The following is a 57,671-nucleotide window of genomic DNA, read 5'->3' as shown; positions in this document are numbered from 1 at the left end:
ACGACGTAAAGCAAGCCGTGAAACCGAGCTGCGCGGAAGAGGCGCCGATAAGCATCGGGGCTGTCGCCGGAGACATGCACGACGACGCGGGTCGCTCGCAAAAGTGCAGCTTGAGCCAACCCCAAATTGTACCTTTCAATCAAAGCATCGGGGGGCAGCGGTTGAAAATCGACGAGGCGCTGGTTTTCTCGAAGATCGGCATACAGCGCTGCATCGATGGCTTCGGGCGACGTCGCATGGCGCTGGGCCATTTCGGACAAAACGGTCGTACGATCGAATTCGCCGCGCACATCGAGCGCTCGGTGCGCCGCCGCGGCTGCAAGAAATACTTCGCGACGCAGCGCTTCCGGGTCGATTCCTGCGGGCACGTCCCACGTGCAGCGATCGTCCAGCAATTTGCGCAAACCCGCGCCGATGACGCGCATCGTGGCTGGGACGGGAACGGCATCGAGCGCCGAATCGATGTCTTCGCGAGAATCACCGACGGAATGCATCAGGATATCGACATAATCCGCAGCGATGACCTTGGCTTCATCGGCAAGTTTGTCGCCGAGGTATTGCAGGTGAAGCTCACCGTTTCGGCGCCGATAGCGAAGGAGGTCAGTCGTGAGCACGGTTTGTCCTCGCCCAAATCATTTGTACGCCGAATGTTCTCGCCTGCGGTCGCTGACGCGTTCTTCGGACGTGTTTTCCGCGACGAGCTCGTACAGGCGTGCGCGCTTTTCTGGGGTTTTTCTCAAAATACGCCCGAGCCGTTGCACGTGTTCCTTCACCGACGAATTGCCGCTGAGCACGATGGCCACGTTGGCTTCGGGCACGTTGACGCCTTCATTGAGCACCTTGGAGGTGACGACGGCTGTGAATTCGCCCGCATTGAAGGACGCCAAAATGGCGCTGCGCTCCTTGATGCGGGTTTGGTGCGTGATCGAAGGCAGCAAGAATCGGCGCGAAATGGCATACACCGTCGCGTTGTCTTCGGTAAAAACAATGGTGCGATCGTGACGATGATTATGCAAAAGTCGAGCGAGCACGTCGAGTTTTCCGGGGGCGGCGAGCGCCAGGGATCGCTGTTTTCGATAGGCGAGAAAAGCTCTTCGGCCTTCCTCGCTGCGGGAGCTCAAATAAAGAAAACGACTCCAACCGTCGGGAGCCGACATGCGAATGTTTTCGCTTCGAATGAAATTGATGTATTCGCTACGCGCAGCATCGTAAGCTTCGCGTTCTTCCGGCGAAAGAGGCACCGTGATTTTTTCGGTTTCGTAGGACGCGAGGTATTCGCCGGACAGTTCGGTGATGTCCTTGCGATAAACCATGGGGCCGATCAAATCGTCGTATCCTCGGCCATCATTACGTTCGGGCGTCGCCGTCAGGCCCAAGCGAAATGGCGCGATGCTCATGTGCGCAGCGAGCTGATACGAGGGGCTCGGCAAGTGGTGGCATTCGTCGAAGACGACCAAGCCAAACTTATTTCCCAAACGATCCATGTGCAAATGGGCCGAATCGTAGGTCGTGACGGTGATGTCGAGCGGTTCGTAGTAGCCGCCTCCGACGATGCCGACGGGTTGGCCGAACGCTGCCGCGAGAATGTCGTACCATTGATTCAACAAATCGAGCGTCGGGACGACGACGAGCGTGCTGCGCTGCCTGCTCGCAATGGCCATCGTCGCAACGTAGGTTTTTCCAGCGCCCGTCGGTAAAACGACGACGCCGCGAAAACGCGACGCGGCCCATGCATCGAGCGCCTCGCGTTGATACGGAAATGGTTCGTGCCTTGCGGTGGGAACGATATCGAGCACGTTGTAGGCGCGAGCTTCGTCGGTGACGGGAATTTTGCGCGCTCGGAGCCAGAGAATCGATTCCGCATACGCCGAGGCAGGCAGCCGGTAACACTTTTCGCGCGCGTCCCACGAGCAAGCAGGAGGAACGTTCGTCGCGTCCGCTTCATCCGGGCCACTCAGGCGCACGGTACCGCCTTGGAAGGACAACTGGATGCTCGGCGACGGGGCAGTCATGGGCAGCGCGTGCGCGAGGGTCTGTCACGAACGACGAGCGGTGGCAAGCGTCAAACGCGCCGATTGTCCACACCCACCACGGTTTGTCCCTCTGGCCACTCGAGCTCGAGCGTTTCGCCAAACCTCGTCGATGCGTACTTTCCACGCACCGCACGAAAACGCTGGCCAATGCGCGCGAGCAATTCGATGGGCGGGGGCTCTGTCGAAAACATCTCGAACTGCGATCGCGCAGCGATTGGATCGAATTCGCCTTTGAGCATCGATTGCAAGGGGCCAACGAGCCCCTCGGCCGCCGCGATTTCGGTGCCCGTGGGCCAAGGCTTCGTCTTGTCGTTCAATTCGGAAAGACGCGTTCCCTTCGCCAATAGCCCATAAAAACCTTCTCGAAACGGCACTTCGATCTCCACGGCGTAATGCACCAAATCGTGCACGAGCAGGCTCCTCGTCTCGAGCTCGGCAGATTCCGTGCTCCCATCGGATCGCACGATGGCAAAACGATGTTGGTCGGGAGAAAGACGCGTGAAGAGGATACGCATGGGCCAATGAATAGCACTTCGCCCAAACGTTGCACGGTGCTGGATGCTCGTTGCGCGCGGCGCACGTATGTGCTCGACTGTCGATCATGGATCAAGCGAGAGTCGATACGGGTGGGGCGAACGAGGGCGCGGCTTCCGCAAAACCGATTCCCAAGCTAAAATTCAACATCGTCGATCAGTTCCGGGCACTCGCCGATCCGCTACGCATCATAGCGGAAGCGATGCGCGAGCACGGCGAGACGCTCGAAGTGCCTTCGCCGACGGGCCCCATGGTCATGTCGGGCGATCCCGAGGTGGTGAAGGCAATTTTTACCGCAGACCACGATCCGTTCGGCATTCCTTTTCAGTCCCAGCTTGGTCCATTTTTTGGCGAGACGTCCCTCATTCTGACCCCTGGCGCGCGCCACCGGCAGGACAGAAAGCTTTTGGCGCCGCCGTTTCATGGCGCTCGTATGCGGGCGTACGGTCAAACGATCATTGAAATCACGCTGCGTCAAGCCGCCAAGTTGATTCGCGGCAAAACCTTCAAGATGCTCGATCTGACGCAATCCATCACGCTCGAAGTCATTCTGCGCGCCGTATTCGGCGTGGATGATGACGATCGATTGGAAGAGTTTCGAGAGGCCGTGGTCGAGCTCGTGGCGGCCATGTCGACGCCGATCATCACGGTATTCGAGTTTACGCGTCGTGAATTGGGTGGGTTCGGTCCTTGGGCGCGTTTTCGCCGGGCCTCCGAAGCGCTCGATGCGTTGCTGTTCGAAGAAATGAAGAAGCGCCGAGGTCATACGGAGGGGCGCGAAGACATTCTGAGTTTGATGCTCGACGCGCGTTATGAAGACGGTCAAGGCATGACGGAGAAAGAGCTACGCGACCAACTGCATTTGCTCCTTTTTGCAGGACACGACACGACGTCCACGGCGCTGGCGTGGGCATTTTATTGGGTTTGTCGCCAGCCGCTCGAACGAGAAAAACTCATGGCGGAAATCGACGCGATGGGGGATTCGCCCGATCCGGAGACGATCGTCGCGCAACCGTACCTCGATGCGTTTTGCCAAGAGACGCTTCGCATTCATCCCGTCGCGCCCAACGTCGCGCGCCTTTTGCGAAAACCGTTCGATTTGCTGGGCAATACCATTCCCGAAGGCACCGTCCTGACAGCATCCATCATGATGCTTCACGAAAACGAAAAGCTTTATCCGGAGCCGCGCACATTTCGGCCCGAACGATTCCTCGAGCGGAAGTTTTCCCCATACGAATTCATTCCTTTCGGTGGCGGACCACGGCGGTGCATCGGCGCGGCGTTTGCCATGTACGAATTGAAGATTGCGCTGGCGACGCTGCTAAGGCGTTACCAATTCCGCCTCGTGAGGGATGCGCCCGTGCAGTACACGCAGCGGGGTCTCACGATGGGACCGAAGGGCGGCATTGAAATGGTGCTCGAAGGCCGGCGCTGATCGTTTTTCCTTGCTCGACAAGCGAGCGTCGAAAAATCGAAGCAACATACTTTACAAGGCGTTTGTCCTGACATGATAAGCGTGGAGATGGAGAGATCATCCGAGGGCAGTACACGACGGCTCGTGCAGCTCTGCGCGGGGTATTTCTTCTTTTATGTCATCACGGGTATCGTCGTGAAGTATTTCCAGGGAAAACAGGAATTAGGTTTTCCCGGAATGAACGATTTCGAGTATCTGGCGTACAGCACGCTGGGAGCGAATGCGACATGCGCCGCCGTCGTCCTCGTCAAGCGCTGGTATCACCTTCGCTCGACGGAGCTCGTTACGCTGTTTGGAAGGTCATTTCCAAGAGAATATCTGTACATCATCCCGTCGGGGGTATGCACGGCCGTCGTGATTCCTGCGACGACGCTCATGTATTCGTTGCCCATTTCGGTGATGGTGGCGATGGTCATCATGCGCGGCAGTGTCATCGTCATCAGTCGCTTGGTCGATGCAATTCAGATTCGGCAAGGCATTCTGAAGAAAACGGTGCATCGCGAGGAAAACGTTGCCGTCGTATTCGCCCTTTGCGCCGTCGGGGTCCACTTGGTGATGGATACGGGGCAGGAGGGATTCGGTTTTTTGCATTCTCCAGCGGCGGTCATGATTCTCGTTTCCTACATCGTGGCTTACGCCATCCGAATTTACATCATGAATTATTACAAAAACACGCGGCCCAAGGGCGCTCCGTCCCAAAATGAAATGTTTTTCGGCGTTGAACAAATCGCGGCGAGCTTGACGATGATCAGCGCTGTCGTGTTTCTGGTGGGCGCACCGAATTGGTTTGGCTGGTCCGCCCCGCAAATGTTGAAATTTCAGGCGGCGGTGCTTCATCCGCATCCGGGCTGGTGGAGCGCTGCGTTGGCGAGCATTTCGTTTGGAATGGTCGCGTTTTTCTCGGTCTTCATCTTCATGTTCAAGGGACGAACGGCAACGTTTGCGGGCCTCGTGAATCGATTGACTTCGCTCGTGGCAGGCACCGCGTCCACGCTCCTGTTTTTTGTTTTCTTCGGGGGCAAACTGCCAAGCGCTGCGGATTGGGCATCACTCGGCTTCATCCTCGTGGCCGTTGGCTTCTTGACGATTGCCGAACGACGACACTCGGCGGAGCTGGCAACGTGACGGCCTGCAGCGTGATGGGCAGGTAAATCGCGCGCTGGCATTCACAAGTCGCATATGAAGGGGCGGCGCACGAAAACTTCGCTTATGATGGAGTGAATCATGAAACATGCAGACCGATCGCTCGCGCCCGGGTTTTTGATCGCATCTCCCCCGCTCGGAGACCCGAACTTCGATCGGACTGTGGTGCTTTTGGCCGTGCATGGAAAAGAAGGAGCGCTCGGCTTCGTCGTCAATCGCGTCGCGCCCGTGTCGCTCGGTGAAGTGTTCAAATTCGCCGGTTATGGCGAAGCCGAAGCGCAAGACCAAGGCGCCGTGTATTTAGGGGGGCCCGTGTCGCCTTCGACCGGTTGGATCCTCTGCGCCGATCCCGAGCTCGATCCAAAAGAAGAAGGCGTCCTCGCCATCGATGATCGATTGCGCATCACCTCGCGGCGCACGGCGTTCGATGCATTCGTGCGGGACCGCATGAAGCGACCGGGCGAGCCGGATCCGAAGAAACGGATGGTGATCCTTGGTTATAGCGGCTGGGGTCCGGGACAGCTCGAACGCGAAATCGGCGCGGGCGCATGGTTGCCCACGCCGCTCGATGAGCAAGTTGTTTTCGACGTGGACGTCGAGAAAAGATGGGAGCGCGCGTATGCGCTCCATGGGCTGACGCCGGCCGTGATGATGACCATGCGTGGTGGTGGAGAGGCATAGGGCAAAGCCTCTTTTCCCTCTCTCCCTCGTATGGGAGATGGGGCTAGGGGGTGAGGTGTTTTCCCGTTGCACGACGAAAACGCCGATCGTGCCAGCGCAGCATCTCGAGCGTACCGACTTCGCGCAGCCACGGTTGATCGTGAGGGCCTGGCAAGACGATCGCATCGTGCGCGACGTGTCGTTTGGAAAGCTCGGCCGAGAGCGCTTCGTTTGCAGCGCGAAACGGGTCAGCAGAGCTCGTCTCCACGTGAATGCCGCGTGGCCCGTGCTGCTTCATGACCGCTGCGAGCCGATCGGCATAGGGGGCGGCGCGATGCACGCCAATGGCGGCTTGAACGGCACCGAGCGCGCCGAACGTTTGCGGGCTGCGAAGGAAAACTTCGATGGCGACAAACCCTCCGAGCGAGCAGCCGTCGATCGCCATGCGTGCAGGATCGCTCGTGATGGAAGCTTCGCGCCGAGCACGCGGGATGACGACGTCGGTGATCCACTGCGTGTAGCCATCGAGCGCAGCTTTGAGGTTGGGGGCTCGGTTGACGTTTGGCGTGTATGGACACGCTATGACAAACCCAGCGAACGGTGTGCTCGATAGGTCCGCGTTGACGGCCCGCAGATGTTCGTCGGTGAAGTCTCGACGTTTCGTCGTGCGGACGATGGGCGGGTGGTAGAGGCGCGAGATGGCGGAAGCGAGGCCGTAACGTTCGAGCCACGCAAACGCGCCCATGCGCTGGTCGCCCGTTTCACCGAGTCCATGAAGGAGGACGAGCAGCGGAACGTTGGAGCTCAGAACAATTTTTCGCGGAATGACAAGCGTCATTCGTTGCCCGAGTGATCGATCGCCGGGTAGCGCGATGTCGCGCACGTCGATGTCGGAACCGCTCGTTACGTCAGCGTTCGCGATGCCTGAGCGAAGAGATGCCAGGCTTGCAGCGACGGCACCGAGGAACGTGCGACGTGTCGCGCGCATGGTGACGAAAGGTAACCGATGTTCAGCGTCCATGGCCACCCTCGAGCGACGCGGTTCATCGTTCAGCGTTGTTCAGGCGGTTTCGGTATTTCGCGTGCACGTCCAGAACAGTGGGATCGGCTGGGCGGGATCCTTGATACCTTGTCCGTCGCGCCGATTATCCCCCGGCTGCTCGGACAAGAGACATGCAGGAATCGAATACCGGACGTGCCTTGCCGCAACTGGACACCGTCGCTTCGGCTCTCGAACAGACACTCGAGAATGAGCCTGCGCTTTTGGATTTGATGGTCCAGGCGCTGTCGAAGGGAGCGAGCCCCGCGGACTTGTGGGAGCTGCTTCATGCAAACGCCCAAAGGGATGGACGAGTCGCGGAGCTTGCCGCGGCGTACGATACGGTTTGTCGCGACCGCAAAGTTCGTCTGTTGCAACCAGCCGCGCAGGTCGAGCTGATTTTGAACGGTGCGGGTTTCATCTGCGACATCGCGGGTGATGGCGGAGCGGCGCAACCGCATCTCGAGCGCGTGATGCAACTGTCTCCAGGCAACGTGGATGCATTCCAGCGTCTCGAAACGATTCTGCGCGAGCGCGAGGACTGGGTGAAGCTCGCCGAGCTTTACATGGGGATGTCGTCGCATCGTCAGGACAAACAGGAGCAGCTCGCATTCATGCGCGCTGCCGTGCAGATTTATGGGGCGCTGCCGGGCGAGGAAGAGAAAGCGTTCAAGCTGCATCAGCAGATCTTGCGTAGCGATCCGACCGATGCCGATAGCCGCGCAGCGTTGACGGAACGTCTCGTGGCAGCGGGACGTTTGGCAGACGTGGCCAAGCTGTTCGAGGCGGCGATTGCGGCCGATCCACCGCCCGCCGAAGAAGAAGTTCTGGCCTTGCGCGAGCAGGCCATCGAGCTGTACGTCGAACAGCTCCACGAGCTCGAGAAGGCGTTGCCGCATGCCGAGGAAGTGCTCAAGAAAAACCCGGACAGCGAGCTTGCGTGGCGGGCATGCGAGCAGCTTTTGACGCACAAGACGCTGGCAGCTCGTGCGGCTGCTGCAATCGAAAACGTATACACGCAGCGCGAGCAATACGAAGACGCGGCTCGCATGCTGACGATCCAGATCGATAGCGTGCGTGGTCCGAGGCGCCTCGAAGCACAAAAGCGTTTGGCGCTGCTTCAGTACGACAAACTAGGTGATCTGCCCGCGGCATTTTCGCTGCACGAAGGCATCCTGACGGTCGATCCGAACGACGACGAAGTGCGAGCTCGTTATCGCAGCATTGGCGCTGCGCTCGATCGACGATTGGACGTTACGCGTGTGCTGACGCGTGCATCCGCGAGCGCGAAGGATCCCCTCGTTCGCGCCAAGATTTCAGCCGACCTTGGCGAGCTCTTCCTCGAGGCGGGCGATACGAAACGCGCACGAGCTTCGCTTCAGAGCGTCGTGGATTCTGGTTTGTCCGACGAGGCCGGCGTCCGTGCGGCGAAAGCTTTGGCGGACCTCTGCGAACAAGCGCCGGATTGGACTGCGCTCGCCGTCGTGCTCGAACGGCTGAGCGAGATCGATCCGGATGCCGAGTCGCGCGCGAAGGTCGCGTACCGTTTGGCGCATCTGTACGAGATGCAGCTCAACAACATCACGGGAGCGATTGGCGCGTACCGCAAGCTCATTGGTACGTCACTCGAAACCGATGCTCTCCCGGTGCTCGAACGTTTGTACGAATCGACGGGTGACGAAGTATCGCTCGCGGACGTGCTCGAGCGCCGAGCACTCCACGAGAAGGACGGCGACGCAGCGCGACAGCTCGCTTTCCGTGCGGCGGATCTGCGAGCCGCTCGATCGAGTGACCTCGGTGCGGTCCTCGACGGATGGCGAAGGTTCCTCGAGACATACGGCCCATCGCGCGAGATTCATGCGCGCATTTTGCCGTTGCTCGAACGGGAACGACGATTCGAAGAACTGGCGAAGACGCTCGATGCGGAAGCAGGGCTCACGCCGCCCGAAGAACGCATCCCCGTCTTGGCGAAGTTGGCCCAGGTTCGGCTAGAAAAACTCAACGACGGTGCCGGTGCAATCGCGGCGTATCGTCAAGCGCTCGATCTGGATCGATCGGACGAAGGGTGTCGCCAGGCTGTCGAGCAGCTCTTGCGCCGTGGTGATCAGCGCATTGCAGCGGCCGATGTGCTCGAACCGATATATCGCCAAGAGGGCATGCCATCGGGACTGCTTGAAGTGCTCGAAGCGCGCGCCGAGCTTGCGGGGGACGCGGCGACGAAGCTTGCGGCGCTTCGTGAAGGAACCGAGATCGCCGATCAGCAATTGGGTGATCAAAAGCGCGCATTGAACAATGCGGGACTCGGCTTGCGCGTCGCCGTGAGCGAATCGGCGGACGAGGTGCCCGAATGGCTCGCTTCCGTGCAGCGGCTCGCGGGATCGGATCCGGCGCGGTTGGCGAACATATTGGTGCAAGCGCTGGGCGACAGAAGCATTGATCATGCGGCCCTTGCGGAGCTTGCAAAAGCGACCGGAGAAGCGCTCGCTGAATATGGTGATTTCATTGGCGCACTCACGGTGCTCCGAAAGGCGCTCGCGTTCGAGCCTTCATCGGCGGAGTTGATTTCGCGGATCGATGGGCTGCTCGAGCAACACGGCACGCCGCAAGAGCGATTGGAGCTGCATCGTGGAGCATTGGCAGCGACGACAGAGCCCGAGCGCAGGCGCGAGTTGTTCCATTCGATTGGAGCCATTCAAAGGCACGGTCTGAATGACTTGGCAGGAGCTGCAGCGACGTACAAACGAGCGCTCGAAGAAGATCCGTCCGATCGCGCTGCGTACGAGGCAGGGCTCGATGTGCTCGAAGCGTCTCGAGATTACGAAGGCTTCTATTCGGCACTCGTGGGAGGCGCCGAGCGCGAGGGTGATGCGAAAGAGCGGTCGAAGATCGTTCTGCGAATGGCGAATCTTTCGGCGGATCGCGACTGGGTCGATCGGGCGCGACAGCATTATCGAACGCTGCTCGATGAACGCGCAGAGCTCAGCGAAGAGACGCTGGACAAGATTGCCGACCTGAGTCGAAAGACCGGGGACAACGAGCTTTATCGTGTGCTGCTCGAACGGCGCATCGAAATTGCCGACGGACCGCTGGCCGTGGCCCAGTGGCTCGAACGCCTGGCGGAGCTCAAGGCAGATGCATTCGGAGATGCACCTGGTTCCATTGCCGATTGTCTGCGCGCAGGCGATCTTGCGGAGAATGGTGGCGATGACGCACTGGCCGAGCGTCTTTTCGAGCGAGTGATTGCGCTCGAAGCCGATCATCGCGAAGCGGCGCAGCGGCTCGTGACGATTTATCGACGTTTGGAGAAATGGTCGCAGCTCCCTGCCGTTTACGACATTCTCGGTCGCACGGCTGCGGATGTCGCAGAACGCGCGGACAAACTCCTCGAATTCGAAGACGCCGCCATTCGTGCAGGCGTGACGATGCATTACGTCGGCGCGGTGGATGGTTTGGCAGAGCAAGGCGATGCACTCGATGCCGATCGTCGCGATGCTCTCGAAGCTGCACGCACGCGGGTGCTCGCTGCCGATCCGGAACGTCAGGACGACGCGGCAGCGGCGTATCGCCGAATGATCGAGCGCAAGAGCGATCCTTGGAGCGCCGTGGAAGCGTTCGAAGGGTTCCTCGATCGCAGTCCGCTCAGCTCGGCGCGCCTCGACGATCGCCGGTGGGTGCTGCGATTCCGCATGGATCATGCCGAGGGCGATAGGCGGATCGAAGCGCTCGTCGCGTGGGCATCTGCCGAGGAAAACGTATTCAAGGATTTGGCTGCCGCGGACAAACTCTACAGCCAAGTGCTCGAACAAGAGGCGACGAACAACACGGCGCTCGAAGCTCGAAGCCGCATCTTGATCGAATTGGGCGACGTCGAAGGCGCTGCAGCGATGATCGCGCGCCGTCGTGATTTGCGCGAAGGCGCCGAACGCACGGCGCTCGAGCTCGAGTTGTCGCAGCTTCTCCTCGAACGGCTCGGACGCGTGGATGAAGCGCTGTCTGCCGTCGAGCCGGTGCTCGATGCCGAACCGGGCAATGAAGGAGCGATTGCGCTTCTCGAACGGGCGCTTACGCGACCGGATTCCCGTCGGCGTGCGGCGGAGCTGCTCGAACGAGCGTGCGATGCTGCCGGAGATGAAACCATTTCTGCGCGCATTCTGAAGGTGCTCATCGCAACGCCGGCCGATGCCACCGACGTGGCGGATCTGCGCCCCGGCTGGTTCACGCGGCTGCTCGATAGGCCCGGAGCGGAGCCTGCGATTGCGCTCGACCTCGCGCTTCAGGCGCTCGACGAGCTCACCTACGAAGCGACGTTGTGGGAGCGCGCCGAACAGCTTGGACGCGACGCGGAAAAGCCCGAGCTCGTCGCGGAGATGTACCGGAAAAAGTTGGAGTCCGAAGCAGTTCTTTCGCTTCCGCCCGACCAAACGGACGATCTAGGGCGCCGAGCGGTGGACTACCACGAAGAGTTTTTCTTCGAGGATCAGGACACCGTGATGAAGCTGTTGCGGCGGGTGGTGGACGTCGCGCCCGACGCATTCTGGGCCTTCGAGCGGTTGAAGCTTGCCTACAACCAGAATGAACGCTGGCGGGAATTGTTCTCGCTGTACGACCAAGCGATTGCACGAACCGACGACAAGTTCACGAAGATCGAATTGCTCGAAGACGCTGCCGAGTCGGCGAAGGATCTCGCAGGAAATCCCGACAAAGCAGTGGATTACCTGGAGCACCTCCTACCGCTCAAACCAAGAGACAAGAAGATCCGCTTGTCGCTCGAACGGCTCTACGAGCGCCTTGCTCGTCATCGACCGCTCATTGATTTGTTGTCGCAGGAGCTCGATTCGCTCGAAGTCGAGCCGGCGCAGAGACTCCGCGCGCGCATTGCAGCACTTTGGATCGATGGCGTGGCCGATCCCGATGCTGCGTATGCCGTCGTTGCGGACATGCTCAACGTGGATCAGGCGCGTCTCGAAGCGGTTGGTCTTCTCGAACGCATTCTCACGCTGACAAGTGCTGGCGTGATCGATCCGCTTGTCAATCCGCCTGCGGAATCGTCGGAAGCATCGGCTCGGCAGCGCGCAGCAGCGGCGGTCGAAGCGCGATATCGGAGGGACGAGCGACACGAAGACTTGGCGCGCGTGCTCGGTGTGCGGCTCGAGAGCGCAGCGGATGCGGAATCGCGAGGCAAGCTGCTTCGCGAGATCGTGCACCTGCGCGCGGAAGTGCTCGGCGACCCCGCTTCGGCGCTCGAAAACCTCGCAGCGCTCGTGGCACTGGAACCGGGCGAGCCGGCACATCGCGCCGACCTTGATCGATTGGCCGCAAAGGTTGGTCGCGACGATCGTTTGGCCGAGGTGCTCGTCAACGTTGCGGCTGTCGTCCCTGGGCCGCTCAAGATCGAGCTCCTCAGCCATGCATCGTCGATTTTCGTCGACCGTCTCGGCGATCGTGGTCGCGCCATCGAAATCGGTCGTTCGATTCTCGCGCTGCACGAAGAGCATCCCGACTTGGTGATTGCTCCAGCCCGCACACTCGAACAACTGCTCGCGCTGGAAGGGCGTTCGGGCGAGCGATGCGACGTGCTCGAACGATTGGCGCAGCTCGAGAAGGAATCGGATCCGACGGCACGGCGTGCGGACTTGCTCGAAGCCGCGCGTCTTGCATCGAAGGATCTGGAGGACAAACCTCGCGCGATTGCAGCATATCGCGCGACGCTTGCGGACCAACCGCGTGACGTCGAAGCGCTCACGGGGCTCGCCGCGGACCTCGAATTCGAACGTCGTTTCGCCGAGCTCGCCGAGGTTCTCGAACAACGGGCAGCCCTCACGGAAGGCGATAGCGCGCGAAGTGACCTCGTGCGTGTCGCCGTGATCTGTGATCAGGAGCTTGGCGATGTCGCGCGCGCCGTGACGGTTTGGGAAGCCGTGCGTACGCGATTCGGCGCCGATGACGAGAGCTGCGATGCGCTCGCCGTGTTGCTTGCAAAGTCGTCGCGCTGGAACGACCTCGTCGAGCTGTACCAGGCAAGTGCGAAGCTGGCCGATGAGGCCGAGTCGATTGCACGAGCTGCGGATCTGTATCGACGCCTCGGTGATGTGCAGCGAGATCGCACGGCCCAATGGCTCGAAGCCGTCACGAGCTACGAATCGTCCATTCGATTGGGCGATGCCGGAGGCAAGGCCGCTCTTGGTGGACTCGAAACGCTCTTGTCGCTCATCGAATTGGACGACGAAGAGCGGCGCCCGGTGCTTTCGAGTGCCGTGCGTGTGCTCGCAGCGACCTATGCGGCTTCGGGCGATTGGCAAAGCACGGTAGCGTTGCTCGAACAGCGCCTTGCAGCATCGAATTCCGTCGAAGAGCGCACGAGCATTCTCACGGAGACCGCGTCGCTCTACGAGCATCGTCAACAAGACTTGGGACTCGCTTTCGGTGCCATTTGGCGAGCGTTTGCCGAGGCGAAGTCGCCCGAGCTTGCGGCGGAGGTGCAGCGTTTGGCGCACGCGGCCGATCGTTGGTCCGACGTGGCGGAAGTTTTTCCGGGCGTCGAGGCGGAAGGTGGCGTTCCTGCGCTCGTTGCGCGGGATTTGTGGTGGGATCTCGCGAAGTGGCATCGCGACCAGCGCGGTGACGAGCGTTCTGCGGAGACTGCGATCGAGCGTGCGCTTGGTTATGACGCGACAAACCGCGAGATGCTCACGGCGCTCGTGGAGATTCGCAGGCATGCGCCGGGCCGATCGCTCGTCGATGCGCTCTTGCGATTGAGCGACGTATCGGACGAACCATTGCCGCTTCATCGCGAAGCCGTGGTAACGGCGATCGATCACGTGGGCGATGCTTCGCTCGCAAAAACCATTGCCGAAGCGATGCTCGACAAAGCGAAGACACGCTGGGCGAGCGATGGTTCGGATGCGTCGAGTTTGCCGGCAACGAGCGCCTCATGGGCGATCGACGTGCTGGTGAAGATTTATCGCGACGAGAGCAATTCGGCGCGCGTCGTCGAATTGTGCCTCGATGGCGCGAAGCTTCCGTTCGAGACGCCGCATCGACGCGCGTTACGTCTTTCCGCGGCCGAAATCTCGGAAGCGCCTGCAGCCATCACGATTTACGAAGAGCTCTTCGGGGAAAACCCGACCGATGCTCTCGTAGGTGATCGTCTCGACAAACTGTACCGCTCCGAGGGGCGTCGCACGGATTTGCTCGCGCTGCGCGAAAAGCAGATATCCGTTGCGGCGGATTCGGCGTCGCGCGTCGATTTGCGCGTCGACTTGGCGCTCCTGTTGACGGAGGCCGGGGAGATCGACCGAGCCATTGCGACGCTCCGCAAGAACCTCGAGGAAAACCCGCTGCACGGGCCTTCCGTGGACAAACTCGCAGAGCTTTTCGAGGGGCGTGGGGATCACGCTGCGCTCGCATCGCTGTGGGAGGACCAAGCGGCGCGGCGTGAAGCGACTCGCGAGACGCAATTGGCGGCCGAGTTGTGGCGCCGAGCAGCGATCATTGCAGAAACGAGCGTGGGCGACGTTGCGCGTGCGACGTCGGATTATCGTCGCGCAGCGCGCTTCCGCGACATCGCGTCGCTCGATGCGCTCGCGCGTCTCTTCACGGCACGTGGCGATCATCCGTCGGCAGCCGAAGTGCTGGAGATCATCTGCACCGATTCTCCAGTCGACGCGGCGCCGCATCCGGTCCTGCGTTTGGCCGAGTCGTACATCGCGGCGGGCGAGCCGGCGATGGCGCGACAACGCCTCGAGGAGGCGCTGCAGAAGGTCACGGATACGGCGCCCATTCGTGCGCGTTTGTCCGTGCTCTACCGTGAAGCAGAAGCCTGGGGACCGCTTGCAGAGCTCACTGCGGTCGAGGCGCAACACACGGAGAACGTTGCACTTCGAACGAAACTGCTCCGTGAAGCGGCGGACCTGCATGTTTCGAAGCGAAACGATCCGCAGTCGGCCGTTCCGCTGCTCGAACAGGCAGCAGCGCTCACGCCCGACGATCGAGCCATCAAGCTCACGCTTTGCGATGCATTGAGCGCTGCGGGGCGCATCGAGGAAGCATCGGCCGTATTGCGGCAAATCATCGACGCATACGGCGCACGGCGTCCGAAGGATCGCGCGGTCGTGCACCATTACTTGGCGCGCGTTTACCTTGCATCGGGTGATCGTTCGAGCGCCCTATCCGAGCTCGACGTAGCTCTCAAGATCGATCCGACGCACCCGGAAATTCTGCTTGCCGTGGCGCGTCTGTCCTTCGACGAAGGCCAATACGATCGCTCGCAACGCACCTATCGTTCGCTGCTCATGATGGTTCGTCGTTTGCGCGACGAATCGCCGGAGCCCGCGGTCACACGTACCGAAATTCTCCACGCATTGGCAGAAATCGCGGAGAAACAGGGCGATACCGATCGCGCGGTCGAGCACGTCGAATCGGCTTTCGAAGCGGCACGCGAAAACACGCTGGAGTGCGATCGACTCGTTCGAGCGCTCCGGGGCAAACCCAATCACAAGAACCTCGCGAGGGCGCTCGAATTGCGCATGGAGATCTCCGGCAACGAGCCGCACCTCGCGACGATTACCGAGCTCGCTGCGCTCTACGAGCAACACCTCGGAAAGGCCGCTGGGGCGCTCGACTTGTGGCTGCGTACGATCGAATTGCGTCCGACTTCGGCGGATGCACATCGGTCGGCCTTGGCGCTTGCACGGCGCTTGGGCTCGCTCGATCGATACGTCGGTGCGCTGCGCCGCCTCATCGATGCAACGACGAACGATCCGCCGCTCATCGATTTGCTTCTGCACCTGGGTCGCGCGCTCGCCGAAGGCAACGAGGCGGACAAGGCCGACGAGATGTTCGCTCGTGCCGAAGCGCTGCTGCTGAAGCGGCCCGGGGACAGGCGCATTCACGAAGTGTGGCGCGCGCTCGAAGCGTCTTGTGCACGTCGTGGCGATCGCGCTGGACAAATCGCCATCCTCGAAAAACGCATTCAAGCTGCAGCCGAAAGCGCTCCCGCGGCCGACGTTGCCGATGGCTTGTACCGGCTTGCCGAGCTCGTGCTCGGAGATGCCGAACACACGGAACGTTCGCTCGACGCGCTCGAGCGTGCGCTTGGTCTCGATCCTCAGCCCGAACGCGCCGAGGCGATTTTCCGCCGAGGTTTCGAGCAAGGTGTTTCGGACGCTCGTCTCCTCGAGCTGTACGAGAAGTTTGCCCGCGAGCATGATCGTCCGAGCGCACTCGTGGATGCGCTCGTCCGATTGGGTGGTCAGCGTGGCGTGACGGCGTATCAAGAGGCGTATGCGATTGCGCAGAAGGTCGGCGATTCGTCGCTCATCGAGCACGTATTGCGCCGCGCGATCAACAAGTCCGACGGTGATGCACTGGTTCCGGACGATTACTGGGCCGTGACGGCGCTTTCGGCACTTCGTTCGAGTGCGGAGGATTTCGCCGAGGCTGCGTCACTCGAAGAGCGTGCGGCTCGCATTGCAGCGCCAGATGCCGAGCGCGGGCATTTGATTGCTGCTGCAACGATCGCGAAGGACAAACTCGGCAATCTCGAGCAAGCAGCGCGAATTTATGCCGAGCTATTCGAGAGGGAGCCGGCAGACCGCGAAGTCTGGGAACCGCTCGTCGAGCTTTATCGACGATTGGGTGACGACGCAGGACTCGGCAAAGTGCTCGAACAACTGATCTCGTTGCTCGAGGCGGTCGAGGATCGTTCGCGCATGCGGCTGGAGCTCGCGGCACTCGCGCAAAAACGCGAAGGCGGAGACGAACGTGCCATCGAGGTGCTCGCGGAGCTGCTCGAGGATGATCCGACGAACGAGCAAGCGGCGTCGCAGCAGGCGGCGCTGCTCGAGAAGGCAGGGCGTTTCGACGACCTTGCGAACTTGCTCGAACGTCGAATCGATGCGGCCAAGGATCGCCAAGATTCGCCGCAGGTGCTCGCGCTCTCGAACCGGCTTGCGTCGCTTTTCGAGCAGCAAAATGATCTCGATCGGGCGCGCGATGCGTACTTCGCAATCCTCGATTGGGATGGCTCGAACGTCGATGCTTTGCGCGCCATCGTTCGCGTTTGCGAAAAGCGCGGCGAAGCTTCGGATGTTGCCGACGCCCTGGAAAAACTCCTCGGCGCCGAGAAAGACGAAGCTGCCGAGAAGACTGCGCTGCAACTTGCCGATGTGCGAACTCGGCAGAACGACGACGAAGGCGTGGACCGAGCGCTCGAGATGGGTCTACGTGCGCATCCCGCAAGCTCCGTACTCGGTACGAAGCTGAAGGAACGGCTCGAGAGTCGTGGTGACTTCCGCAAGCTGGCCGAGATTCACGTGATGGAGGCGGACAATGCGACGGAAACGCCGAATCGCATTGCGGGCTTGCGCAAGGCGGCTGCGATTTTGCGCGAGAAGGAGCAGGACCTGCCGGGAGCCATCGACATTCTTCGCCGCGCGCTCGAGCTCGATTCTTCCGATCGAACGCTCGTGAGCGAATTCGTTGGAGCTCAAGCGGAAATGGGCGACCACCAGGTTGCCGCTGCGACGATTGCGTCGATTGCCTCGGCGCTCGAAATGGGTGCTGCGATCGATTTGATGCTGCACGCAGCCAAGCAGCTCATTGCGGTCGAAGGCGGCGGAGACGCAGCGGCAGAGCTCGTCGAGGATGTGCGACGACGGCAGCCGGAGGCCTGGGATCCGGTGATCATCTTGGCCGAAGCGTACGTTGCTGCGGGACGCGTCGACGAGGCGCGACCACTGGCGGCAAATGCAGTGGCGGCTTTCGAGGGACGTCGGTCGAAGACGCTTGCAGCGGCACACCACGCAATGGCGGCGGTCGAGCGCGCATCGGGCAACGACGCCGAGGCACTCGTGCAATTCTCGAAGGCGTTCGAGGTTGACCCGACAAACATCGAGTTTGCTCTCGAGCTAGGCCAATTCGCAGTCGATCGGGGCGAAGCGGACATCGCTGCACGTGCGCTTCGCGTGGTGACGATGGCGAAAACGTCGAGCGGCGGCGTGACGTCGCGGCACAAAGCGCTGGGGTATTACCACCTCGGTCGACTTGCTGCTTCGCAAGGAGATCGGGGCAAAGCGCGGCTGCTCGTGGACAAAGCGCTCGCCGAAGACGCGGCTCTCGAGGTTGCGCGAAGCCTCGCTGCGGAACTCGCCGGCGGCTGATCCGGCGGCTTTTCCAGGGTGAACGGCATGATCGTGCCAGTTCGCCGAACCATCCAAACTCATCCCCGACGGTTGGTGTCGTTCTTCAAGCGAGCGATTTTCGGCCTATTTCCAGGCGAAATCGGCTGATTTTTCCAAAGGGTTCGGCGCGCCGCGCAGGACTTCGACGTGTCATGCGTGCGGGGTCGAAGCTCGAAATCGCCATTTCCGCACTCAATTGGGCTTTTTTTGTTACGCGCCGCGTGTATGGTTTGCGTCGAGCAGAGCGCGCGGCGAGGGGTCGCGCGTGATGCATAGGTCGGAGGAGTTTTTCAATGGCGACCAAGAAGGCTGCTGCTAGCGCCGGTTCGAAAAAGTCGTTGAGCAAGAGCGCTCTGGTTCAGGCGATCACCGAAGCTGCGGGCGAGGAAATTACTCGCAAGCAAGTCAAGAGCGTCATCGATTCGTTGGTCACGGTCGGGCACCGTGAATTGAAGAAGTCGGGCATCTTCACGTTGCCCGGTTTCGCAAAGTTCCGCGTCGTCAAGCGCCCGGCAACGAAGGCTCGTCAGGGGATCAATCCCTTCACGAAGCAGCCGATGACGTTCCCGGCCAAACCCGCGAGCAAATCGGTTCGCGCGCGCCCGATCAAGGCCATCAAAGACGCTCTCGCCTGATCATCGCACGGCTCCCTTCGCGGTAGCCGATGCGCGACGAACGGCCACGCCAATGCGTGGCCGTTCGCTTTTCAAAACCTTTACTTCCTCTTCTTGTACACCTGCACGCTGATCGGACCCGAACCCGTCTTGGCCGTCGCCTCGACCTTCGCAAGCCCTGCGATCGGGAACGACCACGCGTAACAGCTTTGCTTTGCACCAATCGACGCGGACGAACCCGCTTCTTGATCCACCGCGAGCGTTGGATTGGCGGCCATCGCTGCCAATGCCGGAGGCACCGAACCCGATACGTCGAGCAGCAGCTTCATGTCTATTTCGGTCACGCTCGGCGCGCCTTGCGCAAGAATCGTGTAGCAATGGCCTGGCTCGAGCATCAGACCGACCGGCGTCGTCACGCTCTGACCTTCAGGCACGTTCATGCACACCTCTGCACCCTCGGCCTTCATGCCAGGAGCATCCGTGCCTGCGCGTCCCTTGAGCATCGTGGACAAACCCAGCGAAACGACCGAATCACAGGGGGCCGGCGCTGCGGGCGGAGGCGGAGGCGGCGGGGGCGGCGGAGGCGGCGGAGGCATGTAAGCGCCTGCATCCGGACCAGGTTGCGGCGGCACTTCCGGTTCGCTGCATCCAAACATCGTCGGCAATACCGTGATGATCACGGCCGCCACGGCGCACTTCGTCCAAGTCGTCATCGATCCCTCCATGTTCGAGCGCGCGCGAGCCATGCGCGCGATGTTGTTCTCAGTCCGCGCTCATACACCCTAACCGCATCGCAAGTCACGTTCGTGACTTTGTCGCGAGCATCATTCACGTTTCACGCGAGTTTGCCGCTCATGTCGTAGCGAGAAAAACAATCCGACAGCCGCTGTAAGGATTGGTGCCGTAGATCGTTCAGGCAGTGGGACGAAATCGGGCTCTGTGCGATATGGTCTTGCTTGCTCCCCGTCCAATCAGCCGGGACAGTAGTCAACAAGCTCGACCGTCAGCGGCGCAAGCCATCGCAGTACGGCACGACAAGATTTGCCCGACTCCCGAGGAGGTCGCTTTGTATCGAACCATCGTTGTTTCGTCCGCCTTGCTCTTCACGCTCGCGCTAGCGACCGGTTGCGAGAAGCAGGACGCATCTCAGAACCCTCAAACCGCGCAGAACCCGTATCAGCAGGGTCAATACCCGCAAGGACAGTACCCGCAGGGGCAGCCGCCTCCCGGGGGATATCAGCAGCCACCGCCTGGTGGTTATCAACAGCCGCCTCCCGGTGGCTATCAGCAGCCGCCTCCTGGTGGTTATCAACAGCCGGCTCCCGGTGGCTATCAGCAGCCTTATCCGCAGCAGCCCGGTCAGCCTGCCCCGCAGCAGCCTGCGCCGGGGGGCACGGCAGCGCCTGCTCCAGGCGGCTTCCCGTTCCCGATTCCAGGCATGCCGGCGCCTGGAGGCACCACGGCGCCTCAACAAGGTGGAACGGCGTCAGGCGGATTGGCGTCGCGCATCGATCCGAACTTCGCGGCCGCCGCAACCGGGCCGCTCATGCTCTTCGCTCAGCAACAAGCGCCAGGCATGCAGCGCGAAGGCAACGTCGCCGCAGCGCAATTCCAAGAGGGGCAATCGATGGAAGAGCCCGTCAGCTTGCAGCCGGGCAAGTGCTACACGGTGCTCGCCGTTGGCGCGGGCGTGGCGGAAGTGGACATCGCGTTGCAACTCACGACGCCCATGCCCGGAATGAATCCCGCGCTCGCACAAGACAGCGGCGCTGGGCACCAGGCGGCACTTGGTGGTGGCGGCAATTGTTACAAGTGGCCTTGGCCGATGGCTGGTCAAGCCAAGTACGTGATCAAAGCGACGCGTGGCTCGGGCATCGTCGCAGGTCAGCTCTACGTGAAGTGACGTAGAAACTTCGTCGAATCGGGGCGCTTGTCTGGACGAACCAGACAGCGCCCCATTCGTTTGTCGTCAAAGCAAAATGCCGGGGGCGGGAAATGCCTTGCAGAAGTCGCGAACGTCGCCGCGAATTCGCGACTGCAGCGCTTCGTCGGCCGGATGATCGGCGACTTCGGCCATCCACGCCGCGATCTGCTCCATGTCTTTCGTCCCCATGCCTCGTGACGTGATCGCCGCTGTGCCGAGACGAACTCCCGATGGATCCATGGGTTTGCGCGGATCGAACGGAATCGAGTTGTAGTTGGCGACGAGGCCAGCTCGATCGAGCGCCTTCGCGTAGGGCTTTCCGCCGATGTTTTTCGGCGTCATGTCGACGAGGAGCAGGTGATTGTCGGTGCCTCCGGTGATGAGCCGGAAGCCTCGAGCTTCGAGCGCACTGGCAAGCGCAGCAGCATTCGCCACGATGTTCGAGGCATACGCTTTGAACGAGGGTTGTGACGCTTCACGCGCAGCAACCGCGATGGCTGCGGTCGTGTGGTTGTGCGGGCCGCCCTGCAGGCCAGGAAAAACCGCTCGATCGATGGCTGCTGCATGTTCGGCCTTGCACATGATCGCGGCGCCTCGCGGCCCACGGAACGTCTTGTGCGTCGTCATCGTCACGACGTCCGCAATGCCAATCGGCGACGCGTGCGCACCGCCCGCCACGAGACCCGCGATGTGCGCGATGTCCGCCGCCAAGATCGCGCCCACTTCATCCGCAATCGAACGAAACGCTGCAAAGTCGATCGCTCGCGGATACGCCGTCGTGCCGCACCAAATGAGCTTCGGCCGATGCTGCCGCGCGAGCTCGCGCACCTGATCGATGTCGATCCGATGATCGCTTTGGCGCACGCCATAGGCGACGCTCTGAAAAAACTTCCCCGTGATGCTGACGCTCCAGCCATGCGTCAGATGGCCGCCCGCAGGCAGTCCAAGGCCCATGATCGTTTCGCCTGGTTTGACGAACGCGAGGTACACGGCGAGGTTTGCCGGGCTGCCCGAATACGGCTGCACGTTGACGTGATCGGCGCCGAAGACTTGCTTCATGCGACTGCGCGCAAGCTCTTCGACGAGGTCCACCTGCTGTTGGCCCTCGTAATAGCGTTTGGCCGGGTACCCCTCGGAATACTTGTTCGTCAGGACAGACCCGGTTGCTTCGAGGACCGCGCGCGAGACGTAGTTTTCGCTCGCGATGAGGCGGATCGTCTCCGCCTCGGCGCGCGCTTCGCGATCGATGAGCTCGGCAATTTCCGGATCGACTTGGGAAAGCGGAGCGTGACCTTCGAACTTCGTTTCGGACGACATCAGACCTCGAACTCGCCACGCGTGAGCAGGTCGGCGACCCGCCACAAGAAGGAGTTTGCCAGTACGCCGTCGACGACGCGGTGATCGTACGAGAGCGCCATGTACATCACGGGGTGAATCGCAATGACGTCCTCGCCATCCCGCGTGACGACGACAGGGCGCTTTTTGATTTCACCCATGCGCAAAATGCCCACGTTCGGCTGTGAGATGATTGCACCACCAAAGAGGTTGCCTTTGGTGCCCGGGTTGCTGACGGAGAACGTCGTTCCTGCGAGGTCGTCGGCCGTGATCTTGTTCGCGCGCGCCTTGGTGGCCATCGCGTCGATTTGCGCCGCCAGCCCGCGTAGCGAGAGCTGATCGGCATTCTTGATGCTCGGCACGATGAGCCCGCCTGGGGTGTCGACCGCAATGCCCAGGTTGATCTCTTTGATGACCGCGAACGAATTCTCGAGCACGCGGGCGTTCAGATGCGGGTATTCGCGCAGCCCGCGAATCGTTGCTGCACAAATGAACGACAGGAACGTGAGCGGAACGCCTTCCTTCTTCAGACGGTCCTTGTGTTGCTCGCGCAGCTTCGACGTCGCATGCAGGTCGACTTCGGCCACCGTCACGACATGGGGCGCCGTGACCTTCGAATAAACCATGTGGTCGGCCGTGATGCGGCGACGGCGCGAGAACGGAACGACCTCGTCACCCGCGCGCGGCGTGTACGGGGGAACCTTGTACGAGCCAAACCCGACACCTGGTATCGGCGGGACAAACCCGCCGCCAGCGTTCACGAGTTGCGAAAGCTCGACCACTGGGGCAGGCGCTGCGACGGGTGCCGGCGCGGGCGCTGCCGGTGCAGGAGCAGGAGCTGCGGCTCGACGTACGTCGTCGTGGGTAACGCGGCCGCGCTCGCCCGTGCCTTGTACCTGCGACAGATCGACGCCTTCTTCTCGAGCAAGCTTACGCGTCGAAGGCGACGTCAGGAGCGAGGCTGCGGACTCGGGCGCTGCCGCGGGTGCGGCTGGTGCAGGTGCGGGGGCCGGGGCAGGCTTTGCAGGCGCCGATGAAGCCGTCACGGTTTCGTCGATCTGGCAAATCAAGGCGCCCTTCGGAACAATCGCTCCTTCGGCCACCGCCAGTTTGACGATTTTTCCTGCAGCAGGCGCAGGCACTTCCGTGTCGGCTTTGTCGGTCGCTACGTCGAGCAGCGGCTGCTCGCGCGCCACGATGTCGCCTTCGCGTACCCGCCACTTGGTTACGGTTCCCTCGGCCACGCTCTCGCCGAGCTGGGGCATGAGCACGTCGATCATGGAGTCGCTCCTCCGATTCCCGCCTGGCAATGGGGTTTCTACGCGGGGGCCGGTCGTATACGCCGTGGAGCGCAGGAGGGCAACGTGCTGCGCGCACGTGAATGCACGTCAGCCGCTTTCGCGCTCAAAGCGCCGTGCCCAGCGCGCGATCGATCGCATGTGGGCTGTATCCCACGAGAATTTGACCGCGAATGTCGATGACCGGAATGCTCCCGCCTCGCTGCCCGGATTTTTCGAGCTTCTCACGCATCTCGAGCGCAGCAGACCGGTCCTCCTCGATGTCCTTGTGAACGATCCGAACTCCCTTTGACTTCAAATATTTTTCAGCGTCATGACAGGGCTTGCACCACGACGCGCCATAAAGGATCGCCGTCACGTTCGACGCCACCGTGGGTGGTTTGTCATTACGATCTGGCGCCTGAGGACCACTCGACGCAGCACTTGCAACGGGCTTCGGCGGCGCAACCTTGGCGATGTACGCCGCACGGCGCTTCTCCACTTCGCCCTCCCACGCGCGCCGCGACATCGTCTTTGCCGTGTATCCGCCGTCGGCACCCTTGGTCGTCAAGTCGACGACGTAAAACGCATCCTTCGTTCCAGCTTCGCGATCACTCACGACCACACGCACGAGCGATCGGCCTTCCGCAGGGACGCCCGCAACGTCGAGCTCCACGTGCAGTTCGCCCTTTTCGTCCATCCATGTGAGCAGCAGGTTTGGCGTGTCATCGCGGATCGTCAGAGCTGGAAGCTCTTTCGTGAGCACAACTGGAGCTGTGCCGTCGTCCTTCTTCTTCCGAGAACACCCGCTCGTCGTCACGGCGAACGTCACGAATAGCAGCACCAAGAGTCCTACGATGGCACCCCTCATGTCGTTCTCCCCGTCGCGTCGTAAGCCGCAATCTCTTCCCCAAGCATGGTCCACTCCGTGACGAATGCATCGACGCGGCGCGCGAGCGCTTGCTCGTCCTCCGCCATACGCGACAGCTTGGCCCAATCACCACCGTGATCCTGCTTCAACGCTTCGCGCATCTTGGAAAGCTCGGCCTCACCCGCCGCGATCTCGTCCTCGAGCTCCACGATGCGCTTCTTCTTGCGCTCCATGGCTCGCGCCGCAGCCTTCGCCGCTTCGAACGAACGCTTCTTGTCGAGCTGTGACGCTTGCGTCGCGACTTCACTTCGCGCAACCGTCGATGCACTTCGCTTCACGGCCCGCTTTTCTGGCCCCGGAGCTGCACCTTCCAGCGCACTCGGATCATCCTCGTCGTCCTCCGGAGCGTTCGCGTTTCGTCGCGCGCTTTCTTCGTACACGCGATAGCCGACCGGAAGCACTTCGATGCCGCCCGGAACAAACGCCACGATGCGCGTCGTGACCGCTTCGAGAAAACGCCGGTCGTGGGAAACCAGCAGCACCGTGCCTTCGAAGCCCGTCAGTGCTTCTTCGAGGATTTCGGCGGCGGGAATGTCGAGGTGATTGGTGGGTTCGTCCAGGAACAAAAGGTTGCGCGGTTCGAGCAGCAATTTGGCGAGCGCCAAACGACTCCGCTCGCCCCCGGAAAACCCATTCACCTTGCGAAGGGTGTCGTCGCCGTAGAAGCGGAAACGCGCAAGGTACTGCCTGGCCGCATCGACGTTCATGTCGCCGCGTACGCTACGCACTTCTTCCACGGCGGTCTTCGTCGGATCGAGCGATCCAAGATGCTGATCGAAATACCCGTCGCAAAGGTTCGTTCCGCGACGAACATCACCCTCGTCACCGTCCATCCGCCGGCCCGCCAAAATGCCGAGCAACGTCGACTTTCCAGTGCCGTTTGGACCGACAATCCCGATGCGTTCGCCGCGACGAACCAGCAAGTCGAGACCACCGAAAAGCTTGCGCCCGCCTCGCTCGGCACCAAGTCCTCGGGCATCCAGCACGATGTCTCCACTGCGCGGAGTTTGGGCGAACCGAAACGCAACCTTCTCCGCTCGAGCCCAAACGTCCTCCGGACGCTCGACGACCTCGAGCTTGTCCAGCATCTTGCGCCGGCTCTGCGCTTGCTTGGTCTTTTGACCTGCAATGTTTCGGCGGATGAAATCTTCAGTTTTCGCGACGAATGCTTCCTGCCTCGCAGCAAGCTCACGCTCGCGTTCGAGGTCCTCTCGTCTGGCGATCGCATAGGCGGAATATGCGAGCGGATAGCTGCGAAACGTCTTTTGCCCGAGCTCCATGGTGATGGGACAGAGCGCATCGAGCAGGGCGCGATCGTGCGAGACGACGAGCATCGCACTGGACAAACCCGCTAGATAACGTTCTAGCCACGCGATCGTTTCGATGTCGAGATGGTTCGTGGGTTCGTCGAGCAAAACGAGGTCCGGCTCGACGGCGAGCGACGAACCCAAGTACAGTCGACCTCGCTCACCCCCGGACAAACTCGACAGCGGACGTGTCATGTCCGAATCGCTGAAGCCGAGATGTTCGGCGAGCATTCGAATACGCCGCTCGAGCTCGTCGCCACCGGCCATGTGATAACGATCCGTCAGCACGCCGAGCTCTTCGAGGGCCGCAGGGTTGCCCGTTTCCGCCGCGCGCGTTGCACGATCGAGCTCTTGCCTCAGCGCATGGAGGTCCCCGAAGGCCGACAAGAAGGCATCGAAAACCGTTCCGTCTTTGGGTAACTCGTGCGATTGCCGAGCGTACGCAACGCGCGCTCCGCGGCGCACGACGATCGACCCCTCGTCCGGAACGAGCTCGCGCGCGATGAGCCTCAGCAGTGTCGATTTTCCTGCGCCATTTGGGGCAACGAGGGCGGCACGTTCGCCCCGTGACAATGTGAATGTAACGCCTTGAAAAAGACGGTTCTGGCCATGACCAAAACCGACGTCGGCGACCTGAAGGACGGTCATTTCCGCGAGTTCTAGCACGCTGCCTGACGCGGGCAGACACCGAGCGCGAGAGCCTTTCCGAAGCTCACACATCCGGGCTCAACCTGGACTAGCATCCCACCCCGATGACAAACGCGAACCTCGAACCCATCGCCGTCTCATGGACCGAGGAGCTCGCTCGCGCGCTGCAACAACGTTCCGCATGGTCGTACCTGGGTACGGTCGAGATCGTGGAACACACGGGCGCTGCGACGTTGGGCGGGGTGATCGATCGGCGTCTCGTGCGACTCGAACCAGGCGTGTCGCCGATCGACACGATCGAGAAATGGCGCCAATTGCCCGAAGGAAGAATCATCGATCGCATGGTTGTCCAGGCAAACACCATGCTCTTGCGACGACTACCTCCACCACGCGGCGTCGAAGCTTTCGGGCCGAATTGGCTTCGTGACTTTGGAGGCGGCGGGACGATCGTCGTGCTTGGAACCGCGTCCGATCTCATTCACGTCGCCCGCACGTACAACGACACGCCCACGGGCGCTCGCATTCGTACCGCCGTTGCGGACAGCAAGCCGGGGTCGCTCGTCGCCGTTGCCGGTGAGGGTCTCACGGCGACGATGGTCTGCATGGTGAGCCTTTCGCTCACGCCGCAAGGCGTTCACATCGTGAGCGTCGTCGACAACAAGTCGCGCACGAATGCGAAACTCGCGCGCGCCGACGCGTCGCTCGCGCAGAGATAGAGGCTAGTACCGCTTGTTGGGATCTTGATCGAGCTTCTTCAAGTTGAGCTCGATGCGTCGGTTGCCTGGATCGAGCTCCAGAGCTTGCTTCCAGAACTTGCGCGCTTCGTCGCGATTGCCCGCTCTGAGCGCAGAGAAACCCTGGTCCATGAGCGATGCGACCTCGCGCTCTCTCTTGCGCGCCGCAATCTCCTCGGGCGATTCGGGTGGAGGCGGCGGAGGAGGCAGGTCCTGCGGAGGCGGCGGAGGAGCCATGTCTCGAGGCAACGGCGGAGGCGCCGGAGCGAGGTTGTCGAGGCGCATGCGAGCGTTGGTCGGAAGCTGCACCTTCTGCGCAACGAAGTTTTCGGGTTCGAAACTCCAATCATCCTTGCTGCCCGCCGATGAGATGCGGCCCGGACGAACCGACGGTCGCGGCGCCGCGTCGTCATCCGTCGACCCACCGCGTGCTTTCTCGTCGAGCTTGCGCACGCCTTCCATCAGGATGTGCTGATAGTCGCCGTAAATCGTGCGCTCGAAATCGGGCGGGAAGGGGGCCATGTTGAACACGCCATCCTCGACGGCGATCATCTCGTGCACGGCGTCTTCACCGACGATGTTGTCCCAAATCCCGTGCACGATGTCGCCGTTCTGGATGAGGATCACACCGGAGCTTTGGCCTCGCGCGATGCGCAGCGCGGTGGTCTTGCGGCCGAGACACAGCATCTGGATGACGTCGACAGCGGATAGCTCGGACAAACTCCCGAGCAAGCTGTCGCGGATTTCCATCGCTTGCAAAAGCGCCGCTCGCAGCTCGTGCAAGTCGAACGGCTTGCGAATGAGCTTGAGACATCCGACGGCATGCGCCTTGTCGCGGATCGTGTTGACGTCGAATGCAGTCATCACGATGGCGCGTGTGTCGGGCGTTTCGACGGCTGCCCAGCAGACGAGATCCATGCCGCTCATGCCTGGGAGATGAACGTCCGTCACGAGCACGTCGATGGGCGTTTCCCGCAGGATCTGACGGCCGATCTCCGCGTTTTTCGCGAGTAGGACGTCGTAGCGGTGGTTGTCCTGATAAAGGAATCGATGCAGCGCAAGAACGATCCCGTCCTCGTCGTCGACGATGAGCACTCTCTGGCGACGCTGGGCCATGGCTGTTCTACCTACCGGTCATGATGGGTAAGGTGATCGTAACGCACGTGCCGGAGACATTACCGCTCCGGCCTCCGATCGTGATCGATCCGCCGTGGTCGGTCACGATTCGATAACATATCGAAAGACCAAGACCCGTTCCCGTCGGTTTGGTCGTGAAGAACGAATCGAACACTTTGTCGACGAATTCCGGGGGAATTCCAATCCCCGAATCCTCGACCCGAAGAAGCATCTGTTCTTCCTCGATCCCCGCATAGACCCACAAGTCCCCGCCATCGGGCATCGCGTCGGCCGCGTTGATGAAGAGGTTCAACAGCACTTGCTGCAGTTGGTCCTGGTCGATCCACAAGGGACGGAGCGTTCCATAACGCGCCGTGAACCGAATCCGCTCGAGCCGCCCCTCGGCCATGCTACGCGCTCGGCTCACGATCGTCTGGATGTCGCTCTTGGTCCTGCGCGGGGGTCTGTGTCGGACAAACCCGAGGAGCTGTCCGAGCATGTTGTTGAGCCGGTCGATCTCGCGATTGACAGCTTGAAGCGAGTCACCAAGGCCGGCGGCATCGGCTTCGTGCTCGATCGACTGGATGGTTGCTTTGATGGCTGCGAGCGGATTGCCGATTTCGTGCGCCACCATTGCGCACGCCTTGCCAACTTCGCTGAGCCGTTCGATCTGCCGACGCTCCGCCTGAGACCGTTCGGTTTCGGTCACGTCGGTGAGCGTGATGAGCGTGCCGAGACGACGCGAGCTGATGATGCGCACGCTGACGATCGTCTTCTTGCCGGCTTCATCGATGAGATCGACCGTGGTCTCTCGCGTGCGTCTTCCCGATTCGGTTCGCTCCGCCGCATCGAGGAGATCGAAGAGCTTGTGCATGAGCGGAACGCCGCCGGTGCGTCCCATGAGCAGCCCATCGGCGACTCGGTTGGTCACGAGGATCTCGCCGCCATCTCCGATGATCACCAGGCCGACGCCGATCTCGTCGAGCAAGGACGTCCCCGGAGCAAAAGGCACGTTGGTGGGGCTCTTCCTCATGGTTCAGCGGATCGAGGGAGCGGTGAAGGCGAAGGTCAACCGTACGACATGAGCTTCGACACGGTCTTGGCAACCTTGTCTTCCGTGGGATCCGGCATGTCTTCACTGAAGCCGAGGACGCTGAGCGCCAACGTGTCGTCTTCGAGTCGCAGCCATCGCGTCTTCACGATGACGTTGTTCACGTCGGACAGGTGCAGCGTTTGCGGTTCGGCAAAGGGAAGCAGCAACCTTACTTTTTCCGCGACTTCTGCGACGACCGATGCCGCTGCGGCCAGCTCGTTTTGATACTTCGGTTCGCCGGCTGATGCGAGCAAGAGGCCGCGCGTATCCGACAAGACGACTGCACGACCGCCGGTCTCTTCACGAATGAGCGACGACATGGCTTCTTCGAGCAGTTCTTCGAGCCTTCGTTCACTGCCCGATGGCGCTACCTGTGCTTGCCCTGCGGCGGTTTTTCCTGCCGCACCCTTGTCTTTCGTCTTCGATGCCGCGATGGCGAATGCTTGGGCTTCCAAGTCCGTGATGCGCCGGCGCATTTGTTTGGCTTCCAGCGCGATGGCTTCGAGCTCTTCTACGCGGCGACGCAGTTCACTATTTTCATTCGCGTAATAATCCGTCTCCGAAGCGCGTTGCTCGAGCGTGCGCATGCGCAGCGCCATGTCGTTGTTCGTCTTTTTCAGCGCGTCGTAATCTTTTTGCGAGATTGCCGTGCGCTTCATGATGTCGAGCTCGCCGCTCAGCTTGGTGTTTTCCGTGCGGAGGCGGTCGAATTCCTGGGGGTTTGCCCCAGCGGCAGGCGCCTTTGCGAGCCTCGATTCGAGGTCGTTGACCTTGGTGCGCGCATTGGCCAGCTCGAGCCCCAAACGAGCGGCTTCGTTGGCCGCTTGCTGGAGCGTTGCGATTTGCGCTTGAAGCTGCTGCACCTTCGCCTTTTCGGCAGCGATCTCTTGCGTGAGCTTGCTCGAATCGCCGGACGACTTGGACGCAGCGGCGAGCTTCTGTTCGAGCTCGCGAACTTTGGTTTTTTCGGTCGTCAGGTCGGCGGCGAGTTTGCCCGTGTTCTCCGCCGTCTTCTGCAGCGCAGCGACCTGATTTTGGAGCTGCGTGACCTTGGCCTTTTCCGTCGCAAGCTCGGCACCGAGTTTGTCCGAGCCACCTTGGCGTGATCGGAGCTGCGCGTTTTCGGCGGCGAGCTGTTCGGCTCGTTGCGCCCCGGCGCGAAGCTGATCGGCCTGGGTCTTGGCATCGCGCAGTTGTGCTTGCGCGGCTTGAGCTTCGGCTTGCGCGGCGGCAAGGCGTCGCTCGAGCTCCTGCTTTTGCGCACCGCTGCCTTGAGCGGCTCCTGCTTGGGCGAGCGCGGCTGCGAGGCGTTGTTCGAGGTCCTGGGCGCGCGCGTGTTCGGCTGCGTAGGCTTGCGATGCTTGCTCGGCACCGGCCATACGCTGGCGCAAGTCCGCGTTTTCCTGGCGAAGCTGCGCTTCGGCAGGAGACGGGCCCGATGCGGCAGCTCGCGCTCGATTCAATTCAGCCTGAAGCTGACTGACCTGCTCGCGTAACTTCTGCGCTTCCGCGCGTGCGTTTTGCCCTTCTTGGGCGCGACTGCGCTCGCCTTCGAGCGACTGAGTGAGCTCGGCCTGTCGCTGCTCGAGCGCTGTGACTTGAGCTTCCGCGCGTTGACGTGCCTCCTTTTCGGCCTCAACGAGGCCAGCATTGGCACCATCGCCCCCTTTTCCGGGGAACGCCTTGCTCACGAGAAGGCCGGCTCCAAAAAACAAGCCAGCGCCCGCCGCGGAAGACAACCAAATCGACTGGATCAGGTCCATTCCTTCCTCAAGTCCTCGGTTACCGCCACTCGATCTCGACACGCCGATTTCGAGCCCAAGCTTCTGGCGTGTTGCTGGGATCCACAGGCTTACGGCCACCCATGGCTTCGGTCGTGATTCTAGAGCCAGGTATACCAGCGCCGTGGAGGAAGTTTTCCACGGATGCCGCGCGTTTTCTGCTGAGCTCCAGATTGTGTTCGCGCGATCCCATTTGATCCGAATGTCCCCGGATGTGGACTTTCAGCGAGGGATTGGCTTTCATGTGCTGCACGACGCCTTCGAGCGAGGTTTTGGCTGCAGCGTTGAGCCGCACCGAATCCAGGTCGAAAATGATGTCGCCGACAGGCCCGGGGGTTTCTCCCGCTGCAACCGGCTCCGGAGACGGAGGAGGTGGCGGCGGAGGCGGCGGTGGTGGCGGTGTCGTTTCCGCTGGTGGCGGAGCGACTGTCGGTTCGGGCTGCGCAGGGGCCGGTGGTTCCGCCGCGGCTGATGCCGGCGGCGTAGGTTCTGCTGACGGCTGGGGTTCTGCGGTGGCGGAAGCTTGTGGCTCCGGCGTTGCCGACGCGGTCGCAGGAGGCACGGGCGTTGGCTCCGGAGCCGGCGGCGCCGTTGCCTTCGGCGTTGCCGCCTGCGGAGGTGCTGTCGGCTTGGCCGAGCTTGCGGACGCGGTAGCCATGGCAAGCTTTGCCTGCTGGTCGGCGTATTCGGGCGCGAGCTTGAAGTTGATCAGCCCGAGATCCGCAATCCCCAGAAGCAAAAGCCCGCCAAAGGCCAGTCGAGCATTCACGTCGAGAAACCCATGGTCAGCAACATGTCATCACACGATCTTCGCCAACTCACCAACACGCCGGCGAATGTCGAGGAACACGAGACCAAGCTTGGCGTCCGGCGTTGTGAGGACGATGAGGAGCGCCTCTTGTCCGACGGCGTTCAGGATGACGTACCCCTGCTTGCCGCGCACGTACGTCTGCTCCATCTGGCCCCCCATGAGCTCGTGGGCGATACGCTCGCCGACACCGAGCAATGCGGCGGCCATACCAGAGACCAGCTCTTCGTCAATCTCACTCGGTAGCAGCGATGCAATGACGAAGCCGTCGGTGCTCACCATCGCCGACCCCATGATGTCGGGCGATACCGAACGTAGACTGCGAAGAATCTCCTGGATTTTTTCGACTCGACTTCCAGCTCCCACGTCTCCTCCTGTGCAGGTAGCCAAGCACCTTTGGCTTGAGCTCACCCTTCAGCCCGGGCGCCGCGTCCGGGACATGTTCCGCCCCTCCACCAATCATCGAGCGCCGATTTTCCGAGTGGTCGGCGACAATGATCGGTGCGTGGCGAGACGGCCACCGCCTGTGGTGGCGATCGCTAGCCCAATTCGACCGTTACCTGACACGTACCTTCGCCGTTGGCGCCGCACTTTGTCTCGTACGCCTTCGGCTTTCTCTTGATCAGAACCTCGGTGACACCGGCGACAAACCCGACCTCGAAGTGGCAGATCCGCTTCGAAATACTCGCCATGCCCGCGCAAGTGATGCATTCGTCGAGATCGACGACGAGCAACTTGTCATCGAGTTGGCGCGGGATGAGAATGCCGATGCGCGAATCCCGCACGAAATCGACCACCTCTTTGAGGTAGTCTTGCGTATTCGGCTTGTACAACATCTGACCAGCTTCTTTGCCAAGCTCCCTGCCGCCGTTCTGAAAAACGACCGCCGCCCCGCGTCCAAGCACTTCCTCGACGTAACCCGCCGAAAAGTGCCGGAACACGCGGAAGACCAACAGCGGAATGTCGTTTCCCAGAATCGGCCTGTGGGTCTGAGCGACTTCTTGGATGAGACCCATTAGAGCACCTCTTTGTCCTTGGATTGACCTGGACCAACCTCGACGCCTGCTTTGCCCCATACGCTCCAATGGCTACCCAAGTCGCGCAGACAATTCGGCTGCCTAACGAGCAACCTGGATGCCTTGACGTGAGCAGGATCGAGCGGCGTGTCGAACATTGCGAATTCGGAAAAACCCGAGCGTTGACGTTGATCCTCGGGGTGAATGCCTCGAGGTCGCGAGCGCCGTTCCGGGTGTTTGTGCCGTTCCGACCCCGCTGATACCGCGAACCAAGGCAAGATAGAACGATCTGGCCCCGATGGCTAGCCAAGAAAATCCCTCACAGGGAAATCCCAGCGCGCCTGGACAATACGCGGCATCGTTCAAAAGGACAAGAAAACCGCTAGACAAACACGTCGTGGCAAAGCTGCTTGCAGCTTGCATCGCGCACGACGCAATCGGCGCGCCCGCGACGAGCTACGCGACACGACGCGGGCGCGCCGTATTCGACGCATGCGCAGCCACTCGACTTCACGCCGCAGCGACGCGAAATACGGCAGCAAGCGCTTCCGGCGACGGCAGCTCGATGCACGTCAATCCGCGCCGCGCCGCGCGAAGCCACGCGATCGGATCACCCACGGCGCCCGTCGCCACCGCTTCGAGCAGTCGACGACGCAACTGATCCTTGCGCCGGTAAAAACTCGCGCCGTGCTCGGCATTCGCATGAGGCACGAAACTCGCCAGCGATACGTGCGTCTTTTCGTGCAGCACCAAGTCCACGAGCGCTCCAAATGCCGCCGTGTCGTCCTGATGGAGCACCGAAATCAAGAGCGCACGTACCCGCCCCGACGCCAAATTGACGCTGATCCCACTTCCATCCGTGTGTGCCATCTCGTCCGGACCATACAAGTCCTGGTGCACCGAAATCGGCGATGGTGCCATCTCCGCTGCCAGTGAAACTGCCGCGTCGATCCCTTCGAGAATCGTCATCGCCGACGCCACCGCCTCCACTCCACGGAGCCCACGCGCACTCGTGAGAAGCGTTTCGCGATCCACCCGCGCCATTGCAAATGCCCCCACCGTGCGCGACCGCCGATCATGCGAGCCCCCATGACCATTCATCGGTTCGAGCGCCGACAGGCGACGCCAAAGCGCATCCGCGAGCGGATCGTGTAGCGATATGTAGGCCCGTCCCGCAACGAGCGGCTCACCCGCGAGCCGCAACCGGCCCGCTCGATACAGCTCGAATGCGTGACGCAACGTGAGCACGCCAAAACTGGTCTCGTGCGTGTCGCTCAGGATCGTCACTCGCAAAGATGGCGTGTCGAGCAGCGCATCGGCAAACCGCACGACTTCCTCGGGCGCCGCCACCGTCGGCTTGGGCTTCTGCAAACGCCGTTCCGATTCCGGCGGCGAGGCTAGCGACGACGGGCGCCGGGACGACGCAACATCCTCCGTAGAGGCAGGCGTTTCCTTGGGGATCGTTTGTCCGGACAAGGCAATCGTGAGCAATCGATCGAGCACCGAAGAGAGGCGGTGATCCACCGCGCGCAACAGTTCACGATCGTACAATGCATCGTGCAGGACAAACCTCTCGAACGCCGTCACCACCGCCGCATCCACAGCACTCGCGGCGTACGCCGTCACGCCCGAACGACCCTTGTTGAGCGGCACGTCGAGCGGCAAGTCCACCACGAAGCCAAACCCCGCCGATAGAATGGCCCTCGCAAGATCGCGATGCAGACCAAGCTCCGGAGACGTGAACGGATCCTGTCGCGTCGCTACGAGAAGCCCGCGCTGCGTGATCGTCAGTTGCGGCGGCGTGCCCGCACCTTCGCGACCGATCCACAACTCGAGCTCGCCCAGACCCCCAAGGCGTTCGTCCGTCATCGCCACTTTCGCCACGCGCCTCATGCGCGCACGCGCAACGTTGATCATTACGCCATCGACGTAGATGCGTGCGATCGACGGATCCACGAATGCCGCTGCAGCGCCGATCTCCGCAGCCAAGAGCGATCGGCTGATCCGCTCGCTCAAGAGGAGCCGCACGCTCGTCCCCGTGCGGCTCTCGTCGCGCGGCAGTGGTCCGATCGTCCATGCGAAGTCGGCGTAGGGCGGGCCCGATCCAATTGGTTCGACCCGCAACCAATGTGCGTCCGTCGCCGTGCGCGTCTTCACCTCGAGACGCGGCGCAATTTCGAGCGCACTGAAAAATCCAACGCCGTGCTCCCCGATCGCAACCTCGATGTCCTCCTTGGCACTGCGAAACGGCACGAGCAGGTCCGTGAGCATCCCGTCGGCCGTCATCCCACTGCCGTGATCCGTCACCGTGATCTCAGCGCCGTCGAGCGACGAACGAATGTCGATCGCTCGACCCTTCGCCGAAGCATCGAGCGCGTTCTGCACGAGCTCGCGCAAGGGCGCGATGCGCGTGGAGGCTTGCGAGTAGATCGTTCTGGCGAGGATGCGTTCGGCCAAATCCGGAACGGTCGCTTCCTCGCGACACGCTTCCACGATGACTTCGCGTTCAGCGAGGCTTGCCGACAAATAAGCAGCCGTGCGTCCGTGCACGCGCACGAGCAGCAAGTCCGACAAACGTCCCGAATGAATGGCCGTCATCAGATGACTCCGCGCGTGAGGAGAGGTTCGTTGACGATGATTTCTCGCTCGAGATCAGGCTCTCGCGTTCCGCAAGCTCGCTCGAAGGCGACCCGCAACGCATACGTCTCGGTCCACCCGGACAAACCCGTGACCGCGGGCGAGTCTTCGCGCACGACGATGGTCTGTCGCACGCCGATGCACGGAAGCGGCCCCGGCGGCAAACGACGACCGCGCGCAAGCGTCACGAGCACTTGCTCCGACCGTTCGACGCGAGCGGCAAGGGCACACAAACCAACGAGATCGGGCCTGCGCCACACGACGCTCGCCAAACTCTCCACTGGCGTCATCTCGAGCTCCTTCTCGAGCAGCTCGCGCTCGCCGGGGACAAACCCTTGCCATTCGCGCTCCGCCCAAAAACTTTCGGGCACGAAGAGTCGCTCTTCGATCGTCGACCCCAAAAACCCAACGAGCAGCTCGCGCCTCTCGACGGAAACCAAATAACGATTGGGACCGAGCAGTCGCCGCGCAAGTTCGGGCGCGACTTCGGTCCACGCCGTCGAGCGCAACATCAGCGCGCTGATCTGCGCGGCAAGCTCGGCCAGACGATCCGCGGTTTTTCGCGGTGTTTCCGACGCTGATCCGAGCTCGGCCAGGCGCCGGTAAAACCTCGCAGCCGTCGCGTGAAATGTGCGGCAAGGCTTCAAGGCATCGCGCCCTTCGGTCAGCTCCACCGCCGCTGGAAAGTCGATCAGCGACAGCTCTGGAATCGCAAGGCATCCCTCGACCTTCACACCCGCGTGATACGTCGCAGCTCCGATCCCCATCGCGAGCCCTCGACCGCCGACGTGATACCGCGCGACGTGCGGTCCACCGTCGCCGCCGATCGAGTCGGCGAATTGCTTGCCGCCCACGAGAAATCGACCGTCGTTGATGGGCATTCCGTCGACCTCGATGAGCGACCGGTCAGCCGGAAAAAAGTGCAGCGTGTCGCGCAAATACGCGCGCAGCGATTCCGGCTCGAGAAGCGCTGAGCGCAGCCGAGCACAGGTGCCCTGCATCGGAGCGACCCGCCGAATCGAACACACGAGCGACGAAACTTCCGGACCATCGGCTCGCACGCAGAGCGCAAACCCGCTCTTGCCATCGCCCGTCTCAATCTCGATCGACAAACTTCTCGGGTCGGGAAGCCCGAGCCCGATGACGGAAAAAAATCCGACGCCAAAACGTCCGAGGTCGATACCTGCGCGTTTGTCCGTCGCGAACGGGATGAGCAGCCGCGACAGGATCGCGCAAAGATCCATGCCGACGCCCGTATCGGAGACCGTCACGAGGCCACTGCCGATGCGCACATCCACTCGCGCCGGCCGCTCGGTAGATGCATCCACCGCGTTCAACACCAGCTCGACGACGGGCCGGAGCGGATGAGCGAACTGCCGGCTCGTCTCTTCCTCGAGCACCTTGAGGAGGTAGGCGCGATCCATGGGAGGACGAGCGACGGGGCCCGCGCCTGAAACGAGCGCGTCGAGTGACGGTCGGTACAGGCCGATGGCCACGAGCTCGTGAAGGGAGCCCAAAAAACACAGCTCCCCCTCCGTGACGCATCCGCGGGCGAAGCCCGACGCACGCTCGGGCGCCCAAGTCGCCGTTTCATCTCCCGTCGTTGCTCTCGTGACAAACGCCGGTACCGGTGAGCTGCGCGGTGTCCCCATCCCGAGCTAATCGTGTGCCAAATTACTCAATATGCAAGTGCTGGGGTGATAGAGAGCAGTATGTGCGACGTATGTTCTGGGCATGCGTGTTTGGTTTCTTGCGGGATTTCGAACGAGTTTGATGGTCCACCTTTGAGGAGTGGTTTGATATGCTGGAGCGCGTTTTTCTTTTCCGAGGAGGACGGTATGGCGCGCTTTCTGCAATGGCTTGGTGTTGGCTTGGGATTGAGCTTGTCGGGTGTGGTTGGAATGGGGATGGGATGTAGTGCGGGAGGTAATCGGACGACCGGGGGAGGTGGAGCGGGCGGTGGGGATTGGACGAATGGAGGAAACGGCAATAACGCGTCCAGTTCGGGAAGTATGGCGTCGTCTTCTGGGGGGGGATCGGGCGGATTCAACATGGGTGACGCGGGATTACCCGCGTGCGCGACGTTTTCGGCAAAAGCCGCTCAAGCGCCGGCGGCCATGATCATCGTCCTCGACGGCAGTGCGAGCATGAACAATGTGGGCAAATGGAGCGCGGCGCAGCTCGCGATCATCAATGCAATCGACAAGGACGTATTCGATACGATGTCGCTGGGCTTGATGGTTTTTCCGAGCAACTTCATGAATCCGCCGGCGTGTATTTGCTCATTCATCGGGTTCGACCAGGCGACCTGCAATCAATTGTTGGCACCGGGCGTTTCGTGCGGCGTATCGGTATTGCCGCAAGTGCCGATGGCGGAAGCGGGATTGAACAAATCGAATGCAGCGATGGGCGTACGCCGGCAAATCTACGATTGGCTCGTGAGCCACAATCCGCTCAGCAATGCCGACGACGGTTCGCCCATCTATCAAGCTCTGAAAAACAGCTATGACGTGCTCAAGCTGCAAAACATTGACCGCCGCATTGCCGTGCTCATCACGGATGGTGGTTTCAGTTGCACGTCCGTGTCGAGTCCCCCGCGAGCGGGTTATGCCGATGGTTATGGGTGTCTCGATTGGGAATACCCGGCGAGCGTCAATACGCTCATTTCTGACGCACGGAACGATGCGAGCAAACCCATCAATACGTTCATCGTCGGCGTACCGGGATCGAATAGCACTGGGCAAAAGGATGGCACGTTCGACACGGCGCCGTACAACATGCTGCTGGCGCTCTCCACGTATGCGGTGAGCGGTTCGCCCGATACGGTGGATCCATCGTGTTCGAAGGATGCGATGTTTACGCAAGGTGGAGCAGCCCCGGCCAAACCGTGCCATTTGGATCTATCGACGGGGCCTTTCGATGCCAACGTGCTTGCTGACGGCATTAGCAAGATTCGTGGCGCAGCGCTTGGATGCGTTTACGACTTGCCCCCGCCGCCCATGGGACAAACCATCGACAAGGCGACGGTAAACGTCAACGTGACGATTGATGGTATGACGACGACGCTGCCGAAGCGAAAGGATCCGCTCGATTTGTGTACGGTGGACGGGTGCTGGGATTACACGCCCGACGACAAGGTGCGCATTTACGGAAAAACCTGCGAGGATCTGAGCAACGCCAAGGCTGGTCAGGTCGACATTTACGTCGGCTGCGAGACGATCCTCAAATAGGAGCGTTTTCGATTATCGTGTAAGCTCGGCCGAAGCCCGAATTTTTTCCGGCACTCACGTTCCCCAAACTCGCACGCTTCGCGGGCTCAAACAGTGGGGCCCCTCGCGAGCGCCGGAAAAAATTCGGGCTTCGACCTCTATCCAGCATTAGCTCCTACTTCAACCCGAGCTGGTTCGCGAAGAACGTATACGCGAGCGCATCCATGTAGGCGCGTTGCTCGTTGTTCGCAGCTCCTCCGTGACCGCCTTCGATGTTTTCGTAATACAAAAGGTCGTGCCCTTGCTCGAGCATACGCGCGACCATTTTGCGAGCGTGACCCGGATGAACGCGATCATCACGTGTCGACGTCGTGAAGAGCGTGCGCGGATATTTGGGCCCGGCCTTTACGTTTTGGTACGGAGAAAACTTTGCCAGCGTCGCTCGCTCTTCGGGTTTGTCGGGGTCACCGTACTCCTCCATCCACGACGCGCCTGCAAGCAGCTTGTGGTATCGCATCATGTCGAGCAGCGGGACCTGACACACGATCGCACCGAATAGATCGGGCCTTTGCGTGAGCATCACGCCCATGAGCAGCCCACCATTGGATCCACCGACGATTCCGAGCTTCGGCGTCGAAGTGACCTTGCGCTTGATGAGATCCTCGGCAATCGCAATGAAATCATCGTACGCTCGCTGCCGATTCTCTTTGAGCGCCGCTTGATGCCACGCCGGACCGTATTCGCTACCTCCGCGGATGTTCGCTTCGATGAATACGCCACCCCGCTCGATCCACGCTGCACCAATCTTTGCCGCGTAGAACGGCTTCATGGAAATCTCGAAGCCGCCATACCCGTGCAGCACCGTGGGAGCCGATCCATCGAGCGGCAGGTTTTTCTTGGACACCTGAAAGTAGGGAACTTTCGTGCCGTCTTTGGACGTGACGAAATGCTGCGTCACCTCGAGCCCCGATGCATCGAAGAATGCAGGATTCTTCTTCACGAGCGATGCCGCATTCTTTTTGCCGAGCGATCCCAACGACAGCGCCTGCGGATTCAGAAACCCATCCTCCATGATCCAATAGTCATCCGACGTGTGCCTGCCGTATGCCCATGCATGGACCGAGCCCATCGCTGACGTCGTTTCCAGCTTCGTTCGAGCAAACCCGTCTTTCGTCCGCGTGTGGACGTAAACCGAGCTTTTGACGTCTTCGAGCTCCACGGTCACAATGTGCGACTTCGTCGTGGAATACGTATCGAGCGACGTATTCGGCTTTGGCTCGAACAGGATGTGGAATTCGCGTTTTCCCGCGCGAAAATCCTTTAGCGACGTGGCAAGCAGCGCTCCCGACGGCCACGTTTTGCTGCCAATGGTCCAAGCTTTGCGAAGCTGCAGCAAGATCTGCCCATCCCAAATGCTCACGTCGGCATCTTCGGGTTTGTCGATTTTTTCGAGCTTGTCTCCTTCACGCAAAAACACTTCTTCGGTGAAGAACGACGGGTGGCGGGAGACCAAGTCGTACGTGCTTCCACGATCGTGAATGCGGTACGCACGCGTGACCATATCGGTTTTTTGCGCCTCGAAAAGCGTCTTTGCTTCCGACAATTTCGTGCCGCGCTTCCATTCTTTGACGATGCGCGGATAACCAGAATCGGTCATCGAACCGGGCCCGAAGTCGGTCCCCACGTACACGGTATCGATGTCCTTCCAATGAATTGCACTTTTCGCCTCGGGCAAGATGAAGCCATCCTTGACGAATTCTTTCTTCACCGTGTCGAATTCGCGAACGACGGAAGCATCGGCTCCGCCGCGCGAGAGGCTCACCAAACAACGCTCGTACTTGGGATACAGGCAGTTTGCACCATGCCAAACCCATTTTTCATTTTCGGCTTTCCCGAGGGCGTCGACGTCGATGACCACTTCCCACTTGGGTTCCGGCTTCTTGAATTCGGCAAGAGACGTCCGCCGATAAAGGCCTTGCGGATGCGTTTCGTCTTGCCAGAAGTTGTAGACGTACTTCCCAAGCGCGCTCGGCATGGGGATTTTGTCTTTCGAGTCGTATATGCGACGCAAACGATCGCGAAGTCCTGCGAATCCCGGCGCACCTTCGAGCTCCGTCTTCGTTTTCGCATTACGCTCGGTCACCCATGCCAGCGGCTTTTCGCCGGCGACTTCTTCGAGCCACAGGTACGGGTCTTCCACTTTGGGTTCGTCCTTCTTTTTTTCCGCGTCGGCCTGAGCAACCGTGGGCGTTGGTTTCGGCGTCGCATCGGGCGGCGACGGCGGCGTGGATTGCGTTGGAGCTGCGCAGGCAGCGAGCAGGAAGGGGATGAAATACGTCGCGAGGCTTCGCATGGGCGAGCGCTATAGCGCATCCAGAAGCGGAAGTCATGCGCGTCGAGCACGAAGGAAGGTCGGGTCGTGCCCATTGGCGCAAGACTGTAATGGTTTGGCTGCAATGAATCAGCGCGGCGGAGGTGAAAACTTCATTCCCCCGCGACCGACCGCTTCGCCTTCAAAATCTGATCTGGAGAAAACCCCGCATTGCGAAGGACCGCGACTTCCGCGTCCTCCTTCACCTCGGGCTCTTCGGCCGGATCTCGCACGCCTTCGAGCTGCGCATTGATTTCGCCACCCACGAGCACCGACAATGAAATCAAATACAACCAAAAAAGCAGCACCGCCACGCTGGCAAGGTTTCCATAAAGCGTCGCATATTGCGCCAATGTGCCGACATAATACGAAAATATCGTCGATACGATGGCCCACAGCGCCACCGTGACGATTGCGCCCGGCCACACGCGACGCTTGACCGTAGCAGGGCGCCAAATCGTCCATCGAAAAAATGCCGCAACCATGCCCGTTACAATCACGAGCGGCGCGGCGGCTGCTACCAATCGGCCGCCAAAAGAACCAGCAACCCGCGCCAATACAATGGCCACCGTCGTCACGAGCGCCACGGCGGGAATCGAGCCGAGCACGAGCGCCATACCAATGATCCTCCGCTTCCACCACGGCCGCGGAGGACTCACGAACATCGTCTCGAATACGCCCATCGCCGTCGATGCGCCTGCCGAAGAAACCCACAAAAACGCACCAAGAAAGAGCGGCGCGAGCACAATCGCATTCGTGGTCGACATCCGAAAGAATTCAGCCCCGAGACCCGCGCTCACGGCCGGCGGAGCCACGCGGAGAACCGCTGCGAGGATGTGGGCCACGTCGTCACGCAACCGATGCAGCGCCCAGCCCGCCACGGCCAAAAGAGGAATGATGCTCAGAAACGCGTCGAACGCCATCGCGCTCGCCGCACGCGATGCGTTGTGCAAGTCGAGGTAATGGATGAGCCGCAAGAGGGCGCGGAGGGCCGAACCTCCAATCCCTCCCCCTTCGATCGGGGCGCGCGGTGACGACATGCGCGCTACTGTAGCGCGCTCTTGCCAGATGGCGCGATGCATCGTGAACACAAATGGAACGATAAAGGCCGACCCTTTCGAGTCGGCCTTTATCAGCGTTTCTTTTTGCTACGAGTGTAACGATCAGAAGTCGTGGTTGTGGCCCGCATGCGCGCCACCACCAGCCGCCTTCTCCTCCTTCGGTCGCTCGGCAATGAGCGCCTCGGTCGTGAGCATCAGGCTGGCCACGCTCGCCGCATTCTGCAGCGCCGAACGAACGACCTTGACCGGATCGATGACGCCCATCGTGATGAGGTCGCCGTATTCGCCCGAGGCCGCGTTGTAGCCGAACGAGCCCTTACCCTCGCGCACCTTCTGCACGACGATCGAGCCTTCTTCGCCCGCGTTTGCAGAGATCTGGCGGAGCGGCTCTTCCATCGCGCGACGGATGATGTTGATGCCGAAGCGTTGCTCGTCGTTGACTTCGAGCTTGAGGAGCGACTCTTGCGCGCGGATGAGCGCCACGCCGCCACCAGCGACGATGCCCTCTTCCACGGCCGCGCGCGTTGCATGCAGAGCGTCTTCGACGCGCGCCTTCTTCTCCTTCATCTCGGTCTCGGTCGCTGCGCCGACCTTGATCACGGCCACGCCGCCGACGAGTTTGGCAAGACGCTCCTGGAGCTTCTCGCGATCGTAGTCGCTCGTCGTGTGCTCGATCTGCGCGCGGATCTCTTGCTGACGCGCCTTGATCTTGTCCTTCTTGCCCTGACCACCGACGATCGTCGTGTTGTCCTTGTCGATGATGACGGTCTTGGCGCGGCCGAGATCGCTGATCGTCACGTTCTCGAGCTTCAAGCCGAGCTCTTCCGCGATCACCTGACCGTCGGTCAAAACCGCGAGGTCCTTCAGCATTTCCTTGCGGCGATCACCGAAGCCCGGCGCCTTGACGGCCGCGCAATGCAGCGTGCCGCGGAGCTTGTTCACGACGAGCGTCGCGAGCGCCTCGCCCTCGACGTCCTCGGCGATGATCAAGAGCTGCTTCTGGCTCTTCGCGATCGCTTCGAGAACCGGGAGAAGATCCTTCATGTTCGAGATCTTCTTCTCGGAGATGAGGAGGTAGCAGTCCTCCATGACGCACTTCATCGACTCCGCGTCCGTCACGAAGTACGGCGACAGATAGCCGCGGTCGAACTGCATGCCTTCGACGACATCGAGCATCGTTTCGGCGCTCTTGGCCTCTTCGACCGTGATGACGCCTTCCTTGCCGACCTTCTCCATCGCGTCCGCGAGGAGCTTGCCGATCGTCTGATCGCCGTTGGCGCTGATCGTGCCAACTTGCGCGATTTCCTTGGCATCTTGCGTGAGTTTGGCGGCGCCCTTCAGGTGCCCCACGACAGCCTCGACAGCCTTGTCGATGCCGCGCTTGATCTCCATCGGGTTGTGCCCTGCCGCGACGAGCTTCGAACCTTCGCGGTAGATCGCTTGCGCGAGCACCGTCGCCGTCGTCGTGCCGTCACCCGCGATGTCGCTCGTCTTCGACGCCACTTCGCGCACCATCTGCGCGCCCATGTTCTCGAAGCGATTCTCGAGCTCGATTTCCTTGGCCACGGTCACGCCGTCCTTGGTGACGGTGGGCGAACCGAAGCTCTTCTCGATCACGACATTGCGACCCTTGGGGCCGAGCGTGACTTTCACTGCGTCCGCGAGGGCATTGACGCCCGCGAGGATCATGCTGCGAGCGCTTTCGTTGTAAATGATTTCCTTGGCAGCCATTGCAAATTCTCCTTATGGAAGGGCGTTTGTCCTGTTCACGCCTCGATGACGCCGAGGATGTCGTCCTCGCGCAAAATCAAGTGCTCCTCACCGTCGATCTTCACCTCGGTACCCGAGTACTTTCCGAAGAGGACGCGGTCGCCCTCTTTGATGTCGAGGCGACGAACCGTGCCATCTTCGAGCACCTTGCCGTTGCCCACGGCGAGCACGGTGCCCTCGACCGGCTTCTCTTTCGCGGTATCCGGGATGTAAAGGCCTCCCTTGGTCTTCTCTTCTTCCTTCAGCCGCTTGACGATCACGCGGTCCTGGAGCGGTCGGATCTTCGATGCCATCGTGAATCCTCCAAAAGTGACAATGCGTAGGCGCTCCTACCGAAGGCGAACTCTGCCTGCGCGGTTCTTCCGCGCACCCCTACCGACGTGTGCCCGGGGAGCGTAACGTTGCCGTTCGATTGTTAGCACTCGTCTGATGTGAGTGCTAACGAGCGGCGCGGAGCATAGCCACGGTCGTTTGGGAGTCAAGGGGGGCAAATCGTCGAAGTTCGTTCACGTTGGCAGCCGCCCCCGGAGGTGGCCACAAGTCCCCGGAATCCTGCCTGAATCCGGCATTCCCCTAGGTGGACCTTGCTCGCCGACCGCTGTATGATCCGTTCAGGAGGCAATCCTCTTGGCTGTAGCAGGGAAAGCCTCCCACGCCGGTCTTTCGAAGTCGAGCTGAGCAATCGGGCATGTGGTGCCGCCAGGGGTTCGCCAGGTCGCCGCCAGGGCCTCCGCCAACGTGGGTGGGACTTTTCCCCTTCATCGGCGCCCGTTCCCGGAAAACGAGGTGCCCCGTGAGTAAATCACCTAACATTGCGATATCTCCAAGCGTCGCAGAGTACTTCGGCAGTGTCGTCGATGACGCCCTGCGCTCGCGAAACGTGAAAGCGTCTCCTGCCGCGTCGCAATACGTGGTTGGGATTCTCTGCGACTTCGCTCGTCCCAGCGAGGAAGTCGAATCTGCATTTTCCAAGCCGCTCACGTTCCAGCTTCGTGACGCGCTGGAAGCTCCATTTGCCGAGCGATTTCGGCGTCTGCGGGCGCTCGGGGACAGCGTGCTTTATGCGGTGGGGTTTTTCGGCGGGCACATCGAGCTGCGGGGGATTGATCGTCGATATGTCATGCATGTGGGCTCGTCGGCATATTCCAATGCAGCGGCGATGCTACATATGCCCGGACGAACCGAAAAGTTTGGCGTGCTCGAGGAGCTCGCGGTCCAATTCAGCGATTTCGTCGATGTCTTGACGGAAATTGCCGAAGGTGCGATTGCCCTGGGCACTCGGGACGAACGCGGCGTGCTGAAACTTTATGAGCGGTGGCTGCGGACGGGGTCGTCGCGCATTGCCGAGGAACTTGGGGCGCGGGGGATCATTCCCACGCGAGCGGTGGAGGGCATCAATTGACGGCGCGATCGCTGCCCGCGCGCATACAGGCCGCTCTTTGCCGGATGTACGGCATTGAAAATGCGCCGCTGGTGGATGATTTCATTCGGCCATGCGAAGGGGGGATCGACCGCGAAGTGCTCTTGGTGCGCGAAGACGACGACGGCGTCGAAGTCGCGCTGCATCTGCCGGACTCGGCGCTTGCGAAGGTGCCAACCACGTTTGACGAGCTCTGTCAGGTCATCGAAGGCGTGAGCCATTTCGTTTTTCTCGTGGAAAGAGCGCGTCGCGAATTGCCTTTGACGCAGCTCGAGCTCGAATTGCAGGCGGAGGTCGACAAGTACGTCATATTCGTTCATGACCCGCACGACGTTCGTCCGTTCGAACCCGATCGCGCGGCGCGAATACGGGCCAAGCTGTTCGATACCGTGCAATACATCGATCCGCCCGGCACTGAACGCGGGGATCGGTATCGTCTTGCGAATGACCTCGCGGCTCGTTTTGCGGGCATGCTGGACGAACGCTTCGCGCGCCAAGGTCGATTCGAGCAGCTATGGCGAGCGCTGCGTCGGTTTTATTCGGCGGGGCAATACGAGAAGATCAACCTCGCGTGCGCCGCGTGAGGGAGGGTGCGACGAGGCTGCCCATCGACCTTTGGTCTGAGTTGCCGTGGTGACATGCGCGCGTTGAATTTCCCCCATGGCCCTCACGATGTGCTCGAGGCTGGCGCAGACGTGAACGTTCGCGTTAGACAGAGAACGGGCACATCGTCAAGGAATATGACGAGATTTCATGTTGCACGAGGTGCCGACCTCTTTCGTGCTACCGGAACGAAAGTTGCCCAGGTGGCACGTCTGGGGTAGCGAGATTTGTATGAAAGCAACGAAGGCAGCCAAGAGGACCGATCACGTCGACACTGCGCCTGTTGATGAGGATGATGAGGCTTTGCTGGCGCGCCTCGAAAAGGAAGGCCTTCTGCGACGCGGTCAGGGGGGCCCGATTCCGGCAGAGCTGTTGCAGCCCGGGCCAAAGTGCCGGCACGCCGGTGTGCTTGATGCATTGATTGACGAACGGCGGAGTAAGCGAGCGTATTGCTAGCGTCGCATCTTTACGCGTTCGAGATTCGCCACATCCACGAGGTCTTGCGGTCGTCCTGCAGCACGCTTCGATGCAAGCAAGTCGTCAATGCCGATAACCGGAACGTCGATATCGTCCCATCGCACCATTTCTCGTCGCTGCCATGCTTCCTCAAAGTGCATTCCGGCAACAGCGCGTAGGAAATCAATGCGTAACGGAGGCGTTCCAAGCCATACGATTTCATCTTCGCGGGCATTGCGGAGTGCGTTGACAATATGCAGCGGAGCGCCAAACGAAGCGAGTGCTCTGGACGCAGCATCGATGTTTGTTGGGGCAGGGTTTATCCAGAGGTCAATGTCCTTGGTGTAACGAGGGCGGTCGTAATAGGCGACCGCATAACCCCCAATCACCATGAACTCAACCTTCTCGTCGACGAACTCCGCCAATAAGTCGCGAAAGTCTTGATGAATTTTCATCCGCAATCTCCGCGAGAGCCATCTCGAGCATCGCGTTCCATCTCACTTCATCCGCACCCGCGTGCCAAAATTGATAATCCGCGTCTCGCGCTTCCTTTCCCAATGCAACGACGCCCCCTTCGTAGGTGGCTCGCCGGCGAGCAGCGCGAGCAGCGCGAGCAGATCGAGCGGAATCCATGCATCTATCCTACCACATGTCGCAATCCGCGTCCTAGGTTCGGAGCTCTTTCCCTGCAGCGCGGTGCGTTGCAATCACGACGGCAGAGTCGATTCTTCGCACGACGACACGATGACGGCGCCCAACGACGAAAACCCCTCCGCCCTCAAACCATCCCGCTCGTCCGGAAATACTCCACCGCTCGCTCCACACTCGTCCGCAGCGGCGTGCACGGCATCTCCAGCTCGCGTCGCGCCTTGCTTCCATCGAAGTACGCGTAGCGCTGCATGTACTGGACGCTCTTGTACGTCGCGAGCGGCGCCTTCTTCGTGAAGTGATCGCTCACGAACTCCATGCCTCGCGCGGCCCCACGCGCAAACACCGCAGGCATCGACATTCGCGGCGCAGGCAGTCCTGCAACATCCGACACCAGCTCGAAAAATTCCCGCAGCGACACGTTGTGATTGCCCAAAATGTACCGCTCGCCGATGCGCCCACGCGACTCCGCAGCGACATGCGCCTTCGCCACGTCGTCTACGTCGATCGCGCAAAAGCCGCCTTTTCCGACGGCGGGCACTTGTCCGCGCAGCAAGTTCAAGATGATGCCGCCCGTTGGCGTTGGGCCGATGTCTCCTCGTCCAAACGGAAATGCGGGATTTACGCACACCAGAGGTAACCCCGCTTCGGCAAGTCGTATCGCGACGCGCTCCGCTTGATACTTCGACGCGATGTAGTCGTTCGCGATGTCCGCGATGTTCCACGGCGTCGTTTCATCCGCTGGAGTTTGTCCCTCCCCGAGTCCCACCGCCGCGATCGACGACGTGTACACCACGCGCTTGACGCCTGCGTCGCGCGCTGCGAGCAGCGATGTCGTCGTTCCTTCGAGGTTCACGTGCCAGATCGCCGCCGGATCGAGCGTCCAAACCTTGTAGATCGCCGCCAGGTGGAAAAACGTGGCGGCGCCATCGAGCGCTCGCAGCATCCCCTCACGATCGTTCACGTCCACCGAGATCTGCTCGACTCGATCCTCGGGCAAACCTTCGAGGTTTGTCGTTTTTGCACCCGGTTCGCATAGCGCCCGTACCACGCGTCCCTGGGCCAAAAGCTCGCGCACGACCGCTGATCCGATGAAGCCCGTGGCGCCGCTCACGGCGGCGATGTCTGTCGAGTTCGTCATGGGTTCTACGTGGTGCGTCCGAACCTGAAGGGTGTCGGGAATGTCCTGAGACCTTCGTTGTTTGTCAACCCCGTCCAACCAACCTGGGCGAGCTCGTGCGTGTGAACATGCACGTGGCTCTTGACCTCCCATCCCTTGCGTACTCTCATCCGGTCACCGAAAATGTCCTCCAGTTCCAAGCCCCTCACTGTTGTCGTTGCCGACGACGAGCCTGCCATGCTCAGCCTCGTCTCGAGCCATCTGAAGCGTCTCGGATTTGCCGTTCACGAAGCTCCGGACGGCGCTGCAGCATGGCAGCTCGTGCAAACGCACTTGCCCGACCTCGTGATGCTCGACGTCATGATGCCCGAGATGAGCGGGTGGGAAGTGGCGCGTGCGGTCAAGGCCAAAGGTGCAGCGGGCGGAGCGCTCGAGCACACCCCGGTCCTCATGCTCACGGGTATCGGCGAACGCCTCAACGCCATGAACTCGCCGCTGTTCGCAGCCGACGCTTGGCTCGACAAACCGTTCGAGTTTTCGATGCTCGACGAAAAGATCGCCGAGGTTCTCGAGAAGCACGGCAAGCAGATGCCAACGCGTTCCGCTCCAGTGACTGCCATCAGCCTGGACGAACCCGCGAAGAAGGCGGCAGCGAAGAAGGGTTCGGCCAAGAAGGCTTCGGCGAAGAAGGCCGTCGCGAAGAAGGTTGCGGCGAAGGCGAAGGCAGTCACGTCGAAGAAAGCCGCTCCGGCAAAAGCCGCGAAGAAGGCTGCTCCTGCGAAAGCCGCTGCGAAGAAGGCCGCTCCTGCGAAGAAATCCGCCGCGAAGTCGACTGCAGCCAAGCCTGCGAAGAAGTCTGCGTCCAAGGCTCCGGCGAAAGCAGCAGCCAAGGCGCGCGCCAAAAAGTAGGCGTCCGCGCGTCGCGCGGAATGATTCCCGCTTCTGATGCGTAGAAGGTGTTTCGCAGGCGTTGCGAGCGTCGCGAAGCTAGGGAGGACGGCGGAAGCGTACTTTGTACGCTGAGCAAGTCCGACCGACGATTCGCGACGCGTAGCAGCCTGCGGAACACCTTCTAGGAACTTACGGGCGTCTCATCCGTCTACGGCTACAATGACGCGCCCGCTGCCTCTGCGATCGCACGTCTGCGGACCCATCGGAGCCTTGCCACCGTGAGCATAGAACGCCCCCGAGACCTCGCCCGCATCCGCCGCGCCGCCTCCTTGGTCGCGCTTCGTTTGCGCATCGATCGCGCCCTTCGATACCTCCCGCCCGCGCTGACGTTCGCGTTCGCTGTCGTCGCGGGCACACTCGCTGTACGAAAAGTTTTTCCCGACCACCTCTCCGAGATCGCCGCCAAACGCACGCTTGCCGGTGCCGCAGCGCTCGTTCTGGCCGTCGTCATCGTCGGGCTTCTGCGCAAGCTTCCTCCTCGCGCGGGCACGATCGCGCTCGATCAGCACCACAATCTCCACGATCGCTTGACCAACGCGCTCGCCTTCGATGCGGTGTCTCCTTCCGATCGCAGCCCGCTCATGGAGGTCGCGATCGACGATGCTTGCGAGCATGCCGGCGCGCTTCGTCCTGGAAAAGCCGCGCCGTTGCACCTGCCGCAAGGAGCGGCTCCTGCGGTTCTTTTCGGCATCGGAGCGCTCGCCGTCGCGCTGCTCGAAATTCCCGTTCCAATTCCTCCGCCGCCCCCAGCGGCCCCTACGATCGACGCGATCGTGCTTGCTCCCGACGATCTCGACTTGTTCCGAGATGCCGCAAAAGAACTCGAAAAGCGCGAGCAAACGCCCGAAGTTCAAGCTGCCATCGAACGCTTCAATCAGCTCATCGAAGACATCGCCAACAAGCGTCTCGATCGAACCGAAGCATTTCGCAAGATGGAGGCGATCGAGCGTGACCTTTTGAAGGGCAACGAGGCCGATCGCAAAGCGCTCGAAGAAGCGCTTCAGGAGATGGGCAAACATCTCGAATCGAGCGAGATGTCCAAGCCTCTTGGCGAATCGCTGAAGAAGAACGACCTCGAAAAGGCCAAGAAGGACCTCAAGGACCTGGCCCAGCGATTGCGTGACAAGAAAAAGCCCGACAAACAAGCGCTCGAAAGGCTTCGGGATGCGCTGAAAAAGGCTTCTGAACGGCAAAAGGAAGCGCTCGCCGCCATTGAGGAAAAACGGGCGGAGATTCGCGAAGAGCTGCTCAAGAAGAAAAAGAAGAAGCAAGAGCAGGACGCGGGCGCATTCGACGAGGCCGAAGAAAAACTCCTGAAGAAAAAGGAGCGCGAGCTCGAAAGGCTCGATCGCGAGGCGGAACGTCAGCAGCGTGCAGGCCGGCAGCTCAGCAAACTCGATCGAGCGCTTGCCAAGGCAGCGGAGGATTTGCTGCGTGAAATGGGCGCATCTGCGGAGGATCTCGAGCAAGCGGCCGAGGACCTGCAGCGCATGCAGGACGAGCAGATGTCGGACAAGGAAAAGGAAGAATTGCGCCAGCGTCTCGAAGAATTGCGCGAGCTCATGCGGCAGCAGGGTCAAGCGGGCAAGGAGCGCATGAAGAGGCAGCTTCGCTTTGGAAAGCGCGCTCGAGGTGGTCAGCAGGGGCAGGGACAGCCGCAGCCGGGGCAGGGTCAGCAGGGCCAAGACGGGCAAGACGGGCAAGATGGTCAGGACGGTCAGGACGGCCAGGGCAAGCAAGGCCAGAATGGTCAAGGTGGGCAGGGACAAACCTGGGTGATGGGTCCTGGTGGAAAGAAGATATTGGTGCCGGGCGGCGGAGGTAATCAGCCTGGACAAACGCCGGGCGGCGGCGGGAATCAGCCTGGTCAGGGTGGTCAGGGGCAGGGTGGTGATCAGCCGGGTGGTGGCCAAGGCGATGGTGTCGGTTCGGGTCGAGGTGGCGACATTGCGGGAAATCGAACGGATCCGAAGGTCGGCACGCAGGATGTTCAGGCCCAGGGGCTCGATTCCGGGAGCGGGGCATCGAACAGCGAAGTGATTCTCGCGGCGGCCGAAAAAGGATTCAAAGGAAGTGGCTACAAGAAGGTATTCACGCAATACCGGACCGTTGCCGAGGACCAGATCAACAAAGAGAAGATTCCGGACGGATATCGGTTTTACGTCAATCGGTACTTCCAGCTCATTCGGCCGAGAGAATGATTGTCCTGGAAAAACCAATGGCGATGGGTTAAGTTTTTCAAGAGTGAACGCTTCGGCGAGAAGCATCGAAGACAGAGGGATAGATGGCCGAGAAAAACAAGGATCTTGCGCGCAGCGAGGTCGCTGTCTTTCAAAAGACCATTGGTGAATTGCGTGAGGAAGTGGGCAAGGTCATCGTGGGCAACCGCGAGATCGTCGACGGCGTGATCACCTGCATGCTGGCGGGGTCGCACGCGCTGCTCGAAGGCGTGCCGGGTCTCGGGAAAACGATGCTCGTGCGCACGGTTGCACAAGCGCTCAATCTTCAGTTTTCCCGCATTCAGTTCACGCCGGACATGATGCCGGCGGACATCATTGGCACGACGGTCATCGACGAAGGTGCCGGCGGGCAGCGGAATTTTTCATTCCGCAAGGGTCCGATTTTCGCCAACATCGTGCTCGCCGACGAAATCAATCGCGCGACGCCGAAAACCCAAAGCGCGCTGCTCGAAGCCATGCAGGAACATCGCGTGACGGTGGCGAAGTCGAGTTATCCGCTCGACCAACCATTTTTCGTTTTGGCCACGCAAAACCCGCTCGAAAGCGAAGGCACCTATCCGCTTCCCGAAGCGCAGCTCGACCGCTTTTTCTTCAAGCTGCACGTGGGTTTCCCCGGGCGAGACGAGCTGCATTCGATTCTCGATCGGACGACGGGCGTGGCGGCTCCCGAAGCGAAGGCCGTGATGAGTCGTGAGCAAATCATCGGCATGCAGAAGCTCGTGCGTGAAGTGCCCGTGGCGCGGCACGTGCAAGATTATGCGGTGCGATTGCTCCAATCGACGCATCCTGCGGAAAAGTCGCTGGATGTCGTCAAGCGATTCGTCAAGTTCGGTTCGTCTCCGCGTGGAGCGCAGGCGCTTTTGCTCGCGGCGAAGATTCGATCGCTTCTCGAGGGACGATTTGCGGCGTCGATCGACGACGTGAAAGCCATCTGTTTGCCTGCGCTGCGGCATCGCGTGCTGCTCAACTTCGAAGGCGAAGCCGAAGGCGTGAAAACGGACGATATTCTCAAGACCATCATCAAGCACCTTCCCGATACCGAGTAGGACGTTTTTGCCATGGGAGTGCTCGAGTTTCTCGGGATACGGGATCGCGCTGGGGGCTCGCGTGCGGCCGCGGGTGATGACGACCTTTTCGACGACGAATTCCAGCGCAAGCTCGATTATCTCGCCATGGTCAGCAAACGCGTCTTTTCAGGCGCGATGCGGGCCGAGCGTCGTACGAAGAAAACCGGCTCGGGCATCGAATTCGCCGACCATCGCGATTACACGGCCGGCGACGACATCCGCTACCTCGATTGGCACGCTTATCAGCGTTTCGATAGGTTGCTCATTCGCCTGTACGAAGAAGAAGAGGATTTGTCCATTTATTTCATTTTGGACACGTCGTCTTCCATGGGGTTTGGCGATGGGCAAAAGCTTCGTCAGGCCAAACGGCTTTGTGCGGCGCTGGCGTACGTTGGTCTGGCCAATCTCGACCGGATTGCCATCGTCACGGCGACCGACGAAATCAGCGGACGCATGCCGACGACCCGCGGCAAAGCGCGCATTTTTCGCATTTTTCGCTTCTTGTCCGATGCAAAGGGCGAAGGCGAAACCGACCTCGGCGAAGCGATGAAAACGTTCGTCGCTCAGCACAAACGCAAAGGTCTCGCGGTCCTTCTCAGTGATCTGTACGATCCCGAAGGATTCGAGCGAGGCATCAATGTGCTGCGCTTCAATCGTTTCGAGCCGTACGTCATTCACATCGTCGATCCGAAAGACGGTCGTCCCGAAATGCGAGGCGACGTGCGCGTGTACGATTGCGAAACGGGCGCGGAACGCGAAGTCACGGTGACGGCCAAGGTGCTCGAAAAGTATCAACAGGCATATGAGACTTATTTGGAGGAAGTGCAGCGGTTTTGTACGTCCCGCCAAGTGAGTTATTTTCGCGCCGATGTCGATGCGTCGTTCGATGAATTGATTCTGCGCGTCTTTCGCCGCGGAGGGTTTCTCCGATAATGCACTTCGTCGGCGTCCCCCTGGCCACTTTGTTGCAAATCGGTGCTCTCGCCGGTGCCGTCGTCGTCGTTTTTTACATTCTCAAGCTGCGTCGTAGGCCGGTTGCCGTTCCATTCGAGAAAATATGGGAACGCATTCTGCGCGACAAAGAAGCCACGAGCCTCTTTTCGCAGTTGAAACGCCTCTTTTCGCTGCTGCTTCAGCTCGCGCTTTTGGCTCTGCTGCTGCTCGCGCTCGGTGATCCACGCCCCGCCGCAAATATCCTCGAAGGGCGGAACATCGTCGTGCTCGTCGATGCCAGCGCGAGCATGAAAGCGGTCGATGTTGCGCCGACGCGTATCGATGCCGCCAAGGAAGAAGTGAAGCGGCTCGTGCGAGGTTTGTCCGGTACGGACCGCATGCTCGTCGCGCAAATGGATGCGGCCGTCACGCCGCTGTCGACGATGACGAGCGAGATCCCGGACCTCGAAGCAGCCGTCGCGGCCATTCGTCCGACCGATGCGCGTGTCGACTTCCCTCGAGCGCTCAGGTTTGCGGCCGATACGCTGCGTAAGTTGTCGTCGCCCGAAATCATCGTCGTATCGGATGGGGCGCTCGGAACGTCGCTCAGCGAAGCTGCAAATGTCGACCTTGGTAACGTGCGTCTTTCGTACATGCCGGTCGGTGAGCGATCGAAGAACGTGGCGATCACGGGTTTTTCCGTGCGTCGCTACCCGCTCGACAAGTCGCGTTACGAGGTGATGTTGGAAGTCACCAACACGAACGACGAACCGACCGACGTCGAGATTTCGCTCTTTGGTGATGGGCAACTGACGGACCTAACAAACCTTCGTTTGGGCCCCAAGGAAAGGTTGCCGCGCTTCTATCCGAACCTTTCGGGCGCATCGAAGAACCTCGAAGCGAAGATCGCGCTCGCGGGGAACGTGCAGGACGACTTGCCCGCGGATGATCGAGCGTTTGCGCTTTTGCCCGAGCGGCGCAGGGCGCGCATTCAAGTCGTTTCGACGGGGAACATGTTCCTCGAAGCGGCCCTTTTGCTCGACGAATACCTCGAGGTCACCTCGGTGGATCCTTCGCGGTATCCGGCTGCAGGGACGTTCGATGTGACGATTTTCGATGGAGTCACGCCGAACGTCGCGCCGGGAAGTGGCGGCTTGTTTTACCTCAATCCGACGGGCGAGAACGTGCCGTTCAAGGTTGGTAAAACCATCGAAGACACCGATCCGCAGGTGCGCCTCGGCTTCGACGAGCTCGACGAGAAGCATCCGATCCTGCGCTACACGATTCTTTCGGACGTGAACGTTGCGCGCGCGCGTGTGCTCGAAGGCGAGAAGGAAGACAAGGTCATCGGCAAGAGTCACAAGGGCGCGTTGCTCATCGCGGGACGTCGAGCGGGGGTGAAGTTCGTGGCGCTCGGGATGGACGTGCGGGAGACGGACTTTGCGCTGCGGATCTCGTGGCCGATGTTCGTGCTCAACGTGATCAACGACTTCGTCGAAGAGGACGTGCAGTACATCTCGTCGTTCCGTACGGGCTCGGTTTGGCAGATCCCGGCGTCATCTGCAGCGGAAACGGCGACGCTGACGTTGCCCGATGCGTCGACGACGACGGTACCCATCAAGGATGGCCGTGCGGTTTTTCTGGGCCAGCTTGCAGGCTTTTACGAGCTGTCCACGGGGCCGGGAGAGACGAGCTCGTTTGCGGCAAACTTGGTCGACGCAAGCGAGAGCGAGATCACGCCGACGAAGGAGCTCGTCGTGGGAACGCGGTCTGCAGGTGCCGTGGGTGAGTTCAAGGTGGGTGTGCGACGGGAGATCTGGATCTACCTTCTCGCAGCCGTGCTCGCCGTGACCGCGATCGAGTGGCTCACGTACCATCGGAGGGTGACGGTATGAGTAGGCGCTTCCGCATCGTCGCTTGGACCATCACCTGCGTAGCGCTTGCGGGGATCCTGTTCTGGGCCTACCGCCGGTTTGTCCTTCTGCATCCGGACCCCACGTTGAGCTGGGTGCGTAACGGCATCACCTACGAGCTGCTGAATCCGAAGATGCTCGGCGCGGTGCTTCTGGCGCCGTGGTTCGTAGGCGTCTTGTCGCAGTCGCTCGCGGACTTGCCGTGGCAGCAGCGCGTGATCTCCGTGCTCTTGCGCATCGCGTTCGTCGTGCTCGTCGCGTTGGGTTTGTCTCGGCTCGCACGTACGGCGACGACCGAGAAGACGTGCACGGTTTACATCGTCGACGTGTCCGATTCGGTGACCGACGAATCGCTTGCCGATGCACGAGCGGCGTTGGAGCAAGCTTGGAAGGACAAACCGCAGGACAGCGTCGTCGAGCTCGTGACGTTTGCCGAGCGGCCTCGGGCCGTTCCGCCCGGCGAAACCGACGAGGACAAACCCAAGCCTCCACTGATCGAACGGCATCGTGACGAAAGCGGCAAAGCTGCGAAGGATCTCGGCGCAGGCTCGAACTTGCAAGCTGCGCTTCAGCTTGCCTACGGGCTGTATCCGCAAGGCTATCTGAAGCGCGCCGTGCTCTTCAGCGATGGCGTGCAAACCGAAGGCGACGTTTTGGCCGAGGCGAATCGAGCCAAGGCGTTCGGGGTCAAACTCTTCACGGTGCCGTACCGTCGCCCCGCTCCACCGGAAGTCGCCGTGCGCGAGCTGAAGATGCCCGAGCGCGTGAAGGTGGGCGAAACGTTCGCAGTTCACGCGGACATCTACGCTACGCGCGCGACGAAGGCGCGGGTTCGTCTCTACCAAGGTGAAGCCCTCAACGGACTCGACGGCGTCAAGCAGATCGATCTCGTTGCAGGTCCAAACGATGTCGTCTTCAAGAGCGTCGTGCGCATCGCCGGGCAGGTCACGTACGCGCTGGAAGTCGACGAGATCCCGGCTGACAAGTTCAAAGAGAACAACCGCTACGCGACGACGATCGATGTTCCCGGTCGTCCTTCGGTGCTGTACGTCGAGGGCACGCCGCAACATGCGGGACCGCTCTCGAGTGCTCTGACGGCGCAGCAATTCGAGGTCGATGTGCGTCCTCCGGCGGGTTTTCCGGGGTCGCTGAAGGAGATGGAACGTTTCGATTTCGTCATCTTGAGCGATACGCCGAAGGATGCGGTGAGCTTGCAAGCGCAGGAGCTCATCGAGACGTACGTGCGGGATCTCGGCGGCGGATTTTTGTTTTCCGGGGGCGAAGCGGGCTACGGCTTGGGCGGCTGGTATCACACGACCATCGAGCGGATCTTGCCCGTGCGCATGGACAATGAGCGCAAGAAGGAGATGCCGAGCGTGGCGATGGTGCTCGTCATCGATCGTTCGGGGTCGATGACGGGTTTGCCGCTCGAGATGGCCAAAGCAGCGGCAAAAGCGACCGCACAGGTGCTTTCGTCGGACGACTTGCTCGAGGTCATCGCGTTCGATACGGCGCCGACGCGTTACGTGAAGATGCAGCCGGCACGCAATCGTTCACGCATAGGGGCGGACATCGCGCGCATCACGCCAGGTGGCGGCACGGAGATTTTTCCCGCGCTCGATGCGGCGTATCAAGACCTCACCGTCACGCAGGCGCGCAAGAAGCACTGCGTGCTCTTGACGGATGGCAAAGCGCCGAATGCGGGCATTCGCGACCTCGTTTCGGGCATGATCGCCGAGTCGATCACGGTGACGACCGTGGGCCTCGGTGGCGATGTCGACGAGCAGCTTTTGAAGATGATCGCGGACGTGGGTGGTGGTCGGTACCACGCGGTCATGGATGCCAACAGCTTGCCGCGAATCTTCACGAAAGAGACGGAGATGATCGCGCGTGCAGCGGCCGTCGAGGAGTGGTTCCCCGTCACGCAAGTGGGCGACGCGGCGTTCTTGCGAGGCATCGACGTGCGTACCGCGCCAAACCTGCACGGCTACGTTTCGACCAAGATGAAGCCGACTCCGGCGCAGGAGCTGCTTCAGAGCGACACGCAGGAGCCGATCCTCGCGCGCTGGCGTGTGGGGCTTGGTTGGACGCTGGCGTGGACGAGCGACGTGAAGTCGCGCTGGGCCGTCGAGTGGCTCAGGTGGCCGGGATTCGAGCGGTTCTGGGGGCAGCTCGTACGCGAGCACATGCGGCAAAAGCATCGGCGTGAGCTCGACATGAAGGCCGAGGTCACGGGCGGGCGCTTGCGTGCGTCGGTCGATGCGTTTGGCGCGGATGAACGCTTCGAGAACAACCTGACGTCGCGGCTCAGCATCGTTGGTCCCGAGCCTGGAGGACAAACCACGGTCGTAGACTTCAAGCAGACGGCTCCTGGCCGGTACGAAGTGGATCATCCGATCGACAAGTACGGATCATTCTTGCTGCGTGCCGAGCATCTGCGACAAACCGAGGGGGGCGAGCTGAAGCAGGTCGCCGTGAGCTTCGGGCACGTGTCGAATCCGTATCCCAAGGAGTACGCGGGCTTCGAGCCGGACATCGCGTCGATGGAGAAGGCCGCTCGAGCGACCGGAGGCGCGATGGATCCTCCGAACGTGCAGGCGATATTCGCCGCAGCCGGCGAGAAGG

Annotated in this window: 40 protein-coding genes (2 of these 40 cut by a window edge); 16 read left to right on the top strand and 24 right to left on the bottom strand. The window is 61.1% G+C overall.

Annotation, left to right across the window (positions count from 1 at the left end):
• The 3 genes in view from IPM54_41690 to IPM54_41680 are tightly spaced (at most 50 nt apart) and all read right to left on the bottom strand, a layout consistent with a single transcriptional unit that may run on beyond the window.
• On the bottom strand, nucleotides 1–614 hold the 5' portion of the coding sequence (locus tag IPM54_41690; protein ID MBK9266287.1) for a DUF790 family protein. It extends 598 nt beyond the left edge of the window; 614 of the gene's 1,212 nt are visible here — the first part of the coding sequence; it begins with the start codon at nucleotides 612–614; the stop codon falls past the left edge of the window.
• 18 nt (nucleotides 615–632) lie between these two features.
• Entirely contained in the window at nucleotides 633–2,012 is a 1,380-nt protein-coding gene (locus IPM54_41685) for a DEAD/DEAH box helicase family protein (GenBank protein ID MBK9266286.1), read from the bottom strand.
• A gap of 50 nt (nucleotides 2,013–2,062) precedes the next feature.
• Complete coding sequence (locus IPM54_41680) at nucleotides 2,063–2,548, bottom strand: hypothetical protein (GenBank protein ID MBK9266285.1); 486 nt, start codon at nucleotides 2,546–2,548, stop codon at nucleotides 2,063–2,065.
• Nucleotides 2,549–2,634: 86 nt separating this feature from the next.
• Between IPM54_41680 and IPM54_41675 the strand changes: the two genes are divergently transcribed.
• From IPM54_41675 to IPM54_41665, 3 genes are all read left to right on the top strand, one after another.
• Nucleotides 2,635–4,002 carry a cytochrome P450 gene (locus IPM54_41675; protein ID MBK9266284.1) on the top strand — a complete coding sequence of 456 codons (1,368 nt, stop codon included), beginning with the start codon at nucleotides 2,635–2,637 and terminating at the stop codon, nucleotides 4,000–4,002.
• Nucleotides 4,003–4,089: 87 nt separating this feature from the next.
• Nucleotides 4,090–5,166, top strand: a complete 1,077-nt coding sequence (locus IPM54_41670) for a hypothetical protein (GenBank protein ID MBK9266283.1) — start codon at nucleotides 4,090–4,092, stop codon at nucleotides 5,164–5,166.
• Between the two features lie 99 nt (nucleotides 5,167–5,265).
• Nucleotides 5,266–5,865 carry a YqgE/AlgH family protein gene (locus IPM54_41665; protein MBK9266282.1) on the top strand — a complete coding sequence of 200 codons (600 nt, stop codon included), beginning with the start codon at nucleotides 5,266–5,268 and terminating at the stop codon, nucleotides 5,863–5,865.
• Nucleotides 5,866–5,908: 43 nt separating this feature from the next.
• Here IPM54_41665 and IPM54_41660 read toward each other — a convergent pair whose 3' ends face one another.
• Nucleotides 5,909–6,832 carry a hypothetical protein gene (locus IPM54_41660; GenBank protein ID MBK9266281.1) on the bottom strand — a complete coding sequence of 308 codons (924 nt, stop codon included), beginning with the start codon at nucleotides 6,830–6,832 and terminating at the stop codon, nucleotides 5,909–5,911.
• A 185-nt stretch (nucleotides 6,833–7,017) separates the two neighbouring features.
• Between IPM54_41660 and IPM54_41655 the strand changes: the two genes are divergently transcribed.
• Nucleotides 7,018–18,042 carry a tetratricopeptide repeat protein gene (locus IPM54_41655; GenBank protein MBK9266280.1) on the top strand — a complete coding sequence of 3,675 codons (11,025 nt, stop codon included), beginning with the start codon at nucleotides 7,018–7,020 and terminating at the stop codon, nucleotides 18,040–18,042.
• Nucleotides 18,043–18,356: 314 nt separating this feature from the next.
• Nucleotides 18,357–18,698: an HU family DNA-binding protein gene (locus tag IPM54_41650; GenBank protein ID MBK9266279.1), complete on the top strand. Its 342-nt coding sequence runs from the start codon at nucleotides 18,357–18,359 to the stop codon at nucleotides 18,696–18,698.
• 80 nt (nucleotides 18,699–18,778) lie between these two features.
• On the opposite strand, the gene IPM54_41645 is transcribed toward IPM54_41650, so the two are convergent.
• A complete protein-coding gene (locus tag IPM54_41645) occupies nucleotides 18,779–19,390 on the bottom strand; it encodes a hypothetical protein (GenBank protein MBK9266278.1) in 612 nt (203 codons plus the stop codon).
• A 353-nt stretch (nucleotides 19,391–19,743) separates the two neighbouring features.
• Between IPM54_41645 and IPM54_41640 the strand changes: the two genes are divergently transcribed.
• Complete coding sequence (locus IPM54_41640) at nucleotides 19,744–20,580, top strand: hypothetical protein (GenBank protein MBK9266277.1); 837 nt, start codon at nucleotides 19,744–19,746, stop codon at nucleotides 20,578–20,580.
• Between the two features lie 66 nt (nucleotides 20,581–20,646).
• Here IPM54_41640 and IPM54_41635 read toward each other — a convergent pair whose 3' ends face one another.
• The 4 genes from IPM54_41635 to IPM54_41620 form a co-directional block, all read right to left on the bottom strand.
• A complete protein-coding gene (locus IPM54_41635; GenBank protein ID MBK9266276.1) occupies nucleotides 20,647–21,918 on the bottom strand; it encodes a serine hydroxymethyltransferase in 1,272 nt (423 codons plus the stop codon).
• Nucleotides 21,918–23,216 (bottom strand): 2-oxo acid dehydrogenase subunit E2, encoded by a 1,299-nt coding sequence (locus IPM54_41630; protein MBK9266275.1) that lies wholly within the window; start codon nucleotides 23,214–23,216, stop codon nucleotides 21,918–21,920. The genes IPM54_41635 and IPM54_41630 overlap by 1 nt, the downstream gene beginning before the upstream one ends.
• Nucleotides 23,217–23,340: 124 nt before the next feature.
• Nucleotides 23,341–24,084 (bottom strand): NrdH-redoxin, encoded by a 744-nt coding sequence (locus tag IPM54_41625; GenBank protein ID MBK9266274.1) that lies wholly within the window; start codon nucleotides 24,082–24,084, stop codon nucleotides 23,341–23,343.
• Nucleotides 24,081–26,099 (bottom strand): ABC-F family ATP-binding cassette domain-containing protein, encoded by a 2,019-nt coding sequence (locus IPM54_41620; protein MBK9266273.1) that lies wholly within the window; start codon nucleotides 26,097–26,099, stop codon nucleotides 24,081–24,083. The genes IPM54_41625 and IPM54_41620 overlap by 4 nt, the downstream gene beginning before the upstream one ends.
• Before the next feature lie 104 nt (nucleotides 26,100–26,203).
• Here IPM54_41620 and IPM54_41615 point away from each other — a divergent pair, with 104 nt between their 5' ends.
• Nucleotides 26,204–26,815 carry a hypothetical protein gene (locus IPM54_41615; GenBank protein MBK9266272.1) on the top strand — a complete coding sequence of 204 codons (612 nt, stop codon included), beginning with the start codon at nucleotides 26,204–26,206 and terminating at the stop codon, nucleotides 26,813–26,815.
• A 3-nt stretch (nucleotides 26,816–26,818) separates the two neighbouring features.
• On the opposite strand, the gene IPM54_41610 is transcribed toward IPM54_41615, so the two are convergent.
• The 9 genes from IPM54_41610 to IPM54_41570 all read right to left on the bottom strand — a co-directional run bounded on the left by IPM54_41610 (nucleotide 26,819) and on the right by IPM54_41570 (nucleotide 36,936).
• Nucleotides 26,819–27,949, bottom strand: coding sequence for a response regulator (locus tag IPM54_41610; GenBank protein MBK9266271.1), 1,131 nt, complete (start codon nucleotides 27,947–27,949; stop codon nucleotides 26,819–26,821).
• A 7-nt stretch (nucleotides 27,950–27,956) separates the two neighbouring features.
• Nucleotides 27,957–28,982 (bottom strand): hypothetical protein, encoded by a 1,026-nt coding sequence (locus IPM54_41605; GenBank protein ID MBK9266270.1) that lies wholly within the window; start codon nucleotides 28,980–28,982, stop codon nucleotides 27,957–27,959.
• Between the two features lie 35 nt (nucleotides 28,983–29,017).
• Nucleotides 29,018–30,805 (bottom strand): hypothetical protein, encoded by a 1,788-nt coding sequence (locus IPM54_41600; GenBank protein MBK9266269.1) that lies wholly within the window; start codon nucleotides 30,803–30,805, stop codon nucleotides 29,018–29,020.
• A gap of 19 nt (nucleotides 30,806–30,824) precedes the next feature.
• Nucleotides 30,825–31,592, bottom strand: coding sequence for an OmpA family protein (locus IPM54_41595; protein MBK9266268.1), 768 nt, complete (start codon nucleotides 31,590–31,592; stop codon nucleotides 30,825–30,827).
• Nucleotides 31,593–31,622: 30 nt separating this feature from the next.
• Nucleotides 31,623–31,925, bottom strand: coding sequence for a roadblock/LC7 domain-containing protein (locus IPM54_41590; protein ID MBK9266267.1), 303 nt, complete (start codon nucleotides 31,923–31,925; stop codon nucleotides 31,623–31,625).
• 245 nt (nucleotides 31,926–32,170) lie between these two features.
• On the bottom strand, nucleotides 32,171–32,707 hold the full coding sequence (locus IPM54_41585; GenBank protein MBK9266266.1) for a 4-vinyl reductase: 537 nt from the start codon (nucleotides 32,705–32,707) through the stop codon (nucleotides 32,171–32,173).
• Nucleotides 32,647–32,805 carry a hypothetical protein gene (locus tag IPM54_41580; GenBank protein MBK9266265.1) on the bottom strand — a complete coding sequence of 53 codons (159 nt, stop codon included), beginning with the start codon at nucleotides 32,803–32,805 and terminating at the stop codon, nucleotides 32,647–32,649. The genes IPM54_41585 and IPM54_41580 overlap by 61 nt, the downstream gene beginning before the upstream one ends.
• A 352-nt stretch (nucleotides 32,806–33,157) precedes the next feature.
• Nucleotides 33,158–35,245, bottom strand: coding sequence for an ATP-binding protein (locus IPM54_41575; protein ID MBK9266264.1), 2,088 nt, complete (start codon nucleotides 35,243–35,245; stop codon nucleotides 33,158–33,160).
• Entirely contained in the window at nucleotides 35,245–36,936 is a 1,692-nt protein-coding gene (locus IPM54_41570; GenBank protein MBK9266263.1) for an ATP-binding protein, read from the bottom strand. The genes IPM54_41575 and IPM54_41570 overlap by 1 nt, the downstream gene beginning before the upstream one ends.
• 186 nt (nucleotides 36,937–37,122) lie before the next feature.
• Between IPM54_41570 and IPM54_41565 the strand changes: the two genes are divergently transcribed.
• Nucleotides 37,123–38,514: a VWA domain-containing protein gene (locus IPM54_41565; GenBank protein MBK9266262.1), complete on the top strand. Its 1,392-nt coding sequence runs from the start codon at nucleotides 37,123–37,125 to the stop codon at nucleotides 38,512–38,514.
• A 154-nt stretch (nucleotides 38,515–38,668) separates the two neighbouring features.
• Here IPM54_41565 and IPM54_41560 read toward each other — a convergent pair whose 3' ends face one another.
• The 4 genes from IPM54_41560 to groES form a co-directional block, all read right to left on the bottom strand.
• Nucleotides 38,669–40,846: a S9 family peptidase gene (locus IPM54_41560; GenBank protein ID MBK9266261.1), complete on the bottom strand. Its 2,178-nt coding sequence runs from the start codon at nucleotides 40,844–40,846 to the stop codon at nucleotides 38,669–38,671.
• 131 nt (nucleotides 40,847–40,977) lie between these two features.
• Entirely contained in the window at nucleotides 40,978–41,904 is a 927-nt protein-coding gene (locus tag IPM54_41555) for a YihY/virulence factor BrkB family protein (protein MBK9266260.1), read from the bottom strand.
• Nucleotides 41,905–42,027: 123 nt separating this feature from the next.
• Nucleotides 42,028–43,656, bottom strand: coding sequence for a chaperonin GroEL (groL, locus tag IPM54_41550; GenBank protein MBK9266259.1), 1,629 nt, complete (start codon nucleotides 43,654–43,656; stop codon nucleotides 42,028–42,030).
• A 35-nt stretch (nucleotides 43,657–43,691) separates the two neighbouring features.
• Nucleotides 43,692–43,988 (bottom strand): co-chaperone GroES, encoded by a 297-nt coding sequence (gene groES / locus IPM54_41545; protein MBK9266258.1) that lies wholly within the window; start codon nucleotides 43,986–43,988, stop codon nucleotides 43,692–43,694.
• A 524-nt stretch (nucleotides 43,989–44,512) separates the two neighbouring features.
• Here groES and IPM54_41540 point away from each other — a divergent pair.
• Together IPM54_41540 and IPM54_41535 are read left to right on the top strand one after the other, a co-directional pair.
• Nucleotides 44,513–45,097, top strand: coding sequence for a hypothetical protein (locus IPM54_41540; protein ID MBK9266257.1), 585 nt, complete (start codon nucleotides 44,513–44,515; stop codon nucleotides 45,095–45,097).
• The gene (locus IPM54_41535; GenBank protein ID MBK9266256.1) at nucleotides 45,094–45,699 is read left to right on the top strand and encodes a hypothetical protein; all 606 of its coding nucleotides are present in this window, start codon (nucleotides 45,094–45,096) and stop codon (nucleotides 45,697–45,699) included. The genes IPM54_41540 and IPM54_41535 overlap by 4 nt, the downstream gene beginning before the upstream one ends.
• A gap of 471 nt (nucleotides 45,700–46,170) precedes the next feature.
• On the opposite strand, the gene IPM54_41530 is transcribed toward IPM54_41535, so the two are convergent.
• Nucleotides 46,171–46,629 carry a nucleotidyltransferase gene (locus IPM54_41530; protein ID MBK9266255.1) on the bottom strand — a complete coding sequence of 153 codons (459 nt, stop codon included), beginning with the start codon at nucleotides 46,627–46,629 and terminating at the stop codon, nucleotides 46,171–46,173.
• A gap of 323 nt (nucleotides 46,630–46,952) precedes the next feature.
• A complete protein-coding gene (locus IPM54_41525) occupies nucleotides 46,953–47,963 on the bottom strand; it encodes an NAD-dependent epimerase/dehydratase family protein (GenBank protein MBK9266254.1) in 1,011 nt (336 codons plus the stop codon).
• A gap of 162 nt (nucleotides 47,964–48,125) precedes the next feature.
• On the opposite strand from IPM54_41525, the gene IPM54_41520 reads away from it, so the two are divergent.
• The 6 genes from IPM54_41520 to IPM54_41495 all read left to right on the top strand — a co-directional run.
• Nucleotides 48,126–48,851, top strand: coding sequence for a response regulator (locus IPM54_41520; GenBank protein ID MBK9266253.1), 726 nt, complete (start codon nucleotides 48,126–48,128; stop codon nucleotides 48,849–48,851).
• Nucleotides 48,852–49,111: 260 nt separating this feature from the next.
• On the top strand, nucleotides 49,112–51,094 hold the full coding sequence (locus IPM54_41515) for a hypothetical protein (GenBank protein MBK9266252.1): 1,983 nt from the start codon (nucleotides 49,112–49,114) through the stop codon (nucleotides 51,092–51,094).
• 83 nt (nucleotides 51,095–51,177) lie between these two features.
• Nucleotides 51,178–52,179 (top strand): MoxR family ATPase, encoded by a 1,002-nt coding sequence (locus IPM54_41510; GenBank protein MBK9266251.1) that lies wholly within the window; start codon nucleotides 51,178–51,180, stop codon nucleotides 52,177–52,179.
• A gap of 12 nt (nucleotides 52,180–52,191) precedes the next feature.
• Nucleotides 52,192–53,133 (top strand): DUF58 domain-containing protein, encoded by a 942-nt coding sequence (locus IPM54_41505; protein ID MBK9266250.1) that lies wholly within the window; start codon nucleotides 52,192–52,194, stop codon nucleotides 53,131–53,133.
• Nucleotides 53,130–55,028 (top strand): VWA domain-containing protein, encoded by a 1,899-nt coding sequence (locus IPM54_41500; protein MBK9266249.1) that lies wholly within the window; start codon nucleotides 53,130–53,132, stop codon nucleotides 55,026–55,028. Before IPM54_41505 ends, IPM54_41500 begins: the two co-directional genes overlap by 4 nt.
• Nucleotides 55,025–57,671 carry the 5' portion of a VWA domain-containing protein gene (locus IPM54_41495; protein ID MBK9266248.1) on the top strand. It continues 155 nt past the right edge of the window, so the window shows 2,647 of its 2,802 coding nt (coding positions 1–2,647); the start codon lies at nucleotides 55,025–55,027; its stop codon lies beyond the right edge, outside the window. Before IPM54_41500 ends, IPM54_41495 begins: the two co-directional genes overlap by 4 nt.

This window comes from Polyangiaceae bacterium (genome assembly GCA_016715885.1).
In the GTDB taxonomy this organism is placed as follows: domain Bacteria; phylum Myxococcota_A; class Polyangia; order Polyangiales; family Polyangiaceae; genus Polyangium.
Note: the sequence above shows the minus strand (reverse complement) of the source record. Positions and strands in the feature narration are given on the sequence as shown.

Coding starts and splice junctions, on each gene's coding strand:
- IPM54_41685 (MBK9266286.1), bottom strand. CDS start 2,012: ATGACTGCCCCGTCGCCGAGCATCCAGTTGTCCTTCCAAGGCGGTACC.
- IPM54_41680 (MBK9266285.1), bottom strand. CDS start 2,548: ATGCGTATCCTCTTCACGCGTCTTTCTCCCGACCAACATCGTTTTGCC.
- IPM54_41675 (MBK9266284.1), top strand. CDS start 2,635: ATGGATCAAGCGAGAGTCGATACGGGTGGGGCGAACGAGGGCGCGGCT.
- IPM54_41670 (MBK9266283.1), top strand. CDS start 4,090: ATGGAGAGATCATCCGAGGGCAGTACACGACGGCTCGTGCAGCTCTGC.
- IPM54_41665 (MBK9266282.1), top strand. CDS start 5,266: ATGAAACATGCAGACCGATCGCTCGCGCCCGGGTTTTTGATCGCATCT.
- IPM54_41660 (MBK9266281.1), bottom strand. CDS start 6,832: ATGCGCGCGACACGTCGCACGTTCCTCGGTGCCGTCGCTGCAAGCCTG.
- IPM54_41655 (MBK9266280.1), top strand. CDS start 7,018: ATGCAGGAATCGAATACCGGACGTGCCTTGCCGCAACTGGACACCGTC.
- IPM54_41650 (MBK9266279.1), top strand. CDS start 18,357: ATGGCGACCAAGAAGGCTGCTGCTAGCGCCGGTTCGAAAAAGTCGTTG.
- IPM54_41645 (MBK9266278.1), bottom strand. CDS start 19,390: ATGACGACTTGGACGAAGTGCGCCGTGGCGGCCGTGATCATCACGGTA.
- IPM54_41635 (MBK9266276.1), bottom strand. CDS start 21,918: ATGTCGTCCGAAACGAAGTTCGAAGGTCACGCTCCGCTTTCCCAAGTC.
- IPM54_41630 (MBK9266275.1), bottom strand. CDS start 23,216: ATGATCGACGTGCTCATGCCCCAGCTCGGCGAGAGCGTGGCCGAGGGA.
- IPM54_41625 (MBK9266274.1), bottom strand. CDS start 24,084: ATGAGGGGTGCCATCGTAGGACTCTTGGTGCTGCTATTCGTGACGTTC.
- IPM54_41620 (MBK9266273.1), bottom strand. CDS start 26,099: ATGACCGTCCTTCAGGTCGCCGACGTCGGTTTTGGTCATGGCCAGAAC.
- IPM54_41615 (MBK9266272.1), top strand. CDS start 26,204: ATGACAAACGCGAACCTCGAACCCATCGCCGTCTCATGGACCGAGGAG.
- IPM54_41610 (MBK9266271.1), bottom strand. CDS start 27,949: ATGGCCCAGCGTCGCCAGAGAGTGCTCATCGTCGACGACGAGGACGGG.
- IPM54_41605 (MBK9266270.1), bottom strand. CDS start 28,982: ATGAGGAAGAGCCCCACCAACGTGCCTTTTGCTCCGGGGACGTCCTTG.
- IPM54_41600 (MBK9266269.1), bottom strand. CDS start 30,805: ATGGACCTGATCCAGTCGATTTGGTTGTCTTCCGCGGCGGGCGCTGGC.
- IPM54_41590 (MBK9266267.1), bottom strand. CDS start 31,925: ATGGGGTCGGCGATGGTGAGCACCGACGGCTTCGTCATTGCATCGCTG.
- IPM54_41585 (MBK9266266.1), bottom strand. CDS start 32,707: ATGGGGCAAAGCAGGCGTCGAGGTTGGTCCAGGTCAATCCAAGGACAA.
- IPM54_41580 (MBK9266265.1), bottom strand. CDS start 32,805: ATGTTCGACACGCCGCTCGATCCTGCTCACGTCAAGGCATCCAGGTTG.
- IPM54_41575 (MBK9266264.1), bottom strand. CDS start 35,245: ATGACGGCCATTCATTCGGGACGTTTGTCGGACTTGCTGCTCGTGCGC.
- IPM54_41570 (MBK9266263.1), bottom strand. CDS start 36,936: ATGGGGACACCGCGCAGCTCACCGGTACCGGCGTTTGTCACGAGAGCA.
- IPM54_41565 (MBK9266262.1), top strand. CDS start 37,123: ATGGCGCGCTTTCTGCAATGGCTTGGTGTTGGCTTGGGATTGAGCTTG.
- IPM54_41560 (MBK9266261.1), bottom strand. CDS start 40,846: ATGCGAAGCCTCGCGACGTATTTCATCCCCTTCCTGCTCGCTGCCTGC.
- IPM54_41555 (MBK9266260.1), bottom strand. CDS start 41,904: ATGTCGTCACCGCGCGCCCCGATCGAAGGGGGAGGGATTGGAGGTTCG.
- groL (MBK9266259.1), bottom strand. CDS start 43,656: ATGGCTGCCAAGGAAATCATTTACAACGAAAGCGCTCGCAGCATGATC.
- groES (MBK9266258.1), bottom strand. CDS start 43,988: ATGGCATCGAAGATCCGACCGCTCCAGGACCGCGTGATCGTCAAGCGG.
- IPM54_41530 (MBK9266255.1), bottom strand. CDS start 46,629: ATGAAAATTCATCAAGACTTTCGCGACTTATTGGCGGAGTTCGTCGAC.
- IPM54_41525 (MBK9266254.1), bottom strand. CDS start 47,963: ATGACGAACTCGACAGACATCGCCGCCGTGAGCGGCGCCACGGGCTTC.
- IPM54_41520 (MBK9266253.1), top strand. CDS start 48,126: ATGTCCTCCAGTTCCAAGCCCCTCACTGTTGTCGTTGCCGACGACGAG.
- IPM54_41510 (MBK9266251.1), top strand. CDS start 51,178: ATGGCCGAGAAAAACAAGGATCTTGCGCGCAGCGAGGTCGCTGTCTTT.
- IPM54_41505 (MBK9266250.1), top strand. CDS start 52,192: ATGGGAGTGCTCGAGTTTCTCGGGATACGGGATCGCGCTGGGGGCTCG.